General features: G+C 43.4%; 58 protein-coding genes and 1 riboswitch (1 of these 59 running past the window's edge). Of the genes, 37 read left to right on the top strand and 21 right to left on the bottom strand.

Annotated elements, in window-relative coordinates; genetic code table 11:
- Positions 1-829: the final stretch of a molybdopterin-dependent oxidoreductase gene (locus J7E32_RS12755; protein ID WP_214907847.1), read on the top strand. The gene continues 2,270 nt to the left of window position 1, outside the view; only the last 829 of its 3,099 coding nucleotides appear in the window; its start codon lies beyond the left edge, outside the window; it ends in the stop codon at positions 827-829.
- 60 nt (positions 830-889) lie between these two features.
- Positions 890-1,474 carry a molecular chaperone TorD family protein gene (locus J7E32_RS12750; RefSeq protein WP_214907846.1) on the top strand — a complete coding sequence of 195 codons (585 nt, stop codon included), beginning with the start codon at positions 890-892 and terminating at the stop codon, positions 1,472-1,474.
- Between the two features lie 85 nt (positions 1,475-1,559).
- Here the strand turns inward: J7E32_RS12750 and J7E32_RS12745 are convergent, their stop codons facing one another.
- From J7E32_RS12745 to J7E32_RS12735, 3 genes are all read right to left on the bottom strand, one after another.
- Positions 1,560-2,003, bottom strand: a complete 444-nt coding sequence (locus J7E32_RS12745; protein WP_214907954.1) for a hypothetical protein — start codon at positions 2,001-2,003, stop codon at positions 1,560-1,562.
- Between the two features lie 306 nt (positions 2,004-2,309).
- Positions 2,310-2,534 (bottom strand): DUF1128 domain-containing protein, encoded by a 225-nt coding sequence (locus J7E32_RS12740; RefSeq protein ID WP_214735667.1) that lies wholly within the window; start codon positions 2,532-2,534, stop codon positions 2,310-2,312.
- A gap of 95 nt (positions 2,535-2,629) precedes the next feature.
- On the bottom strand, positions 2,630-3,985 hold the full coding sequence (locus J7E32_RS12735; protein WP_214907845.1) for an alanine/glycine:cation symporter family protein: 1,356 nt from the start codon (positions 3,983-3,985) through the stop codon (positions 2,630-2,632).
- A gap of 320 nt (positions 3,986-4,305) precedes the next feature.
- Between J7E32_RS12735 and J7E32_RS12730 the strand changes: the two genes are divergently transcribed.
- Positions 4,306-4,665, top strand: a complete 360-nt coding sequence (locus J7E32_RS12730) for a YtxH domain-containing protein (protein ID WP_214907843.1) — start codon at positions 4,306-4,308, stop codon at positions 4,663-4,665.
- 52 nt (positions 4,666-4,717) lie between these two features.
- Complete coding sequence (locus J7E32_RS12725; RefSeq protein WP_214907841.1) at positions 4,718-5,533, top strand: YihY/virulence factor BrkB family protein; 816 nt, start codon at positions 4,718-4,720, stop codon at positions 5,531-5,533.
- A 544-nt stretch (positions 5,534-6,077) separates the two neighbouring features.
- Here J7E32_RS12725 and J7E32_RS12720 read toward each other — a convergent pair.
- Positions 6,078-7,997 carry a heavy metal translocating P-type ATPase gene (locus J7E32_RS12720; RefSeq protein WP_214907840.1) on the bottom strand — a complete coding sequence of 640 codons (1,920 nt, stop codon included), beginning with the start codon at positions 7,995-7,997 and terminating at the stop codon, positions 6,078-6,080.
- Between the two features lie 192 nt (positions 7,998-8,189).
- On the opposite strand from J7E32_RS12720, the gene J7E32_RS12715 reads away from it, so the two are divergent.
- Positions 8,190-9,128: a DMT family transporter gene (locus J7E32_RS12715; RefSeq protein WP_214907838.1), complete on the top strand. Its 939-nt coding sequence runs from the start codon at positions 8,190-8,192 to the stop codon at positions 9,126-9,128.
- Between the two features lie 38 nt (positions 9,129-9,166).
- On the opposite strand, the gene J7E32_RS12710 is transcribed toward J7E32_RS12715, so the two are convergent.
- Positions 9,167-10,345, bottom strand: coding sequence for an MFS transporter (locus tag J7E32_RS12710; protein ID WP_214907836.1), 1,179 nt, complete (start codon positions 10,343-10,345; stop codon positions 9,167-9,169).
- A gap of 163 nt (positions 10,346-10,508) precedes the next feature.
- Between J7E32_RS12710 and J7E32_RS12705 the strand changes: the two genes are divergently transcribed.
- The 5 genes from J7E32_RS12705 (at position 10,509) to ggt (ending at position 15,686) form a co-directional block, all read left to right on the top strand.
- Positions 10,509-10,895, top strand: a complete 387-nt coding sequence (locus tag J7E32_RS12705) for an OsmC family protein (protein WP_214907834.1) — start codon at positions 10,509-10,511, stop codon at positions 10,893-10,895.
- 366 nt (positions 10,896-11,261) lie between these two features.
- On the top strand, positions 11,262-11,879 hold the full coding sequence (locus tag J7E32_RS12700; RefSeq protein ID WP_214907832.1) for a YczE/YyaS/YitT family protein: 618 nt from the start codon (positions 11,262-11,264) through the stop codon (positions 11,877-11,879).
- Between the two features lie 155 nt (positions 11,880-12,034).
- Positions 12,035-12,868: a YfkD famly protein gene (locus J7E32_RS12695; RefSeq protein WP_214907830.1), complete on the top strand. Its 834-nt coding sequence runs from the start codon at positions 12,035-12,037 to the stop codon at positions 12,866-12,868.
- 211 nt (positions 12,869-13,079) lie between these two features.
- Positions 13,080-13,871 carry a YtxH domain-containing protein gene (locus J7E32_RS12690; protein ID WP_214907828.1) on the top strand — a complete coding sequence of 264 codons (792 nt, stop codon included), beginning with the start codon at positions 13,080-13,082 and terminating at the stop codon, positions 13,869-13,871.
- A 129-nt stretch (positions 13,872-14,000) separates the two neighbouring features.
- Positions 14,001-15,686 (top strand): gamma-glutamyltransferase, encoded by a 1,686-nt coding sequence (gene ggt, locus J7E32_RS12685; RefSeq protein WP_214907826.1) that lies wholly within the window; start codon positions 14,001-14,003, stop codon positions 15,684-15,686.
- 239 nt (positions 15,687-15,925) lie between these two features.
- Here ggt and J7E32_RS12680 read toward each other — a convergent pair whose 3' ends face one another.
- Positions 15,926-16,429 (bottom strand): DUF421 domain-containing protein, encoded by a 504-nt coding sequence (locus J7E32_RS12680; RefSeq protein WP_214907824.1) that lies wholly within the window; start codon positions 16,427-16,429, stop codon positions 15,926-15,928.
- A 182-nt stretch (positions 16,430-16,611) separates the two neighbouring features.
- Between J7E32_RS12680 and J7E32_RS12675 the strand changes: the two genes are divergently transcribed.
- Complete coding sequence (locus J7E32_RS12675; protein ID WP_214907822.1) at positions 16,612-16,797, top strand: SE1561 family protein; 186 nt, start codon at positions 16,612-16,614, stop codon at positions 16,795-16,797.
- Between the two features lie 552 nt (positions 16,798-17,349).
- On the top strand, positions 17,350-18,903 hold the full coding sequence (locus J7E32_RS12670) for a fumarate hydratase (protein ID WP_286183145.1): 1,554 nt from the start codon (positions 17,350-17,352) through the stop codon (positions 18,901-18,903).
- Between the two features lie 144 nt (positions 18,904-19,047).
- Here J7E32_RS12670 and J7E32_RS12665 read toward each other — a convergent pair whose 3' ends face one another.
- The gene (locus tag J7E32_RS12665) at positions 19,048-20,061 is read right to left on the bottom strand and encodes a DUF3231 family protein (protein WP_214907820.1); all 1,014 of its coding nucleotides are present in this window, start codon (positions 20,059-20,061) and stop codon (positions 19,048-19,050) included.
- 117 nt (positions 20,062-20,178) lie between these two features.
- Between J7E32_RS12665 and pdaA the strand changes: the two genes are divergently transcribed.
- From pdaA to rlmD, 3 genes are all read left to right on the top strand, one after another.
- Entirely contained in the window at positions 20,179-20,988 is an 810-nt protein-coding gene (gene pdaA / locus J7E32_RS12660) for a delta-lactam-biosynthetic de-N-acetylase (protein ID WP_214907818.1), read from the top strand.
- Positions 20,989-21,337: 349 nt separating this feature from the next.
- The gene (locus J7E32_RS12655) at positions 21,338-22,198 is read left to right on the top strand and encodes a DNA-3-methyladenine glycosylase family protein (RefSeq protein WP_214907816.1); all 861 of its coding nucleotides are present in this window, start codon (positions 21,338-21,340) and stop codon (positions 22,196-22,198) included.
- Between the two features lie 15 nt (positions 22,199-22,213).
- Entirely contained in the window at positions 22,214-23,728 is a 1,515-nt protein-coding gene (rlmD, locus tag J7E32_RS12650) for a 23S rRNA (uracil(1939)-C(5))-methyltransferase RlmD (protein ID WP_214907814.1), read from the top strand.
- A 32-nt stretch (positions 23,729-23,760) separates the two neighbouring features.
- Here rlmD and J7E32_RS12645 read toward each other — a convergent pair whose 3' ends face one another.
- On the bottom strand, positions 23,761-24,210 hold the full coding sequence (locus J7E32_RS12645; RefSeq protein ID WP_353654047.1) for a TetR/AcrR family transcriptional regulator: 450 nt from the start codon (positions 24,208-24,210) through the stop codon (positions 23,761-23,763).
- Between the two features lie 268 nt (positions 24,211-24,478).
- Between J7E32_RS12645 and J7E32_RS12640 the strand changes: the two genes are divergently transcribed.
- The 9 genes from J7E32_RS12640 (at position 24,479) to J7E32_RS12600 (ending at position 36,282) form a co-directional block, all read left to right on the top strand.
- Positions 24,479-26,536: an efflux RND transporter permease subunit gene (locus tag J7E32_RS12640; protein ID WP_214907812.1), complete on the top strand. Its 2,058-nt coding sequence runs from the start codon at positions 24,479-24,481 to the stop codon at positions 26,534-26,536.
- Positions 26,533-28,326, top strand: a complete 1,794-nt coding sequence (locus J7E32_RS12635; protein ID WP_214907810.1) for a YhgE/Pip domain-containing protein — start codon at positions 26,533-26,535, stop codon at positions 28,324-28,326. Before J7E32_RS12640 ends, J7E32_RS12635 begins: the two co-directional genes overlap by 4 nt.
- Before the next feature lie 182 nt (positions 28,327-28,508).
- A complete protein-coding gene (locus J7E32_RS12630) occupies positions 28,509-29,012 on the top strand; it encodes a ferritin (RefSeq protein ID WP_214907808.1) in 504 nt (167 codons plus the stop codon).
- Positions 29,013-29,429: 417 nt separating this feature from the next.
- Positions 29,430-29,813, top strand: a complete 384-nt coding sequence (locus tag J7E32_RS12625) for a hypothetical protein (RefSeq protein ID WP_214907806.1) — start codon at positions 29,430-29,432, stop codon at positions 29,811-29,813.
- Between the two features lie 153 nt (positions 29,814-29,966).
- Complete coding sequence (locus tag J7E32_RS12620) at positions 29,967-32,042, top strand: catalase (RefSeq protein WP_214907804.1); 2,076 nt, start codon at positions 29,967-29,969, stop codon at positions 32,040-32,042.
- Positions 32,043-32,109: 67 nt separating this feature from the next.
- Positions 32,110-32,739: an NAD(P)H-binding protein gene (locus J7E32_RS12615; RefSeq protein WP_214907802.1), complete on the top strand. Its 630-nt coding sequence runs from the start codon at positions 32,110-32,112 to the stop codon at positions 32,737-32,739.
- Between the two features lie 15 nt (positions 32,740-32,754).
- Complete coding sequence (locus J7E32_RS12610; RefSeq protein WP_214907800.1) at positions 32,755-34,371, top strand: FMN-binding glutamate synthase family protein; 1,617 nt, start codon at positions 32,755-32,757, stop codon at positions 34,369-34,371.
- Between the two features lie 111 nt (positions 34,372-34,482).
- Complete coding sequence (locus J7E32_RS12605) at positions 34,483-35,145, top strand: oxidoreductase (protein ID WP_214907798.1); 663 nt, start codon at positions 34,483-34,485, stop codon at positions 35,143-35,145.
- Positions 35,146-35,358: 213 nt separating this feature from the next.
- Positions 35,359-36,282 carry an MBL fold metallo-hydrolase gene (locus J7E32_RS12600; RefSeq protein ID WP_286183181.1) on the top strand — a complete coding sequence of 308 codons (924 nt, stop codon included), beginning with the start codon at positions 35,359-35,361 and terminating at the stop codon, positions 36,280-36,282.
- Positions 36,283-36,436: 154 nt separating this feature from the next.
- Here the strand turns inward: J7E32_RS12600 and J7E32_RS22910 are convergent, their stop codons facing one another.
- Positions 36,437-36,568: a hypothetical protein gene (locus J7E32_RS22910; RefSeq protein ID WP_286183135.1), complete on the bottom strand. Its 132-nt coding sequence runs from the start codon at positions 36,566-36,568 to the stop codon at positions 36,437-36,439.
- Positions 36,569-36,621: 53 nt separating this feature from the next.
- Positions 36,622-39,633: an efflux RND transporter permease subunit gene (locus tag J7E32_RS12595; RefSeq protein ID WP_483297607.1), complete on the bottom strand. Its 3,012-nt coding sequence runs from the start codon at positions 39,631-39,633 to the stop codon at positions 36,622-36,624.
- Between the two features lie 382 nt (positions 39,634-40,015).
- Between J7E32_RS12595 and J7E32_RS12590 the strand changes: the two genes are divergently transcribed.
- On the top strand, positions 40,016-40,816 hold the full coding sequence (locus tag J7E32_RS12590; RefSeq protein ID WP_214907791.1) for a 2-phosphosulfolactate phosphatase: 801 nt from the start codon (positions 40,016-40,018) through the stop codon (positions 40,814-40,816).
- 65 nt (positions 40,817-40,881) lie between these two features.
- Here J7E32_RS12590 and J7E32_RS12585 read toward each other — a convergent pair whose 3' ends face one another.
- Positions 40,882-42,300: a glycoside hydrolase family 18 protein gene (locus tag J7E32_RS12585; protein ID WP_214907789.1), complete on the bottom strand. Its 1,419-nt coding sequence runs from the start codon at positions 42,298-42,300 to the stop codon at positions 40,882-40,884.
- Positions 42,301-42,599: 299 nt separating this feature from the next.
- On the opposite strand from J7E32_RS12585, the gene J7E32_RS12580 reads away from it, so the two are divergent.
- Both J7E32_RS12580 and J7E32_RS12575 read left to right on the top strand, forming a co-directional pair.
- The gene (locus tag J7E32_RS12580) at positions 42,600-43,556 is read left to right on the top strand and encodes a sensor domain-containing diguanylate cyclase (protein ID WP_214907787.1); all 957 of its coding nucleotides are present in this window, start codon (positions 42,600-42,602) and stop codon (positions 43,554-43,556) included.
- 29 nt (positions 43,557-43,585) lie between these two features.
- A complete protein-coding gene (locus J7E32_RS12575) occupies positions 43,586-43,996 on the top strand; it encodes an NUDIX hydrolase (RefSeq protein ID WP_214907785.1) in 411 nt (136 codons plus the stop codon).
- A gap of 43 nt (positions 43,997-44,039) precedes the next feature.
- Here the strand turns inward: J7E32_RS12575 and J7E32_RS12570 are convergent, their stop codons facing one another.
- Entirely contained in the window at positions 44,040-44,525 is a 486-nt protein-coding gene (locus J7E32_RS12570; protein ID WP_214907783.1) for a QueT transporter family protein, read from the bottom strand.
- 6 nt (positions 44,526-44,531) lie between these two features.
- Positions 44,532-44,576, bottom strand: a riboswitch (PreQ1 riboswitch).
- 195 nt (positions 44,577-44,771) lie between these two features.
- On the bottom strand, positions 44,772-45,524 hold the full coding sequence (locus J7E32_RS12565) for a PP2C family serine/threonine-protein phosphatase (protein WP_214907780.1): 753 nt from the start codon (positions 45,522-45,524) through the stop codon (positions 44,772-44,774).
- A gap of 173 nt (positions 45,525-45,697) precedes the next feature.
- Here J7E32_RS12565 and J7E32_RS12560 point away from each other — a divergent pair, with 173 nt between their 5' ends.
- The 8 genes from J7E32_RS12560 (at position 45,698) to J7E32_RS12525 (ending at position 51,044) form a co-directional block, all read left to right on the top strand.
- Entirely contained in the window at positions 45,698-46,543 is an 846-nt protein-coding gene (locus tag J7E32_RS12560) for a pirin family protein (RefSeq protein ID WP_214907778.1), read from the top strand.
- Between the two features lie 301 nt (positions 46,544-46,844).
- Positions 46,845-46,973, top strand: a complete 129-nt coding sequence (locus J7E32_RS12555; protein ID WP_214907776.1) for an FbpB family small basic protein — start codon at positions 46,845-46,847, stop codon at positions 46,971-46,973.
- A gap of 17 nt (positions 46,974-46,990) precedes the next feature.
- Complete coding sequence (locus tag J7E32_RS12550; RefSeq protein WP_214907774.1) at positions 46,991-47,383, top strand: sporulation protein; 393 nt, start codon at positions 46,991-46,993, stop codon at positions 47,381-47,383.
- A gap of 69 nt (positions 47,384-47,452) precedes the next feature.
- Entirely contained in the window at positions 47,453-48,067 is a 615-nt protein-coding gene (locus J7E32_RS12545; RefSeq protein WP_214907772.1) for a protein kinase family protein, read from the top strand.
- Between the two features lie 231 nt (positions 48,068-48,298).
- On the top strand, positions 48,299-49,147 hold the full coding sequence (locus tag J7E32_RS12540; RefSeq protein ID WP_214907770.1) for an STAS domain-containing protein: 849 nt from the start codon (positions 48,299-48,301) through the stop codon (positions 49,145-49,147).
- A gap of 106 nt (positions 49,148-49,253) precedes the next feature.
- Positions 49,254-49,790, top strand: a complete 537-nt coding sequence (locus J7E32_RS12535; RefSeq protein WP_214907768.1) for an AAA family ATPase — start codon at positions 49,254-49,256, stop codon at positions 49,788-49,790.
- Positions 49,778-50,230 carry a GNAT family N-acetyltransferase gene (locus tag J7E32_RS12530; protein ID WP_214907765.1) on the top strand — a complete coding sequence of 151 codons (453 nt, stop codon included), beginning with the start codon at positions 49,778-49,780 and terminating at the stop codon, positions 50,228-50,230. The genes J7E32_RS12535 and J7E32_RS12530 overlap by 13 nt, the downstream gene beginning before the upstream one ends.
- A gap of 154 nt (positions 50,231-50,384) precedes the next feature.
- Positions 50,385-51,044 carry a DsbA family oxidoreductase gene (locus J7E32_RS12525; RefSeq protein ID WP_353654049.1) on the top strand — a complete coding sequence of 220 codons (660 nt, stop codon included), beginning with the start codon at positions 50,385-50,387 and terminating at the stop codon, positions 51,042-51,044.
- 27 nt (positions 51,045-51,071) lie between these two features.
- On the opposite strand, the gene J7E32_RS12520 is transcribed toward J7E32_RS12525, so the two are convergent.
- From J7E32_RS12520 to J7E32_RS12510, 3 genes are all read right to left on the bottom strand, one after another.
- Positions 51,072-51,698 (bottom strand): nitroreductase family protein, encoded by a 627-nt coding sequence (locus J7E32_RS12520; RefSeq protein WP_214907761.1) that lies wholly within the window; start codon positions 51,696-51,698, stop codon positions 51,072-51,074.
- Positions 51,699-51,941: 243 nt separating this feature from the next.
- Positions 51,942-52,664 (bottom strand): DUF3784 domain-containing protein, encoded by a 723-nt coding sequence (locus J7E32_RS12515; protein WP_214907759.1) that lies wholly within the window; start codon positions 52,662-52,664, stop codon positions 51,942-51,944.
- A gap of 214 nt (positions 52,665-52,878) precedes the next feature.
- Positions 52,879-54,090, bottom strand: coding sequence for an MFS transporter (locus J7E32_RS12510; RefSeq protein ID WP_214907757.1), 1,212 nt, complete (start codon positions 54,088-54,090; stop codon positions 52,879-52,881).
- A 244-nt stretch (positions 54,091-54,334) separates the two neighbouring features.
- Here J7E32_RS12510 and J7E32_RS22905 point away from each other — a divergent pair, with 244 nt between their 5' ends.
- Together J7E32_RS22905 and J7E32_RS12505 are read left to right on the top strand one after the other, a co-directional pair.
- Positions 54,335-54,463: a hypothetical protein gene (locus J7E32_RS22905; RefSeq protein WP_286183127.1), complete on the top strand. Its 129-nt coding sequence runs from the start codon at positions 54,335-54,337 to the stop codon at positions 54,461-54,463.
- A 21-nt stretch (positions 54,464-54,484) separates the two neighbouring features.
- Positions 54,485-55,003 (top strand): GNAT family N-acetyltransferase, encoded by a 519-nt coding sequence (locus tag J7E32_RS12505; RefSeq protein WP_214907755.1) that lies wholly within the window; start codon positions 54,485-54,487, stop codon positions 55,001-55,003.
- Between the two features lie 48 nt (positions 55,004-55,051).
- On the opposite strand, the gene J7E32_RS12500 is transcribed toward J7E32_RS12505, so the two are convergent.
- The 5 genes from J7E32_RS12500 to J7E32_RS12480 all read right to left on the bottom strand — a co-directional run bounded on the left by J7E32_RS12500 (position 55,052) and on the right by J7E32_RS12480 (position 57,481).
- A complete protein-coding gene (locus J7E32_RS12500) occupies positions 55,052-55,228 on the bottom strand; it encodes a hypothetical protein (protein ID WP_214907753.1) in 177 nt (58 codons plus the stop codon).
- A gap of 91 nt (positions 55,229-55,319) precedes the next feature.
- Entirely contained in the window at positions 55,320-55,703 is a 384-nt protein-coding gene (locus tag J7E32_RS12495; RefSeq protein ID WP_214907750.1) for an SHOCT-like domain-containing protein, read from the bottom strand.
- 11 nt (positions 55,704-55,714) lie between these two features.
- Positions 55,715-56,080, bottom strand: a complete 366-nt coding sequence (locus J7E32_RS12490) for a DUF2089 domain-containing protein (protein WP_214907748.1) — start codon at positions 56,078-56,080, stop codon at positions 55,715-55,717.
- Between the two features lie 152 nt (positions 56,081-56,232).
- The gene (locus J7E32_RS12485) at positions 56,233-56,418 is read right to left on the bottom strand and encodes a glycerophosphodiester phosphodiesterase family protein (RefSeq protein ID WP_353654048.1); all 186 of its coding nucleotides are present in this window, start codon (positions 56,416-56,418) and stop codon (positions 56,233-56,235) included.
- Positions 56,414-57,481: a type I restriction endonuclease gene (locus tag J7E32_RS12480; protein ID WP_214907744.1), complete on the bottom strand. Its 1,068-nt coding sequence runs from the start codon at positions 57,479-57,481 to the stop codon at positions 56,414-56,416. Before J7E32_RS12480 ends, J7E32_RS12485 begins: the two co-directional genes overlap by 5 nt.
- Positions 57,482-57,671 lie beyond the last annotated feature (190 nt).

Genomic DNA, 57,671 nt, shown 5'->3' with positions numbered 1-57,671 from the left:
AAAGGACGCAAATGCCGAAGAGCTGACGATTTTTGAAAAAGCAAGACAGAAAGCGCTCGGTAAATATTTTGACATCCAGAAGCTGAAAGATGCTGTTAAACCAGATGAATGGAAGAAAGTCGTCTATGTATTGAATCGGGGCGGACGCTTTGAGGCAGCAGGCGATGAATATATCGGCAACAAGCTCAAGTATCAGTGGGCAAAACAGGTTTATTTTTACGATGAAAAAGCTGCAGGCTTCAAGAGTGCCTACACAGGCAAGTTCTTTGAAGGCGTACCGGTAGCGGAGGAAATCAAGACATACGACGGAGAAGTCTACAAGCCAAACAAGCCGCTGCAGTTTATCAACTGGAAATCACGGAATATGGCAACCCATCGGACCGAAGGCAATGCATGGCTGCGTGAAATCAAGCCGGAAAACTATCTTTGGATCAATCCAATCGACGCGAAGAAAAAAGGCATCAACACGGATGATGAAATCTATATTTCATCCAATAACTCAAAAGTAAAAGGCCGGGCGCTTGTGACACCGGGAATCAAGCCAGGAGTGGTAGGAGCAAACTTCAGCTTCGGACATGATGCTTATGGTTCAAAAGCAGTCAAAGTCGACGGCAAAACAATCGAGCCCGCAGGAAAATATGGCCACACAGACTACGAATTCAATAAGCCGCTGCATGAAGAGTCAGGTTATGCAAAACCGCGCGGACTGGGCTTCTCAGTCAATGCATTGTCTGACCGCGATGGCAGCTATTTCGAAGGCTACCTTGCAGACTTGCTGATTGGCGGTCCAGCACAGCAGGACGTATTCGTAGACGTGGATAAAGCATAACATCATCGGGGGTGCCTTGATGGGCCCCTCGAAATTTCTTGAAAAATGAAGGTGGAGACAATGATGGAAGAACGATATGGAAAGCTCGCAATCGCGAATATCATGACAAGCATCTGGCTTGGGGAATGGGATACCTATGAAGCATTCATGAATGACGTCCCTGAAGAAATGCGGGAGGAGCTTACATTTCATTCATTTTACAATCGGGATGAAGTGCAGCTCTGGTATGACAATCACTTTTTCATACCTGGAGATCACTTTGTCTCCCCTTATTTTTCATCATATACGAAAAATAATGAAGATGAAGAAGCTCGCAGGCATGAACTCCTTTGCCTGATTGGTCTTTATGAAAAAACAGCATTTTATTTCCCGCTAGAAAATGACCGGCTGCCAGACCATTTCGGCAGCACAACCGCATTCATCAGCTCGATTTTACAGGGAGAGATCAAAGCGGAACAAGAGGGCGACCTCGAACACCTTCAACAGCTGGAAGATATCGAAGCGGAAATGATGACAAGGTTCATCAGGCCAGTCCTCAAACCACTGATTGAAAATGCCGAAGCAAAAATCAATCATCCATTCTTTAAAGAGTTCCTGAGCTTTTATGCAGAAATGATGAGTGAAGGCTGGGTGGAGGCAGCGTGAATCATGAAAAAAGGTCCTCAGATTTGAGGACCTTTTCGCTTATCTCGACCAGATGATCTTTTCTTACTTATTTTGCTTGAACAAATCAATGAACGCTTGGTAAAACTCTACTCCTTGATAAAACATAAAGCCAAACGCCGTCAGGGAAAAGAAGCCAATCATTAAAAATCGAAACCACATGTCCATTCCTCCTAGATATTTTTAATTTGGGATATCTAGGAGACTTGATCACATAATTCGATTGGAAAAAAACAGCCGTCAAGAAGGAAAATAGGCTAACGACCCTATTTACCCGGACATCTATTCGTGCGAAGAGCAGGGTCAAATGAAGAAGGACAACCGTACTTGCGAAGAACGGGATTTTCTTTTCATTAAAATCGGGACCAGGGAGTTCTTCGTGAACTTGTTCTATAGGAAGAATCCCTTTCGATTTGCCAGCAAATGTTGAAATTCTTTCGGCGGGAAGGGTTCCGTGACCAAGCAGTAGCAGGATAAACAGGCTGAGTACCGACACAGTCAGCTTTTTCACCGTTCCTCACTCCCCTTAAAAAGTAGTAACACTATCGTATAACAATATATGCATAGTGGAAACAAAAAAGTTTTGACATTTTTCTCGGAAGAACAAAAAGCGCAAGCGCCTCGTTCAGCCCCGATAAGCGCTGGAGAGCCGCCAAATGAAGTCGTTCTTTGACTTCAATGGGCGGATCGAAATAGAAATGTATAGCCGACTGTCCAGAANNGATTAAGAAAACTACATGCAGTTATCTACACCTAAATAATTTTATAATTTCCTTAACAATTAAAAAACAGGCACCTTATTCAGTGCCTGCTGCAATTACTGCTTTCTTAAGTTACCGAGCTCTTCAGCGATCGCTTGCATTTCATTCGGGCTGAAGTTGTTCTTTCTCATGATCATATCATAGATTTCTTTTAACTCTTCATACATATCGCCGTCAAAATGCGTTGATTTAATTGCACCAAGGTTCATGAACTTCAATTTTTCTTTGATTTTTTCAATCATGAAATCAACGTTTTCAGGGGAATTCTTAGTTAGGTCCACTCCGTTCATCCTTTCAATGGTTGTACAACCATCTTTCCACGTTGTGCTAAAAAAGTCAATTACAAATCCGGCGCCATTGGGACGCCGGAATATGCTTATGCACTATACGTATTAGATTCGTTCTTTTCTTCCTTAATAGCATTCAGGATCTTCCTTGTTTCAACTACGACCACTCCAGACAAGCCGAGCAGGCCGATCAGGTTCGGGAAGGCCATCAATCCGTTCATGACATCGGCCACACCCCATACAACTTCAAGCTGGGAAATTGCTCCGATGAATACAGCAACGACAAACGCGATTCGGTAGTAAAACACGACATTCTTGCTGAACAGATAGGAGAAGCATTTTTCACCGTAATAAGACCAGCCGATGATTGTCGATGATGCGAAGAACAGCAATCCAACCGCGACAATCACAGAACCTGTCTGGCCAAGGAACTTGCCAAATGTTGCTGATGTCAGGTCGGCTGCCGTTGTATCACCTGTGTACAATCCGCCCATTACAATGGTAATTCCCGTGATGGAACAGATGACGATCGTATCAATGAATACCTGAGTCATCGACACAAGTGCCTGGCGTCCAGGAAGGTCCGTCTTGGCTGCTGCAGCAGCAATTGGTGCAGATCCAAGCCCAGCTTCATTGGAGAACACGCCACGGGCTACACCCATGCGGATGACAGTTCCTAGCGCCCCTCCGGCAACTGCTTCTCCAGTAAAGGCATCTGTAAAAATAAGTGCAACTGCTGCTGGGACGAGATCAAAGTTCATAATCATGACCACAAGGCCAGCAAGAAGATAAAATGATGCCATTACTGGGACGAATAAAGCAGTGACTTTTCCGATACTCTTAATCCCGCCAATCAATGCAAGAGCCGTAAAGATTGTTAATACAAGCCCCGTAACCCAGGCGGGCACAGAGAAAGTCGACTGTACGACGCTGGCTACTGAATTTGACTGCACCAGGTTGCCGATTCCGAAAGCCGCAATCGCACCAAACAATGCAAATAAAACACCAAGCCATTTTTGGCCAAGACCGCGTTCCAGGTAATACATTGGGCCGCCTGACATCTCTCCATCCTTATCTTCAACCCGGTATTTAACGGCTAAAACAGCTTCCGCGTATTTTGTGGCCATTCCGAAAAATGCGGTTATCCACATCCAGAACACGGCACCAGGTCCGCCTGTGAAAATTGCTGTTGCGACACCTGCGATATTACCAGTACCAACAGTTGCAGCAAGCGCCGTCATCAAAGCCTGGAAATGAGAAATATCCCCTTCAGACCGTTTGTCCTGTTTTTTTGTAAAAGCTAGCTTCAGTGAATAAGGCAGCAGCCTCATCTGCAGAAAGCCAATGCGGAAGGTGAGGTAGATTCCGGTCCCAACAAGCAAAGTCAATAGTGGGGGACCCCAAACCCAGCCGCTGATCTTTCCAATCCAATCTTCAAATGTCATGATGCTCCCCCTTATAAAATTATATTCGAAAAATGTTCTTCAACAAGAATATTCTGATAATTAGTGGTAAGTCAAGTGATATCCATTAGGTAAAACTTAGTAATTCAGATAAAATCACGTTTAAGTATTGACGTAAAGGTGTTTTGATGGTTCCCAAAATATTATTCACTTTTGAAATTTAAGGGAGAGGCAGTTATAAAAAAGTGGCAATATTTTTCACAATACTTGCATGAAGTGATGGCAATCGTGGAAAATGTTACTTAGGAGGCAGGCAATGAGAGGTCTGCAAAATGAGTAGGAAGACACTAGGAGGAGAAAACATGGGAAGTTCAAAAAAGTTTTGGATGGGCATGGTGTTTGGCGCGTTGGCTGGGGGAGCGGTTACCCTTTTGGAAAAAACGACACGCCAGGCTGTAAAAGAGGATTTCAGCAAGATATCCAGCGGTGTTTCGTATGTTGTAAAAAACCCAAATGAGTTTATTGATGACCTGAAAGAAACAGCGAATAAAGTAAGGGCAACAGTGGAACAAGTAACAGAGGACGTTGCTTTTATCACCGAAAAGGTTGAAGAAATAAAGGATGTACCGCCTCAGGTTACGGATTTGGTCAAAGATACAAAAGAGACCCTGAGAAAGATAGCGGCATCCGGACAAACACCGCAACATATAGATGAAGAATGATGAACTGACAAGCCCCAGGCAGGAGCGTGGAAAGCGTAAATGAGGTGAATGGATGGTTGATATATCATTTTTCAGGCATATGTGGCAAAGGATTCAAGAGGATGATGTTCCGGCACTTGCCGCGCAGCTTGCATATTTCTTTTTGCTTTCCTTGTTTCCGCTTTTGATTTTCCTGGTAACGCTTGTTCCATATCTGCCAATTTCAGAAGTGGATATCCTTGGTTTCTTTGATGACTATGCACCTGGCGATTCAATGGATTTAATCAAAAACAGCCTTGAGGATATCATGCAAAAAGACGGCAAATTGCTGAGCTTTGGATTATTGGCAACAATTTGGTCAGCCTCGAACGGGATCAATGCGATTGTAAGGGCGTTCAACCGTGCGTACAGGGTAGAAGAAACCAGATCCTTCATCGTAAGCAGGTTGATGGCGATCTTTTTGACATTTGCGATGATCTTTGTGTTCCTGGTCGCTTTGATCCTTCCCGTATTTGGAAAAGAAATTGGAAGCTGGCTGTTTGCGAATTTTGGGCTGAAAGAGGAATTCCTTTACGTCTGGAATATGCTTCGCTGGGTGATCAGCATTTTGATTTTATTCATTGTCTTTCTTGGTTTGTACTGGATTGCACCCAACAAGAAGCTGACCTGTGTCAGCGGCATACCGGGCTCGATTTTCGCTACAGGAGGATGGGTGCTCGTATCTATCGGATTCTCCTACTATGTCAGCAACTTCGCTTCCTACACCGCCACATATGGAAGCATCGGCGCAATCATCGTCCTGATGATCTGGCTCTATCTATCCGCGTATATCATAATAATTGGCGGGGAAATCAATGCCTATTACAGCGAAAAGAAAGCAGGGTGTTGATGGCATTCTTTATCCTGAAATTACCTCAGGTAACGTCTGTAGTTTTTGCAGAAGATACTGAAGAGGAGAGCTCCTCATTACTTAGTTAATTTTAACACTTTGATTAGTGTCCAGCTCCAGCGCCTAGCCCTCGAGACGTTTCGGTCCGCCCAATGAAGTCAAAAATCGACTTCACTGGTCGGCCCTCCAACGCTTGTCGGGGCTGAACAAGGCGCTTGCGCTATTCTATTTAAGGGGGAATTCAGGATGACAAAGAAAACGAAGAAAGACGGAAGCACCAAGCAAAAAGGCAAAAGCAACCACAGCCAAAAAACATCCGGTTCAGCAAACGGATCAAACGGATATCACTAACACCATGCGCCCCCATTCGGAGGGCGCTTTTATCATTTTTTCTAGATAATAGAGTGACCTGGAGACAGTGTTCGTCATCAAAGTCATGACGGACAGAAAATGCCGAAACATACGAAAAATGCACGTCATCAGGTGACATAGAAGCATAAAAAACTCCCGCCGGATTAACCGGCAGGAGCAAGCTTGATTGATTTTATTTCAACAATCTCAAACTATTTAAAATAACCAGGATCGTGCTTCCTTCGTGGCCGATGACTCCGTATGGGAGGTCGAGCAGCTGCAGGAAATTCGATGCAATCAGCACCATGATTACCAGGATGGAGAATACGACATTTTGCTTGACGATCCGATTCATGCGGCGGGACAGGTTGATGGCTTCGGCGATCTTCGGCAGGTCGTTTTTCATCAGCACCACGTCTGCCGTTTCCAGAGCAACATCTGAACCTTCGCCCATTGCGATGCCGACATTCGCGGTTGCAAGCGCTGGTGCGTCATTGATGCCGTCTCCGACCATGGCAACCTGGCCGTATTGTTCTTTCAATTTCTTCAGTTCCTGAACCTTTGTTTCTGGAAGACATTCAGCAATATATCCTTCCACATGGCTTTCGGCAGCGATTGCTTTTCCGGTGTTTTGGCTGTCTCCTGTGAGCATGACAGTGTAGATGCCTTCTGACTTCAATAGGTCGATTGCCTGTTTTGTTTCTTCTCGGACAACGTCTTTCAGTGCCATCAACCCTGCCAGCTGACCATTCCGCTCGATAAAAACAATCGTTTTTCCTTCAGCGGCCAGTTTTACTGCAGCGCCGCCTGAAAATGCTTCAGCGGCAGATCTTCCGACAAAGTCAGCTTTTCCGATTTTCCAATCCTCATTTTCAAAATGAGCCTTCACGCCCCAGCCTGATACATCCTCGATGCTCTCTGGATGAACAAGGGCTTTACCAAGCGTATCTTTGGAGTGTTTGACGATTGCGTTAGCCAGTGGGTGGTTGGAGTGGCTTTCAATCGATGCTGCTTTTAGCAGGACATCATCAGAATCCAGCCCCTCAGCTACAATCACATCGGTTACTTCCGGCTTGCCTTTTGTCAAAGTCCCGGTTTTATCAAACGCGATTGCTTTTAGATGACTGAGGTTTTCCAGGTGGACGCCGCCTTTAAACAAGATGCCGTGCTTCGCGCCATTCGAAATTGCCGACAAAGTAGCAGGCATAATCGAGGCAACGAGTGCGCAAGGTGAAGCGACAACAAGCAGGATCATCGCTCGGTAAAACGTCTCCGTCCAGCTCCAGTCCAGCAGATAATGTGGAACAAACATCATCAGCACCACTACTGCCAGAACGACCTTTACATACGTGCCCTCAAACCGTTCGATGAACAGCTGGGAGGGGGATTTTTCACTTTGGGCGTTCTGGACTAGCTGGATTATTTTTTGAAAAAGCGTTTCATCATTTCGTTTAGTGATTTCAACGGTAAGTGATCCGGTCAGATTGACCGTACCAGCAAATACATCGTCGCCTGAGTCCTTAGAAACCGGAATCGATTCCCCCGTGATGGCAGCCTGGTCAATCGTAGTCTGTCCCCTGGCAACCTTGCCATCTGAGGGGATTCTTTCACCGGGCTTCACCAGGATCATGTCGCCAATTTCCAGTTCCGAAACATGTACTCTTTCTTCCACGCCATCAGCAATTCTCAATGCTTCCTCTGGCTGAAGCTCCATTAAAGAGGAAATTTCCTTATGGCTTTTGTTCATCGTATACGTTTCAAGCGCTCCGCTCATTGCAAAAATGAATATCAAAATCGCGCCTTCTGTCCAGTATCCAATAATGGCCGAGCCAATCGCAGCGAAAATCATCAGCATTTCAACGTTCAATTCCTTGTCTTCGATCGTGGCTTCTATGCCTTCCTTCGCTTTTGCAAAACCGCCAATTACATAGGCAAGGATAAAAGCGATGACAGATGCTGTTTCTGAATCTCCCTTGCTCAAAATCCAGCCAGCAACAATCAGAATCCCGCTAATGCTTGCGGCGATCAGTTCTGCGTGAGGCTTGATTTTCTCTATAAAGCTTACTTCTGGGACCGAGTTCTGTTTTGCTAACGCGCTTGCTCCCTGTGCCATCCTTTTCTCCTCCTTTAAATCTCTAAATGATACTAATAATCACAATCATTACCCTTAAAAAACACGAAAGCTGCCACCAGAATGGTGACAGCAGAAATCCAAGTCAAAAGATACATATTGTGTTCACTATTATGTTACCATACAATATATGCTTTTTGAAAGAATAATGCGTCTGTCTAAGGAGATAGTTTGATGACAACTAAAGACTTTTTTACACACCCGCTTGGAATTGCTGTTTCGGCTGCAGGGGCGACACTCCTATGGGGGAGTGCATTCCCGTTTATTAAATTGAGCTATATCAGCCTTGATATCAAGCCGGAAGAAATGGGTGAGCAAATGCTGTTTGCAGGATACCGTTTCCTGCTTGCCGGGCTGCTGATCCTGATCATGTTCTTTCTTTTAAAAAGGAATATGAAGTTCAGGCCGGAGACGACAAAGTCGCTTCTGAAAATTGGCCTGTTCCAGACATTCCTCCAATATGTCCTGTTTTATATCGGACTTAGCTATTCAACCGGAATCCAGGGTTCGATCATTGCCGGGACCACTTCGTTTTTCCAGATCCTGCTTGCGCATTTTCTTTATCCGGATGACAGGATGAGCCGATTGAAGGTTGCGGGATTAATGGTCGGATTCACCGGTGTTATCTTCGCCAATTGGCCAAGTGGGGATTATGAAATCAGCTTTGGCATCGGTGAAATACTGTTGATGGGAGCGATGATGGCTGGTGCTTATGGAAATATACTCGCTAAGCAGGGCAGCGGGAAAATGGAGGTCATTTATTTAACGGCCTACCAGATGATTTTGGGCTCGCTTGGTTTGATTGCAATTGGAGCCTTTTCAGTCGGACTTGCTCCATTTGATTTCGACCTTAAATCAGGCTTGATGCTCCTCTATCTGGCATTCCTTTCAGCCGCAGGCTTTATCTTATGGAACAATGTCATGAAATATAACCAGGTCGGCAAGGTGTCACTATACCTGTTCCTGGTCCCTGTATTCGGTGTGATTTTATCAGCATTCCTACTAGACGAACCATTAAATTATTTTGTCATAGCCGGATTAATATTTGTGGTGGTCGGAATCGTTCTTGTCAACCGGCCTGCACGAAAAAGAAACAGCCTCCCTGCGAAATAGGGAGGCTGTTTTGCATTGTTTGGAGCTGGTGTTTCTTCTTACACAGAGTTTGCCTGCTGTGGCTGACTATCATGCCGGACCGCTACAAGAGCAAAGAATATCAACAGCAGCATCATGCTGATTACATAAAAGAAACTGATGCCTTTAAGCCATTGGATTGCCAGCCCGCCAATGAATGGACCGCTGATGCTTCCAAAGCTGAAGAAAATGCCGCACATTAAATTGCCTGCCGGCAGCAGCTGTTTTGGCAGCAGGTCTGCCATATAGCTAATCCCAAGAGAGAAAGTTGATCCGACAAGGGTTCCAGCTAAAAAGAAGCAAATTAGCAGCCCGGTTGTTGAATTCTCAAGCAAACCGGCGGCGGTAAAACTGATGAAGCCGGCTAGAGTAACGACGATCAAGACATTCCTCCGGCCGAGCTTATCACTCAATATGCCTAACGGGAGCTGTGAAAGAATCCCGCCGATTGCAAAGGCCGGAAGCAAGAGTGCGACCGCATCGACGCCGATTCCCGATCTCATGGCATAAACAGGGAAGTTGCCATTAAGGCTCGCCTCTAAAAATCCGTAGCCAAATGGGGGCAAGAACGCAACCCAGGCATATTTAAAAACTTTTCCAAACCTTTTCATTGTCCCGAAAAAGGAAGTACTGTCCGTATCATGTTCGGGATGCTCGTTTTTCAGCAGCCAGACGGTCAGCCAGGCGGCTAGGCTTATGGCAGAAGAAATGATGAAAGGCAGGGTCGTGTTTATTTTTACAAATCCAGTCATCAAAGGACCGGCAGCGAACCCCAGCCCGAAAAACAATCCATAGAGCGATATATTCCTTCCAAGGCGATCTTTAGGTGAAAAGGAAGTGATCCAAGTCTGCGTCGCAAAGTGAAGCATGTGGTCGCCAATTCCGATTGCGAGCCTTAGCAAAAACCAGAACCAAAAGGACTTCCATAAAGGAAATAGCGCAAGTGAGATGGCTACGGTAAAGCCGCCAATGAGAATGATGGGCTTGTAACCAAATCTTCGGAGAGGCGCTTCCATTAATGGGGAAGCAATCAGTATCCCTAAATACAAGCCTGTGGCATGAAAGCCATTCATCGATGACGACACGCCATCCTGTTCGAAAATAATTGCAATCAATGGAAGCAGCATTCCCTGTGAAAATCCTGAAATCGCGACTATGCTGACTAAAATCCAGAAACGAAGCTTCATACTTATGTTCATAATAATAAAATCTCCCTAAGTACTTAATACTCTTTAGATGTTAACGATATAAAATTTTATGTGCAAATGTTTTTATTTTTATTTATGTAAAAAATAGTGTAATCTCATGATAAAAGTCAAAACTAGCTATTTATACTAGAGGTTGCCATAGGGGGAAAGTAATATGGAATTTAAAATGAAACCGGATGTAGGTTTTTTTACAGAAGCAGGCTTTGGAAGGCTGGATGTTGCCGGTGACGAGCAATATGGTTTCAGGCCCTACCAGCTGCTCGTGTCATCAGTTGCGGTATGCAGCGGCGGAGTTCTTCGCAAGGTACTGGAAAAAATGAGAATGGACATCAAGGATATACATATCCAGGCTGATGCTGAACGTGTCGAAGAGGAAGCGAACAGAGTAAGCAAGATTACCGTTCATTTCCGTATTTCCGGCAACAATCTTGATGAAAAGAAAATCGAAAAGGCCATGGTGTTGACGAGGAAAAATTGTTCAATGGTCCAGTCGGTAATTGGGAGCATCGAGGTAGAAGAAACGTTTGAAATCATTCAATAAATGTTCTCAAAGGCGAGTTACACCTTTAGCTCAATATGCTATAATGAGCATGAGAATTTACCTGTATTAATATAATAGAAACAATGAACTCTGTTCCGGGAGGACAGAGTTCTTTTTTCGCTGTCATAGGAAGATTCCTTGAGTGTTCCAGGGCATTATAGACATTTCAAGCAAAGCAGCAGTTGAAATATTTTAATGGACATTTCAAGCCAGATAAGTTGTTGAAATGTCCAAGAAGTGGTGTTTAATGGACATTTCAAGGCAAGAAGGCCGCAAAAATGTCTAATAAAAGCAGTCTTAATAGAACCTTTAGGCACAGCCTAAAGTACTTGATAGAACGGTTATATAAGAAGGAGATTATTTAATATGGCATTTGTTTATCGCACTTTTTTCTATATCATCGGGTTAATTATTCTATCTTTTGGAGTATCGATGACGATTAAGGCTGGATTGGGCACCGGTGCTTGGGATGCACTCAATGTCGGTTTATCAAAAACTGTGGGGCTGACACCTGGAAGCTGGGTGGTAATCGTGGGGATTATCATGATTTTCATCAATGCGGCTTTAGTTAAAAGACGCCCGGATGTAGCAGCAATTATCACCCTGCTGATCACAGGTGTGCTGATTGACTTCTGGCTACTGCGTGTGTTCGAAGACTTGGTAGTTACCGGCTATGCAAAGCAATTTGGAGTCTTTGTTTTAGGAATGGTAGCCCTAAGCTTTGGACTAGCGGTCTACCTGCAGCCGAAATTCCCGTTGATCCCTATCGACAATTTCATGATGGCATTAAGGGAACGGTTCGGTCTCAACCTCATGGTAGCCAAAACACTAGGTGAAGTGTTTGCCCTGTCTGCTGCCTTCATTTTCAAAGGACCAATCGGCATCGGAACATTAATTGTAACTTTTGCGATCGGCCCGCTGATTCAATTGTTCTATCCTTATTGTGAAAAACTTTATAATAAGCTGCTCACATCTGCTCGATAATCTCGAGGCTCTGTCTATAAAAACAGAGCCTTTTATTATGTTAAAAACAACAACTTTCCAAAATGCATCTTAAACTTTGGATAAAGTTTATGAACTCCGAAAACACTATAAACAAACTTATAAGTTTCCTGTAGTGAAAGGAGAAAACAACACCAATGAAAAAAGCAGCAGCTATCCTTGTGATGACGATGGTTTTCATGATGTCCATTTTAGCGCCTGGCTTTGCTGAAGAAACAAAGACGAAAAAGGCTCCGCAGCCAAAGCAGGCTGAAAAAGCAAAGTATACCATTCCTAATTCTGTCATGAATATCACGAAGGACAACACTTACCCTAACCCGATGGAGGATTTGCCTTTCCTTCAGCCAAGCGAGCTTACGAAGAACCTGATCAAAACATCAAAAGTGAAGATTGAGAACCCGGATTTAATTCGGATGCTCAATGAAACGACCATTAACAGCACTCCTTTTGCAATCGGCTATCGTGCGATTGTTTATCTTGGAGAATGGCCGTTGAATTATGTATCCAGTGAAACTTCCCCAAACTGGGAATTTCAGAAAATCAATACGAACTACTATGATAATCGCGGCGGAAATTCTATTTATCAAATTCATTATGTTCAAGAGCAGCAAAAAACTGTTAAGGGTGGCTTGACGGCAAAAATCAAGAACGCTGAAGATGTGCAAAAGATGATGCTTTTAAAAGCAGCTAATAAAACAGGATTACCACTTGCGTTTGAAACAATAGTCGGCGCTGGTACGAAAAAAGACCATATCTATAATATCCAGCCAAAACGCCTGGGTTATCTGTATGCCTACGCACCAGCCATCAATGAAAAAGGCAAAGTGACCTATGGCGAGGTCTACTTGATGCTAAAAGGTAGCAAGAAATTCATAGTCGTCAAAAATGTTGTCTCGCAGGGGATTGGTGCATGGATTCCGGTTCAGGACCATGTAAGCTTCGGTTTTGTATCCAGCGAAAGACCAAGATAAATAGAAGAAGATAGCCTTATTCCTTTTAAAGGAGTAAGGTTTTTTAATCTTTTAGGCAATTATTGGGGCTGAACAAGGCGCTTGCGCATTTCTTTCGGTAATTTTTTCCTCTTGACAAAAGGTAGATATATCCTGTTTAACACCTGTCCATGCCGGGAATTAGTTAGACATAACCAAATAAAACACCAAACATTAAAGGAGGAAATATATTATGTCTGAAAATATTCTTTCAAACAACCAGAATTCACTGGGGAACAATTCAAACTCATACAATATGGACAACAACATGTACACTTCTTCAAGGGAGAATGCTACGTACGATACAACAACTGGTACAACAACATACGCAAGCACAACATCAGGTGATACGTATTCAAACAATACCTCTATGGGCGGCTACTCTAACAGTTATGGAGTAAGTTCAAATAACTCAACCTCGTCAAACGGCAAGCTCATGAAAGGAGTCCTCATTGGTGCTGCTATCGGTGGTGCATTGACTTTGCTTGATTCGAATACTCGCTCAAAAGTGAAGGACAAGGCTGTCAATGCAAAGGACACGTCAATGAATGTGTTCAGCGAGGTTAGGAACAATCCTTCTGACGTGAAGGAGCAAATGATGGGGAGCTTTAAAGAAGCATCCAGCATCCTAAAAGAAGCCATCAGTGATGCGCAAAACCTTTACCAGCGCCTGAATGAGGATGTATTCAGCAAGGTGAATGAGGCAAAGTCCAATTCTTCCGAAGCTATACAAACAGTGATGGACGCTAAGGATGAACTTAAGGAAGTTGGATCAAAAGTGAAGGAAGCAGGTTCTACTGCAATGGACAACCCAGTGGTTAACTCTGTATCTGAATCAGGTTCTTCATCCTCAAGTTCAAACGGCGCTGCTGATGCATATGCAACAGGCATGGAGAGCAAACCGTCTGATACAACAGGATTAGGTAACACTTCTAATGCCTTCACTGTATCACCGGAAAACCAGAAGAATGATAACAACCGATAAACCGATGAACCAGTCCTGATTTCCAGGACTGGTTTTTTATTGTCACTAATCCCATTTATTTGTCTGTTTTCTATCTTGCTTAAAGGGGTATTTAATAATAGAAGAGGATAGATAGGGAGGACAAAGTCAATGGATAAAGAAATGAAACCACGCTCGAACAGGTGTGATTATGATAGAGAAACAGCTACAGGTAAAATAGCGATGGCGGCTTCGGCACACCCGATCGCCACTGATGCCGGGGAGAAAATCCTCCGTGAAGGCGGCAATGCGATTGATGCGGCCATCGCCATCCAATTTGGACTGAATGTCGGCGAACCAATGATGACCGGCATCGGCGGCAGCGGCTTTTTCATGGTCTATCATGCCGAAAGCAAAACAACGAAAATTTTTGATGGCCATACAAGGGCACCGAAAGCGGCACATCCGGAACTTTTTTTAGATGAAAAGGGAGATGTTGTCCCTTTTAAAGTGAGATCAACAAATGCGACAGGAGTAGGTGTACCAGGAATCCTGAAAGCAATGGAAGCGGCAAGGAAGGAATACGGAACAAAGCCGCTTGCAGAATTGATCGAACCGGCTGCACAGGCCGCTGAAAAAGGCGTGGAGGTCAACTGGGTGATGGAAGAAATCCTCAACACCTTTGATTACCGTCTCGGTGAGCACGCGAAGGAATTGTTCCAGCCTGGAGGAAAGTCCCTAAAGGAAGGGGATGTCTATCAGAAGGAGCACCTCGCGAAAACATTCCGTATCCTTCAGCGTGATGGAATCGAGGCATTCTATGAAGGTGAGATTGGCGAAGCGCTTATCTCTACACTAAAAGAACTTGGCGGGATCATGGAAATGTCAGATCTCAGAGATTATGAAATCACAATTGATGAACCTGTCTGGGGGACGTACCGAGACTACAAAATAGCTTCCTCCAATATGCCAAGTGCCGGCGGAACAACAATGCTGCAAATTTTAAAACTGCTCGAGGGATTTGACCTCAGCAAGTATGATGCGAAATCATGGGAAAAATATTATTTATTTACAGAAGCAATGAGGATTGCTTTTACAGATAAAATCGCTTTTTCAGGCGATCCTGAATTTGGGGAAATCCCGTTAAAAGGATTGCTAAGTGAGGAATATCTTGCAGAAAGGCGCAAACTGATTAATTTCGAACGCAGGAACGATTCTGTCGATTTCGGAAACCCATGGGCCTATATGGATGGAAAAGAAATCAACGTGGTCCGACAGCCTTTCGAGCCTGAAAAGGAAAGAAGTGAAACGACCCATTTCACCGTCATGGACAAATGGGGAAATATTGTCGCCTGCACGTCTACCGTTGAACACCCATTCGGTTCCGGGATCATGGTAAAGGACCATGGTTTTGTATTAAACAACGAACTGACGGACTTTGATGCGGTCCCAGGTGGTTTGAATGAGGTTCAGCCAGGCAAACGTCCGGTGAGCTGCAAGACACCGACGATTGTGTTTAAGGATGATGAACCTGTATTGACACTTGGATCCCCAGGAGGTCCGACGATCATCGGGTCGGTATTCCAAACACTCGTCAATGTTCTTGATTTTGGGATGGACCTTAAAGATGCTATTGAAGAGCCAAGAATTTTCAATAGTACAGGCCCGCTCATTGGCTGGGAATCTGGAATCAGCATGGAGGCGAAGGGGGAATTGGAATCGATGGGATTCGAGTTCGCCGATGGACCATTCCCGCTTGGCAATGTCCAGGCAATCAAGATTGATCGTGAAAAAGGCCTCATATATGGAGCGGCAGATTCTAGCCGGGAGGGGAAGGCTACTGGTCTTGATGAATAGCTAGGTTCAAAAGAGAAGCAGGCTGGTAATAATTCAGCCTGCTTCTTTTATTTAGGCTGTTTTCGTAAAGATTTTTGTTAAAATCCTAAAGCCGATTTTAACGTAATATATACCTGTTTTGGCGGTCGGTATATAGTTTGATTGCTCTTTTCTCATAAAGAGCGTCTACTTTTACGAAGAATTACAGCTATTCAATCCAATTTGGTGTTCAATAGTAGCAAAGTTTGAGAAAAGAGCCTTTATTTATTAACATTTTCCAGGGTGTTGGTCTTCGAATCTGATTTTTTTATGACGGAAATGCTTCCATCAGTTTCTAGAACGACAGCTTCCACCTGTTCCATCGAGCTGATGCCGCTTGAACGTGCTGCCTGGAGAATTTCAACTTCCAAAACACGCTCTTTTACTATATTTTCTTTTAAATATTTCCCTTGATAAAAAATCAATTTCGGATCTGATTTGATTAGCTTCTTGAAACCATCTGATCGGATGGACAGCCATGCTACCAAATACTGAAGGGCAATTAGGATGAAGAAGGCGGAGATTCCTTCAACGAGAGCCACATTTTTATTCAAGAGGATGGTTGCTAAGGTTGAACCTAGCGCGACTGTTACGATTAAGTCGAAAGCATTCATTTTGGATAACGTTCTTTTGCCGGAAACTCGCAGCAATAAAACAAGAGAGGAATAAGCAAGCACACCGACAATCAGTGTCCGCCATACCGCATCCCAGGAATTAAAGAGCATATGATCACCTCATATATGTTTTTTCCTAAAAAAGCATGGGCAAACATATGGAGAAAGGGGAATACTATCCAATAGATGTGTTACTCCTTATCTTTAAGGCCATTCAGTAACGATATGACGTGATATTGCATAATTCCCCATTTTTAGGTAGGATGTTAAAGGTACTGAAAGGAGCGAGAATTTTGGGAAGTTCGATAAATGATAAAAATACGCAGGTTGTATTTCTGAAACAGCGTTTGGATATGTTCGCTGAGTTGCTTGAAGCAATTGATCCGGTAGAAGCGGACCTTGAAGATATTGACCGAATGATCCAGATCGTCGAAGAAATGGACGCAAAATGCCGCGAATTCAAGCATCGCGATTTGTAAAAAAGACCTTTTTGATGAGGTCTTTTTTTTGTGTTCAATAATACTTGTCGGGGGGGCTGACCAAGACGCTTGCGCTTTTCTTTGTCTAGCTGCGGCTCCTAACTCCTCGAGACGTTTGTCTAGTGTCGCCTCCTAGAAACTCCGAANNTATACTTTTCGATTTCGGTCCTGTCAATGAAGTCAAAGAACGACTTCACTGCCAGGCCCTCCGAGGCACACGATGTGCTAGACCCGCCAGCCACAGGACGTGGCGTTTTTAGGCGGGCAACGCTTGTCGGAGTTGGGCAATCGCCTCCGCTTTTCTTTGTCCAGCTCCAGCGCCTAGCCCCTCGATCGTTTCGGTCCGCCCAATGAAGTCAAAGAACGACTTCAATGGTCGGCCCTCCAACGCTTGTCGGGGCTGGACAAGGCGCTTGCGCATTTCAGATTTGTAAACGATTCCACTTTCTGTCTTTAAATCGAAAGATGATAGGAGTATAATGATATCGGAGAAATTGTTATAAAATTTTCACATATAAAGAGCTAGAAAGACAAGGGGAGAGGGGTAGTCAGATGAATATCGAAAAGTTTCAGGAAAGCATGTACCAGCTGATTGTTGAAACATCCACGAACCTGCCGAAGGATGTACGAAGGGCAATTAAAGCGGCGGCTGAGCGCGAGAACGCGGGAACCCGTTCGGCGATGAGCCTTGATACGATCACGAATAATATTAAAATGGCTGATGACAATGTATCACCAATCTGCCAGGATACGGGCCTGCCAACCTTCAAAATCAAAACTCCAGTTGGTGCCAATCAGATTGAAATGAAAAAAGCGATTTACAATGCTATTGCGCTGGCTACGAAGGATGGGAAATTGCGTCCAAACTCCGTTGATTCACTGACAGGGGAAAATAGCGGCGACAATCTTGGCGGTGGAACTCCTGTCATAAAATTCGAGCAATGGGAAAAAGATTATATCGACGCACGCTTGATTTTAAAGGGCGGCGGCTGTGAAAATAAAAATATCCAGTATAGCCTTCCAGCTGAGCTAGAAGGACTAGGACGCGCTGGCCGTGACCTGGATGGCATCCGTAAATGCATCATGCACTCGGTCTACCAGGCACAGGGACAAGGCTGCAGTGCCGGTTTCATCGGTGTTGGTATTGGCGGCGACCGTTCTTCCGGTTACGACCTTGCGAAAGAGCAGTTGTTCCGTACGGTTGACGATGTCAATCCGCATGAAGACCTTCGCGACCTTGAAGAATATGTAATGGAAAATGCCAACAAGCTTGGAATCGGAACGATGGGCTTTGGCGGCGAAACAACCCTTCTTGGCTGCAAAGTTGGTGTCATGAATCGTATTCCTGCTAGCTTCTACGTATCTGTAGCATACAATTGCTGGGCATATCGCCGTCTAGGTGTAGCGGTGGATCCCGAAAGTGGAGAAATCCAGGAATGGATGTACCAGGAGGGCGAGAAAATCGACTTCGCACAGCCTGCAGTCCAGGAAATCGCCGCAGCAGTTGAAGCACCGGAAGAACAAAATGTTGTTACATTGACTGCCCCAATTACAGAAGAGCAAATCCGCCAGCTTAAGGTGGGGGATGTCGTAAAAATCGACGGAATGATGTATACCGGCCGAGACGCAATCCATAAGTATCTGTCAGACCATGATTCGCCTGTTGACCTGAATGGCCAGGTCATCTACCATTGCGGTCCAGTTATGCTCAAGGATGAGGAAGGCAACTGGCATGTGAAGGCGGCAGGACCGACAACAAGTATTCGTGAAGAACCTTACCAGGGAGATATTATGAAGAAGTTCGGCATCCGCGCGGTCATCGGCAAAGGCGGAATGGGAGCAAAGACGCTTGCTGCTTTGAAAGAACATGGCGGTGTTTACCTGAACGCAATTGGCGGAGCTGCTCAGTACTATGCTGACTGCATCAAATCCGTAGAGGGCGTTGACCTTATGAATTTCGGTATCCCGGAAGCAATGTGGCACTTAAACGTAGAAGGCTTTACAGCCGTTGTAACGATGGACTCACACGGAAACAGCCTGCACGAGGATGTTGAAAAATCATCCCTTGAAAAATTGTCACAGTTCGCTGATCGAGTATATAAATAAAACGAATGAAAGGAGACTCGCTTTTTAAGAGAGTCTCCTTTTACATTGCCTAGCTTGTGTAAGATGTTTGTTTAGTGTCATCCCGGCTGACTGGACTCCGGCACCGACATCGTCATCGGTCAGGGCAAAAGCGCCTCAGCATTTCTATTTCTTCTCTTTGGCCAGTTGGTTACGATCTACATTGCTTGGCTGCCTTTCCATCCATTCATTTTCGATTTGGATATTCCCGCCATCTTCCGCGAAATTTGCTGTCTCCAATAAGAATCTTGCATATGTTGCCCCTAGATCATGCCTTGGACTTACTGCCATAGAATCACCGAAGTTTCGCACCTTTGCTGAGGACAGGTTTGAAATATGGAAGAGCATTAGCTTATCTGAGTACGGAGCTTCAGTCGATTCGGTAATCATGAACTGGCTTGGGATTGAAACAGGCAGGTCTTCTTTGTACATGATCTGGGAAAGTGTGTTGTGCTGTTTGATATTGATTTTTTTTCCGCGCAAGAAATAATTCCTTACATCTTCATTCTTTGCAACCTGGCTGAACCCCATGACCAGAATGGTCTTGATTGCATTCACCTGGATATTCAGGAACAAATGAGTGATTTCCATAGCAGATAGCGGTCTTTTATCGCCAAAGTAGCCATTAAAAAAGCTTTGCTTTTCAACAAAGGAAGCCTCTTTCATTGTGGGGATGGACGGAGCCCTTACATGCAACCCTTTTTCCAGCATCATTTCTGTTACCTTATTGGAAAGGTTTAGGCTGGAAATATGGAAATCTGTGATGGAATGGCGCAGGTCCATCTTCGAGAAACCAGGCAAAGCTACACTATAATAAAGAGCACCGTATTTTGCCATCATATCAAGATAGTTCAGGTAAAAGCTGTCCGAAAAGAACCTGGGCGCATCCGCATTCACATCCATCTCCAATGAAAATCCCAAAGGGACAGCCATTCCTTCATCTTGAAAGAGCTCCTTCAATTTTGTGAGAATATCCCTGCTCAATTGGTCCGCAGTTACTAGACAGTCTTTTATCTCCGCATCATCCACGTTCAATAGAAAATGTTTGAACATACATACAGCCATCGAGTTAGCCATGTATATATTCCACAGGTTGCCGATTTCCCCGGACGTCCAATCGATTTTTTGTTCTTCCGACATAATGTTCTCCTTAGTGTTTGGTATTTTTACTATTAGCTTCTCAAAATGAAATATACTTATAAGAATTTTTTTTACCGACTGACAAACAATAAGGAAAAACATCAATGGAGGCACATCATGAAGACGATTGTTAAAGTATTGCTTACGTCTGCGCTGCTGCTCTTGATTACCTTGCCGGTGACAACGGGTGCGGAGGAGAACTCAAACTCACCAATGCACTGGGGGTTCAAGAAGGGCCGCAACGGCAGGCAGGCAGATGCAGGCAGGATGTTTGAGGTCATCCTTGAGGACCATGAAGCAGTTTATAAAGGTGACAAGAATTCGAAGGATATCTACTTAACGTTCGATAATGGTTACGAAAATGGTTATACCGAGAAAATCCTGGATATTTTAAAAGAAGAAAAAGTTCCCGCGGCTTTTTTTGTGACAGGACATTATCTCGAAAGCGCTCCGGAGCTGGTCGCCAGGATGGCAAACGAAGGCCATATCATCGGCAATCATTCATGGCACCACCCAGACATGACGAAAATTAGCGATGAGAAAATCAAAAAGGAACTGGAAATGGTCAGAGCTGAAACAGAAAGAATCACCGGGAAAAAGCATATGACGTATTTGCGGCCGCCGCGCGGGATTTTCAGCGAAAGAACGATGGCAGCGGCGAAGGAAGCCGGATATACCCATGTATTCTGGTCACTCGCGTTTGTAGACTGGAATACTGACCAGCAAAAAGGCGCGCAATATTCATATGATAAAATTACGTCGCAAATCCACCCGGGTGCAGTCCTGCTGCTTCACACCGTATCAAAGGACAACGCAGACGCACTGGGAAAAGTAATCAGGGATTTGAAAGAACAAGGCTACAATTTTAAAAGCCTTGATGATTTGATGCTTAGCAAGAGCGGAATGAAAGACCCGATGTTGTATTGATAGGGGGGTCCCGGTACTCATACTTGTGCCGGGACCTTGTCTTTATTGGATGATCCACGCGTGGGGTCTCAGTCTGAATTGGAAAAAAACCACGATAATTTCCAATTCGCTATAAAAATGAATATTTCGCTATAAAAATTTAATTTTCGCTATAAAAATGAAATTATCGCTATAATATTTTATTTTTCGCTATAAAAAAGATATTTTCGCTATAAAAATGACTCCCCCCCCCATTTTTGAAAAAATTAAACTAGATAAATACACCTTTTCTTTGGTACAGCCACAATATTTCGTATAAAATCCTCGGAAATGCTATAATACGGGGAAAATACTTAAGGGCGGTTTGTGTATGTGGGAAGAAAAGGTGGCTGTTTCCGGGCCATATGATTTTGAACTTGCTTTAAGCAGGCTTGCGCTTGATCCTTTGCATTCAGTTGATATCGAAAAACGTCTGGTGAGGGTGCCGCTTGTATTAAAAAATAAAAAAATCGTCGCTGAGGTCATCGGGACCGGTTCTCTGGAAAACCCAGAATTCCTTATCCGTGCTGAAGCCGATAAAGAAGTGACGTTAAAGCGTTTAACTGAGATCTTTCAATGGAATGTGAAGTTGATCCATATCCATGAGCATTTCCAGACGACTGAGTTAAAAAACTTGTTCAATGAACATTACGGTACTCCGCTCGTCCTGGAATTTGATCCGTTCTCGAGTTTGCTCAAGAGCATTATCCATCAACAGGTCAATCTTAAATTCGCTTTTACTTTAACAGAACGCTTTGTAAAAACATATGGCGAGGAGCTGGATGGCGTTTGGTTTTATCCGTCGCCTGAAAAAGTGGCGCAGCTTTCGGTTGAAGAACTGCGTGAATTGCAATTCAGCGGACGGAAGGCAGAGTATGTGATTGGAATCGCGGAACTGGCAGCATCGAAACACCTTGATTTTGAAAAAATGAAATCAAAGCCTGATGCAGAAGTTGCCCAGGAATTGATCAAAATCCGGGGAGTTGGTCCGTGGACGGTTGAAAACTTCCTGATGTTCGCACTTGGAAGGCCGAATCTGTTCCCGATGGGGGATATTGGCATCCAAAATGCGCTGAAGAAATACTTTAACCTGGATGAAAAACCGACTCCAGCACAGATGGAAAAGTATAAAGAACCATGGAATCCTTATTTAAGCTATGCTTCGCTCTATTTATGGAGAAGCATTGAATAATTGGAGTGAAGTTTTATGAAAAAAGAGCAGCAAACCCAAAGAAATCAGAAATTCAATCAGGATAAAGGCCAGCAGGTAAGTAAGGATCAGCATAAGAAAACTGGACAGCATGTAAGCAAGGGTCAGTATAATAAAAAAAGCCAGCAATCGAACAGAGACCAGCAAACTGCGAAGCTGGAGCTGAAGCAGACCTTCCCGCTGACAATCAAGCGGCTTGGCATCAATGGTGAAGGTGTCGGCTATTTCAAGCGACAGGTCGTGTTTGTGCCGGGTGCCCTGCCGGGTGAGGAAATCGTCGCGGAGGCAACAAAGGTCCATCCTAAGTTTGCTGAGGCGAAAATCAAGAAAATCCGTAAACAATCAGAGCATCGGATCAAGCCGCTATGTCCTGTATACGACCAGTGCGGCGGCTGCCAGCTCCAGCATTTGCACTACGATCAGCAGCTCAATGAGAAACGCGACATTGTCATCCAGGCATTGGAGCGTCATACAAAGCTGAAGATCGATGCCCTAGAGATCAGGCCGACGATTGGGATGGAAAATCCATGGGGCTACCGGAACAAGAGCCAATTCCAGGTTGGCGAGAAGGATGGAAAAGTTCTGGCCGGCCTATACGGCTTGAATTCCCACAACTTGATCAATATCGAGCAGTGCGCGGTCCAGCATCCGGCTACGACGAAAGCGACCGAAGTGGTAAAAGGCATTCTTCAGGATTTGAAGATTCCGATTTACAATGAGAAAAAGCACAAAGGACTCGTGCGGACAATCGTGGCGAGGACTGGGGTCCAGACTGGCGAGCTGCAAATTGTCCTGATTACGACCAAGAAGGAGCTTCCGAAAAAGGACATCGTCATCCAGGAAATTAAGAAGCGTCTGCCTGAGGTTAATTCGATCGTCCAAAACGTAAACGGAGAAAAAACATCGGTCATTTTTGGCAGCGAAACCGCTACGTTAGAGGGCAGCGATTTTATCCAGGAAACACTTGGCGATCTGCAGTTCGAATTATCGGCGCGGACGTTCTTCCAGCTGAACCCTGAACAGACTGTAAAACTGTACAACGAAGCGAAATCAGCCGCTATGCTGACAGGCAAGGAAAAGCTTGTTGATGCGTATTGCGGTGTTGGGACAATCGGACTGTGGATGGCCGACAAGGCTGGCGAGGTTCGCGGAATGGATGTCATTCCGGAATCGATCGAGGATGCAAAGAAAAATGCCCTAAAACACGAAGTCAATCATGCCAGGTTCTATATGGGTAAAGCCGAAGAACTGCTTCCGAAATGGCTGAAGGAAGGCTGGCGCCCGGATGTGATTGTGGTAGATCCGCCTCGTACCGGCTGTGACCAGGAATTCCTGAATACAGTGTTGAAAATCAAGCCGAGAACCTTTGTGTATGTATCCTGCAACCCGTCAACGCTTGCTAAGGATATCACGACACTGGGCTCCCAATACAAAGTTGAATATATCCAGCCTGTGGACATGTTCCCGCACACTTCACAGATTGAGAGTGTCACGAGACTGGTACTCAAATAATGAAAGCGCCGGCCCTGATTGGGGCTGGCGCTTTAACGTATATTCGATAAACCTTTATTAATGAAGTTGTTAATAATTTGAGCCATTTCCTTAGGTGTTTTATCCATCCCGTTTTCCACCCAATTTTTAATGACATAAATACTGCCGCTGACAACAAAAATATTTATATAATCAAACGTTTCAGTATCGAACTGTTTTTCAGAAAGCCAGTTTTTAAAAATGTATTCCTGGGTGATCATCATCCCTTTCTTCTGAAAGTGGACATCGCTATTTTCGCTTAGAAGAGTTTGGCATACGTCGGGTTTCTTTGCAATATACTCAAGAATCTTCTCTGTCATCAATAAAGCTTCTTCTTCTTTTGAAAAATTGTACTGGTTAAGTGTTGAAACCATGTCTTCAATGAATTCTTCCTCAATTGCATTCAGCAGGTCATATTGACTGGAATAATGAGAGTAAAATGTGGAACGATTAATGTCTGCCAACTCACAAACTTCTTATATCGTAATGTTTGAAATGGGCTTATTTTTCAATAATTCCATCAGACTTTCCTTTAAAACCATCTTTGTATACTTTTTTCGCCGATCCATTGCTCAACACACTTCCTTTATCTGTAAAATAGTGAGTTAACCAACATATAATAGTTTTCTGTTGTGAATCAAACGTTATGTACACAACTGTTTGTTGAATAGACAACACCGTGTTTATATAATGATAAAGTGAAATGGCAAAAGACTCAAGTGAGGTTGAAGGATGAAAAGCATTGCTGAAAAAGTCATAAAACATAAGAGAGCTGTTGTGATTGCGTTTGTATTATTTACGCTCATCTCGACGGTAGCGCAATTTTTTGTGTCGGTCAATTATAATATGGTGGATTATCTGCCAGAGGATGCCCAGTCTACAAGGGCAATGGAAATCATGGAGAAGGAGTTCACTGCAGAGGTACCAGATACAAGGGTAATGGTAAAGGACATAAGCTTGCAGGAAGCCCTCAGCTTAAAAGAGAAATTGTCAGCCATTGACGGTGTTGGAGAGGTCATTTGGCTCGATGATGTGGTGGATTTGAAAACCCCTCTCGAAATGGCAGATAAAGAGACGGTAGAAAATTACTACAAAGATGGGAACGCCTTGTTCTCAATAAGTGTCCGCTCAGGTGATGAGGTTGGTATTACCGATGCTATTTACGAATTGATTGGTGAAGAAGGAGCGATTGCTGGAGAAGCCATCAATACTGCCTCTTCGCAAAAAATGGCTGGAACTGAATCTATGTATGCCGCCATTTTGCTCGTACCAATTATTATATTCATTCTAGTCGTCTCCACGACTTCATGGGTGGAACCGTTATTTTTCCTGACGGCGATCGGCGTTTCGGTCCTGATCAATCTCGGAACGAATATTTTTATCGGTGAAGTTTCCTTCGTCACCCAGTCAGTAGCCCCGATTCTGCAGCTGGCGGTTTCGCTTGATTATGCCGTATTCCTGCTGCACAGTTTCTCTGATTATCGAAAGAAAACGAATAAACCAGAAGAAGCAATGCAGCTTGCGATGAAAAAGTCATTCCCGGCGATTACCGCCAGTGCGGCAACAACCTTTTTCGGATTCATTGCATTGACATTCATGAAATTCGAAATCGGCTCAGACCTTGGCATCAACCTGGTAAAAGGTATCGTTTTGAGCTTCATTAGTGTCATGGTGTTTTTACCGGCTCTTACTTTACTCTTCTATAAATGGATGGACAAAACGCAGCATAAAAGCTTCGTACCGAGTTTTACGGGAATCGGCAGCTTTGTCGTCAAATTGAAAATCCCAAGCCTGCTGCTTGTTTTTGCCATTCTTGTTCCCAGCTTTTTGGCCCAAAGCAATACAGCATTTACGTATGGGCTTGGAGAACAACCGGAAACAACGCGAGCCGGCAGTGATTTTACAGAGATTAAGAAAGAGTTTGGGGAAACGACTCCGATTGTCCTATTGGTCCCGAAAGGAGATCGGGCAAAAGAAACGGAGCTTGTCGAGGAGCTTGAGAACCTTGATTACGTCACAAGCGTGATTGCCTATGTGAATATGGTTGGCTCGGTCATCCCTCCTGAGTATCTGGATGAATCACTTACTAACGAGTTTTATTCCGAAAATTACAGCCGGATTATCATTAATACAAATCAGGGCACTGAAGGGGATATTCCTTTTTCGATTGTCCAAAAGGTAGAATCTGCGGCGGCAGAATATTACGGTGATCAGGCAATGAGCTTGGGAGAGAGTGTAACACTGTATGATATCAAGAATGTCGTCAACAAGGATAATCTCGTCGTGAATGTGTTGACGGTCGTAACGATTGCGATTGTCCTGCTTGCAACCTTTAAATCGATTTCGATTCCGCTGGTACTACTGATTACGATTCAATCAGCGGTCTGGATCAATCTGTCGATTCCGTATTTTACAAGTTCATCGCTTGTATTTGTCGGATACTTAATCATCAGTACCGTACAGCTGGCAGCAACCGTGGACTATGCGATTTTGCTGACCGAAGCTTATCAGCACAACCGCCAGGAAATGTCCGCTAAAAAGGCAATCATAAAAACATTGGATGAAAAAACGTTCTCCATCTCGATATCTGCAGCGATATTATCGAGTGTCGGATTTATTCTATGGATGACGTCTTCCAACCCAATTGTTGGATCCATCGGCTTATTATTAGGCAGGGGTGCATTGCTTGCCTTTGTGATGGTTGTGTTCTTATTGCCGGCTATGCTGCTTGTATTCGATAAATTCATTAAAAAGACGACCTATAAAGCAAATTTTTACGAGGAGAAATGATGATGAGAACAAAAAGTATATTGTTTGCTGCGCTCGGATTGATGATCTTCTTGCCTTCATTTCTTAGTTATGGTGCTGCTGCAGAAGCTGAAGGGAAAATCACCTCTAAGGATGAAGTCGTATACGCTACATTAAAATCTAATGGAGAACTCGAGGACATATTTGTTGTCAATACTTTGGAGGTAGCGAAGGCAGGAGAAATAGTCGATTATGGGAATTACAGCAGCGTCAAGAACCTGACCGATCTATCCGAACTTGATCAGAACAGTCAGGCTGTCCAAATACATGCTCCGGAAGGAAAGTTTTATTATCAGGGAAATATGGAGGACAATACAGAATTGCCATGGGATATTGAGATTTCCTACTTGCTTGATGGACGTGAGGTTGATGCGTCTGAGCTTGCGGGAAAAGAAGGACATGTAGAAATTAAGTTCAATACTGCTGCCAATGAAAAGGCAGAAAGCGTTTATTTTGAGAACTACCTGCTGCAAATCTCCTTGCAACTCTCAAATAGCTATCAAAATATAGAAGCTGATGGCGGCATGGTTGCAAATGCCGGGAAAAACAAGCAGATTACTTTTACCGTCATGCCTGGGCAGGAGGAAGGTTTTAGTGTTGAAGCCGACGTGGAGGATTTTGAATTCAGCGGCATCGACATAGCAGCGGTTCCTTCCACTCTTCCGATCGATACTTCGGAAATGGAGAACATGACGGATGACATGTCGGCATTGTCAGATGCAATCAGTGAATTGAATAGTGGTGTGGCTGACTTGAAAAAAGGTGTGTCCCAATTGAACAATGGAGCAGCAAGCCTTCGTGATGGTTCTGGACAATATAAGAACGGTATCAGCCAGCTTTCCGGTTCCTCGGCTGAATTAACAGGGGCATCCCAATCTATTGGCGATGCATTGAAAAAAATAAGCGTATCATTATCCGGGGATTCGGCCCAGATGGATATGACGAGCCTCAGTGAACTGCCTGGCGGGTTGACACAGCTGGCAAATGGATTGAATCAGGCAGCAGATGGGCTGACCACCTTGCGTGATAATTACGCGATGGCATATGGAGCTTTGGATGGAGCGATCAAGAAGATCCCCGCTCATCAGCTTTCAAACGAAGAGATTGCTGAATTGAAAAGCAGCGGAGCGAATGATACTGTAGTCAATAAACTGTTGGAGACCTACGGTGCTGCTCAAGAAGTGAAAGTGACATATGCCAATGTACAGGAAGCATTTGCGGCTGTGGAGCCAACTTTGAATCAGGTCAGCGGTTCTGTAAAAGAAATGAGTGGGAATCTAACAGCAATCGCCAATGAACTATCCGCTTCCCTCGATAATATGGATATGGGTGCACTTGGCGAACTGCAGAAAGGTCTCACGTCATTGTCTTCCAATTACGGACAGTTCCATTCCGGATTGGTAAGCTATACAAAAGGAGTAAGTGAGTTAGCTTCTTCCTATTCGCAGCTGCATTCAGGACTTTCCGGATTGGCAGGCGGAACGAGCGACTTAAATAAAGGAGTCGGTGAACTCTACAACGGAACAAGTGAATTGCATCAGGAAACGAAGAATCTGCCTGAGCAAATGCAGCAGGAAATCAATGAGATGATCAAGGAGTACGACAAATCAGACTTTGAACCTGTTTCCTTTGTTTCAGCTAAAAACGAGAAAGTGACCTCCGTACAATTCGTGATCAAAACAGAAGCAATTGAAAAAGAAGAGCATGAGACAAAGAAAGCAAAGCCTGAGAAAAAGAAAGGCTTTTGGGATCTTCTATTAGAGCTATTTTAACGAGATAGGGACAGTTCAGGAGACCTAACGATGGGCTTCAGGACTGTCATTTTTATTTTTAAAAAAGGATTATCGTGAAACAATGGTTTTAAAGAGTGTAAAAGGGTAAAATTCGATAAGGAAGGCAAAATAAATATGTTAGCGTAAAAAGACAAAAGCTGCATGGATTGAGGAGGAATACAATGATCAGCGATAAGTTGGTAAATGGTTTGGTCGAACAAATGAATTATGAGTTTTATTCTGCACATGCGTACATGGCGATGGCTGCGTATTGCTCTGCGGAAAATCTAGATGGGTTTGCGAATTTCTTTTTGGTACAAGCTGAGGAAGAACGCTTCCATGCGATGAAATTTTACAATTTCATTAATGATATGGGTGAGCGCGTGACATTCGATGGATTCCACGCTCCATCAAACGACTTCGAGTCTGTTCTGGATGTTTTTGAAAAAGGACTTGGACATGAGAAGGAAGTGACGCGCCGCATCTATAATCTTGCGGATATCGCACTTGATGAGCGAGAACACGCAACGATGACATTCCTGAAATGGTTCATTGAAGAACAGGTTGAAGAAGAAGCCCTGTTTGACAGCCTGATCCAAAAACTGCGCCGCATTGACAAGGACAGCAACGCATTCTTCATGCTCGAAAACGAACTCTCACAGCGTTCATTCACTGCACCAGTGTGATAATAGAACTGTACAGCAGGATTCCCAGGGAGGAATCCTGTTTTTTATTTTTTTAAAAACAGGTTTTTTATAAGAAAATAACCGAGGGCATCATCTTTTTGGAATATATTAAAGTCGCCAGAGAGTGTATTCCTGGCAGCGGGGATTAAAATCCCGGTTGCAGCTAATATATCTCCAGTCGGAATAAATATATCTCCGATTAGAGCGAATATATCTCCAGTTGGGATGGATTTATTACCAGTTGCAGGAGTTTTATCTACAGTTGGGGTGAGTGATTCCTGGTTGGAAGTGCTTTAATACCCGTTAGAGGTGACAACTGCAAGTTTGCCAATTCCATCCAAATACCTTGAATAACTTTTTCCGCTAGCTTAATGGGGTATGAGTATTGTAAGAGAATCTTAAGACAAGGAGGATCTTATGAAAAAACTACTGATATCTTTAGCGGCGGCTGGGATTCTTGCCGGATGCAGTGCTGATGATAGTAACGTCGGCCAGGAGGGCCCGCCGGATACGGAAGTGAAGACAGAGGAGGATCCGGTGACAACGGATTACTTGCAGGAAAGGTTCTATGAAGGAATGGATTATGAGGCATATGCAGTTGAGGTCCAGTCATGGGTTGATAAAGGACAGGCGACAATTGCTGATACTGTCAAAATTGACGGACAAGAAAATGCGTCTGCCGATATTATCCAGGTGGCTGATGGATTCCTTGCGGTCGCGAATGACAGCACACAGATCACTCTGGTAAAACCCTTCGTCTCACCAGAGGAAGCGAAGGAATACTTGAATGAAAATTTATAAAAAGAAAGCCCGCTAACTATTCGTTTAGCGGGCTTTCGCTTGTGGTATACGACCATATAGGGGCATGGTGTGTGTTGGCAGATTAAAGGGCAGCTTGAGAGCGATTACATAGAAGTCCACATGTTCCCACATCCAGAACGGGAGGAATAACCGATGAATAAAGACGAGAAGAATCGATCTGTGAACGAGAATTCCAAGGATCAACAGCTTGAACAATTCAGGTCTGGACATGATGGGGAGGCGCTGACAACGAACCAGGGGCTGCGCGTAACAGATGATGAGCATTCCTTGAAAGCCGGAGTCCGTGGTCCTACCTTGATGGAGGATTTCCATTTTCGTGAAAAGATGACCCACTTTGATCATGAGCGAATTCCAGAGCGTGTTGTGCATGCTAGGGGTTTTGCGGCGCATGGTCATTTCCAGGTATACGAGCCAATGGCGGAATATACGAAAGCAGGATTCCTGCAGGACCCAGGCAAAAAGACGCCGGTCTTTGTACGTTTTTCAACGGTAGCGGGTTCCCGTGGTTCGGGTGATACTGTTCGTGATGTCCGCGGTTTTTCGACTAAATTTTATACAGAAGAGGGGAATTACGATCTGGTCGGTAACAACATCCCCGTTTTCTTCATCCAGGACGCGATCAAATTCCCTGATTTGATCCATGCAGTCAAGCCTGAGCCGCATAATGAAATCCCGCAGGCACAGTCAGCACACGATACATTCTGGGATTTTATTGCGAATAATACGGAGTCTGCCCACATGATCATGTGGCATATCTCAGACCGGGCTATTCCGCGCAGCTTCAGGATGATGGAAGGCTTTGGCGTGCACACATTCAGGTTTGTCAATGAACAGGGCAAGGCCCGATTTATAAAATTCCACTGGAAACCAGTACTTGGGGTACATTCGTTAGTTTGGGATGAGGCGCAAAAGCTTGCCGGGAAGGATCCGGATTTCCATCGCCGAGACCTTTTTGATGCGATTGAAATGGGGAACTTTCCTGAATATGAACTCGGCGTACAGATGATTGACGAGGAAGATGAATTCAAATTCGATTTCGATGTTTTGGACCCTACAAAAGTCTGGCCGGAGGAATTGGTACCAGTCAAAATCATTGGTAAAATGACGCTGAACCAGAATGTAACTAATTACTTTGCGGAGACAGAACAGGTAGCATTCCATCCTGGACACGTTGTGCCGGGAATCGATTTTTCAAATGATCCGCTCCTACAAGGGCGTTTGTTCTCTTATACCGATACCCAACTGTCACGTTTGGGCGGACCGAACTTTCATGAGATTCCAATCAACAGACCCGTATGCCCGTTCCATAATAACCAGCGAGATGGGATGCATCGGATGACGATTGACCGTGGGCAGGTTGCTTATCACCAGAACTCTATGCAAAATAATGATCCAAAACCTGCTTCTGCTAGCGAAGGCGGGTATGAGCACCATCAGGAAAAAGTCGAAGGCAGAAAGGTACAAGCACGCAGTGACAGCTTCAATGACCATTATTCCCAGGCTATCCTTTTCTGGAACAGCATGTCCGATGTGGAAAAGCAGCATATGATTCAGGCCTTCAGTTTTGAGCTTGGTAAAGTGAAGAGTAAGGATGTGCAGCAGCAGGTTGTTGAGATGCTTGGTAATATTGATATCTTCCTTGCTGAGCAAGTAGCCGAAAGCTTAGGCGCTAAAAAGCCGACAACTAAACCGGCAGAAGTGACCATGACTTCGCCAGCATTGAGCCAGATGAATACAGCGAAGCTGCCGAATACAAGAAAGGTCGCCATCCTTGCTGACAATGGCTTCAATGGAGCGGAAGTTTCCGGTTTGATGGACATGCTGAAAAAGAGCGGCATCACCGCTGAAATCGTCAGCAAGCAGCTAGGATTGATCAAGGGTGATGATGGAACTGAGCTTGAAGTACAGCATACCTTGCTGACCGGCAGCTCTGTCTTGTTTGACGCATTATATATTGCCGGCGGACAGCAAAGCGTGGAAAGCCTGAAGCAGAAAAAAGAAGCAGTCTACTTTGTCGACGAGGCATTCAGCCATTTGAAAGCAGTTGGTGCGGGAAAAGAAGCAGCAGAATTATTGGCTGCAGCAGGCATAACGCCAGAGGATGTGCCAGGTGTTGTTGTGTTTGAAAACAGCAAAGAAGTGACTGGCGACAGCCAGAAATTCATCAAGGCAATCGCCGAACACCGCCACTGGAATCGGATGGTTTAATTATAGAATGATAAAAAAAGAGAAACGGAGTGAATCTGTTTCTCTTTTTTACAAAGGAGGGAATGTAATGAAGGTAATTGTAATTGGGGCTCAGAGCAGCGTCGGGGAGTTTGTTGTCAGCAAGCTGATGGAAAATGGATATACATCCTGTGCAGTCGTCAGTGATGAGAATCAGATCGATCTGCTGAAAAAGAGAGGAGCTACAGAAGTAGTTCTATATGAAGAGAGCATCCTGCCGACTTTATTCCATGGATATAATGCCGCGATTTATTTAACTGGCATTAATCCAAAGGCCAAAACTGGCAGGACAGTAATGGTTGATCATCAATCAGTGATCGAGACAGTGAAGGAAGCAGAAAGACAGGGCGTCAAGCGTTTTGTGATGTTGAGCGCGGTTATGGCGAATGAAGAGGCAGGCGATGACAGCAGGAATATTGGCGCAAAAGAGATGCCCGATGAGTTACTGCGGCAATCAAATTTAACCTATACCATCGTGCAGCCAGGAGCATTCACAGACAAACCTGGTAATGGAAAAATATCTGCAAGTGAAACGCTGGATTCGAATGAGCTTGAAATTTCGCACGAGGACCTGGCGGAGGTGCTGGTCATGTTGCTCGAAAACGAGGCAGCTTTTAACAAGACTTTCGAAGTGGCAGAAGGAGATACAGTTATAACAAAAGCTTTATCTTCATTATAGGAAAGGAGGATTTTAATGGGATTGACGGATTATCTAGTGGTCGGCCTGTTTATCTTCATTGCTTTGATTATCATGGTGCCGGTCCTATTACTTATCTATTTATATATTAAAGATGATAACCAGCAGCAGCATTCAATTTTAAGGAATTTTCCCGTGCTTGGAAAGGTTCGTTATTTTACAGAGCATATCGGACCGGAGCTAAGACAATATTTGTTTAACGCTGACAATGAAGGGAAGCCTTTTTCACGCAAGGAATACCAGGATGTCGTCAAGGCGGGTAAATATAAGGAAAGATTAATAGGTTTTGGGTCATTAAAGGATTTTGAGGCTGAAGGCTTTTATATCAGAAATACACTTTTTCCTAAATTGACTGATGAAATGAAAGTCGATAACGCAGAAAAAATAAAAACAAGAGTATACAAAATTGATGGCGAGGGTCTTTTTACAAGGAAAGAGCATAACGAGGAAAAACTGGCAGATCCATATTATTTACAGGATGACGATGCCGTCGTGCTTGGCGAGCATACCTGCCGCTATCCTTTTCGTGTGAAAGGGCAGGTAGGCCAGTCGGCAATGAGCTATGGCGCACTTGGTGAAAAAGCTATTCAGGCGATGTCGAAAGGTCTGGGGCTGGCGGGTGGAGCGTGGATGAATTCAGGTGAAGGCGGGCTGTCTGAACATCATCTCGCTGGCAATCCGGATATCATGATGCAAATTGGACCGGATATGTTTGGTGTCCGTAAGCCAAACGGTGAATTCTCCTGGGAAGAGTTCAAGAAGAAGAGTGAGATGCCCCAGGTAAAAGCTTTTGAAATCAAGCTAGCTCAGGGGGCGAAAACGCGTGGAGGCCATGTTGAAGGTGAAAAGGTAACCGAAGAAATCGCTAAGATTCGTCTTGTTGAAGTCGGAAAGACAATTAACAGTCCGAACAGATTCTATGAGTTCAGCGATGTCCCTTCCTTGTTTGATTGGATTGAGGAGCTGCGATCAGTTGGTGGGAAGCCGGTTGGTATCAAGATTGTCGTCGGTGATATGGATGCCCTTGAAAACATGATTTATTATATGAAAGAAAGCGGGAAAGGCCCCGATTTCATAACAGTAGATGGAGGCGAAGGCGGTACGGGGGCAACCTACCAGGAGCTGGCGGACACGGTTGGTCTTCCAATTAATTCAGCGCTTCCGGTAGTGGATGAAATGCTTCGCCAGTACGGAATCAGAGATAGAGTGAAGCTGATTGCATCGGGAAAACTGATCACTCCTGATAAAATCGCCATCGCCCTGGCTATGGGGGCGGACCTTGTGAATATCGCCCGCGGCATGATGATCAGCGTCGGCTGCATCATGGCTCAGGTATGCCATTCGAATACATGCCCTGCTGGTGTAGCGACCACTGATAAAAAGCTTCAGGACGGGCTGGTCGTTGATGAGAAGATGTACCGGGCTGCCAACTATATCATTTCCTTGCGTGAAGGGCTGTACAATCTGGCAGCTGCAGCCGGTATCGACAGCCCCACGCAATTTGAACGGAAGCACATTGTCCATAAAGATGAACTCGGACGTGTATCACCGGTAGAAGATTTGATCATTGCTGCAAGAAGGACTCAGTTACAAAAGGAAAGAAAAATAAACTAGAATCACAGAAGCCAGTCCAATTGCGGGCTGGCTGTTTTACGGTTAAAATTTTCTAATCAGCAAAATTGTGGAATAATGAAGTATCATGCTAAAAATTAGGGGGTTACTCACTTGGCGGGTAAAACAGCTTTGATTGCCGGTGCGACTGGATTGATTGGAAAAGAACTTTTGCAGTTTTTATTAAATGCGAATGAATACGATAAAGTTGTTTCGATTGTGAGAAGACCTATTGGGATAGAGCATCCTAAGCTGGATGAAAGAATCGTTAATTTTGATCAACTGGAACAAGACAAAGAGGTTTTTTCTGTTGATGATGTTTTCTGCGCACTGGGGACAACGATCAAAAAGGCCGAAACGAAGGAAGCGATGTGGAAGGTAGATGTAGACTATCCTGTTGGAATTGCCAAATTGGCCAGTTCTAATGGAGCCAGGAAGTTTTTGCTTGTCAGCTCGATGAATGCGAATCCTGACTCCCCAATCTTTTACTCAAAAATGAAAGGGCAGCTTGAGGAAGAAATCAAGCAAATTCCATTTAAAACTACAGCAATCTTCCGCCCATCATTGTTATTGGGGGAGCGGGATGAGTTCAGAATGGGCGAAAGAGCAGCTGCAGCAATTTTTACAAAAATGCCTTTTCTCTTTTGGGGACCTTTTAAGAAATATAAAGCGATTGAAGGAAGAACAGTTGCTTCGGCCATGTATCATGCAGCCCAGAAGGATGCACCGGGACTTACCGTATATCTTTCTGAAAAAATCCAGGAAATGGGCCGATGATCAATCAGCGCTAATGAGGTAGAGATCATGTTAAACATACTAGTAATCATAGCTGTAATTGTCATTGCAACCTATGCGATCCTGAATTACTATCCGGCTTTTGGCGGCAAGCATACTGAAAAAAGAAAATCCATATACGCGAAGTCTCCGCAATATCGGAACGGAAAGTTTGCCAATCAGGTTGAAACTTCATGGGATACGAGCTTCAGTTCGATGATGTCGATGATGAAGGACTTTTTAAAAGGAAATCCTGAGAGAAGGCCGGAAGCACCACTTCCGATGGCAACATTCACACAGCCATTACAAAAAGATTCAGCAACGAAGGTCACCTGGTTTGGACACTCAGCCTTCCTGCTTGAGATAGAGGGGAAAGCCATTTTATTCGATCCGATGTTCGGAAAAGCGCCCACTCCGTTCCCGATAAGAAACCAGCGATACAGCAGGGAGCTGCCTTTTAAGATAGAAGAACTTCCCGTTGTAGATGCGGTTGTACTTTCACATGACCATTATGATCATCTGGATTATGGTTCGATCATGAAGTTAAAGGGCAAGGTGAAGAACTTTATTGCTCCACTTGGAGTAGGGGCGCATTTACAGCGATGGGGAATTTCCCCTGAAATGATCCAGGAGTATGACTGGTGGGATGAACTTTCATTCGATGGACTCCAACTCACTTGTACGCCGGCCCGCCATTTTTCTGGCCGTGGTATCACCGACCGGAATGCTACCCTTTGGTGCTCCTGGGTGATCATTGGCCAGCAGACAAAAATCTTTTTCAGCGGCGATGGAGGATATGGGCGGCACTTTAAAGAAATCGGAGAAAAATATGGCCCATTCGATTTAACCCTGATGGAATGCGGACAGTATGATGCACGCTGGGCAGCGCTTCATATGCTGCCTGAAGAAACAGTTCAGGCACATCAAGATGTAAAGGGGAAGCTGCTTGTTCCTGTACATTGGGGAGCGTTCACTTTGTCGCTTCATGCCTGGCATGATCCGGTTGAGAGGGCAGTCCGTGCAGCAGAAGAATCAGGAGTTGATATTGTCACGCCAAGAATTGGTGAGACTTTTACGGTTAGTCTTGATGATTATCCAAAGTCAGCCTGGTGGCGGATGAATGAAGTGCGAAATAAATAAGGGCCAACCAGGAAAGTCTTCGCATCCCTAACCGGCGCTTAGTTTTTATTAGGTTATTTCATGTCCCAAAGACAGAGTGATATCGACAAAGGTAAGGTCGCTTAGACATACTAAAAAAACGAGGCAAAACGATATGAAAATCGTTTTGCCTCGTTTATGTTTTTGTTAAGGAAATTATAAAATTATTTAGGTGTGGATAACTGCATGTAGTTTTCTTAATCCAGCTCCAGCGCCTAGCCCCTCGAGTCGCTTCAATCCGCCCATTGAAGTCAAAGAACGACTTCATTGGGCGGCTCTCCAGCGCTTGTCGGGGCTGAACGAGGCGCTTGCGCTTTTTGATCAGCTCAATACCTCTGGAACAGGGGAGATGGATTTCTTGCTTTTCTTTGCTTTTCTGCTGAACCAACTACGCTTTACAGCGCTTCTTGTGAAGATGCGGTATACAGCTGGGATCAGCAGCAAGGTGATCAGCGTCGCAAAGCTCAGTCCGGCAATGATCGCTGTTGCCATTGGCGCCTGGTAGTTTCCTGATCCTCCTGTAGCCATTGCTAATGGAAGCATGCCGCCAACAGTTGTCAATGTTGTCATCAGAATTGGCCGGATGCGGTTTTTGCCTGCTTCAACAAGTGCTTCCTGAACAGTGTAGCCTTCGTTGCGCAGCTGGTTTGTGCGATCAATCAGTAAAATTGCGTTATTCAAAACGATACCGATCAGCATGATAATGCCCATGCCTGACATGATGCTTAATTCCTGCTGTGTCAGGAATAATCCAAGTATGACGCCGACGATGGTCATCGGAATGACCGACATTACAATCAGCGGGTGGCCAAGGTGGTTAAACTGGACGGCCATGACCAGGTAGACAAGGAAGATGGAAATTGCCAGGATCAGTACCATATCCTGAACCATTTCCTGTTGCTGCTCAAGATCTCCTCCAGGTGCAATGCTGTAGCCTTCTGGTACATCATATTTGTCCATTAGCTTTTGGACTTCACGGTTGATGGTACCAAGGTCTTTGCCTTCAATATCTGCCGAAATCGAGATATATCGTTCGCCATCCTTATGCGAGATTTCGTTTGGATTTTCGACACTCTTCAATGAGATGAACTCAGATAGCTTTTTCTCACCTGAAGGAGTTGGGACTTTCAGGTCGAGCAAAGCGGTTTTGGTGTTCATCTCTTCATCCCACTTCACTTTTAACGGAACGTTTTCCTCATTGATTTTTAGTTCACCCACAGGCATCTGTAAAAAGGCCTGCTCGATGAATTGCTTGATCTGCGGCTGTGACAATCCTGCTTTTTCAATTTCAGACTCTTTCAGTTGGACGACTTGTTCAACAGAAGTCCTTTCAATCGAGTTTTCGACCGCGACAATTCCTTCAATTGACTTAAGCTCTTCTATAAATCCATCAGCGATTGTGTTGAGTTCATCAAAGCTTTCACCTGAGATATTTATTTGAACAGGGGAGCCACCTCCTCCAGACATAGCTGCTGCAGCGCTCTTCAAAGGAACCTTTTCCTCTAGACCTCTTAATGACTTAAGAATCTCTTCATTCACGTCTTTTTGTTCTCTTGTAATTTCATCACCTTTTGTCATATTGATGATGGTGTACAGCATGTTGCCATTATCCATTACATAGTTAGATTCAACATCTTTAACCTCGTCTAGTGCTTTGTTCATTTCAGTTACGATTTCCTGCTTCTCTTCCAGGCTGAGCCCCGGTTCGACGGTGACCATGAGCTCCGCATAACGGTTCATCATGTCAGGCATGATAGTCATTGGAATTTTTGTCACCAGCATAAGGGATCCGATGAGCATCAGGAAGAACAGGCCAATGACAGCAAAGCTGTGGCGCTTTTTCTTGATTGTCCAGGAAATCATTTTGCTGTATCCGCGTATAAGCCGGCCTTCCTTATTGTTCTTTTCTTTCTTTTTCAGCTTCAGGAACTTCTCGGATAGAGAAGGAATGAGAGTGAAAGAAACAATCACAGAACTAATGAGAGTGATTGCGACGACAACGGAAAGGATAATCATGAATGATCCCATCTCTCCGCCAAGCAAACCAATCGGCACAAACACGACAATTGTCGTGAGCATCGAAGCCAGAACCGCTGTGGCTACTTCCTGGGTTCCTTTAATGACAGCATCCAGACTCTTTAAACCTAGCTCTTTTTTACGGTAAATGGATTCAAGAATAACGATTGATGAATCGACCATCATCCCGATTCCGAGTCCGAGACCAATAAGGGTGAGCATATTGAAGCTGTAACCAAAAACCCACATTGAAGTGAAAGTGAGCAGTACCGATGTTGGAATAGATAATCCGACGATCAATGTAGCGCGGATATTTTTCAAGAACAGCATCAGGATGGCAACTGCAATAGCAGCTCCAATCAGGATATTGCTCGTCACTCCATCAATCGAGTCCTTGACATAGTCCGCCTGGGCGACCATTTCATTCAATTCGACGCCGCTGACCAAGCCTTCTTCGCGAATTTGTTTGATTTCTTCACGCACAGCTTCTGCCATCTCGATTTGAGTGGCATCGGCTACTCTGCCTACCTGGACAAAAATGAAGTCCTTCGAGCCATTTTTCCAGACGAATGAGGAACTTTCCAGTGGCTGTAATTTTACGTTTGCAATTTCGGATAATTTAATAAAACCGTTCGCCGACGGGATCTGAAGGTTTTTAACATTCTCAACAGATTCCAGCTGTGTATTCCATCTAAGGGAAGGAGAGTTTGTTTCATTGTTAAGCTGGCCAAGGGTTGCTTCATTGTTTGCCTGCTGGATTGCCCCAATCACCAGTGCTGCATCAAGCTCGTTTTTAACAAGTTCGTCACGCTTTAGTTCAACTGTCACTTCTTTTTCAACGCTGCCTGACAGCAAGACATCATGTACTTCAGGAAGAGCCTCCAGCCTCGGTTCAAGAGTATTCTTAGCGAAGGCTGTCATTTTCTCCATGTCAGATCCGGAGACATCCATGAAAAAGTCGTACGCCTGGCTAGTGCCGAATTGTCCGGTCATCACGTCTTTGACACCGCTCATATCGGAGGTCGTGAAATTCACCACTGACTCGACTTCTTTGAATACTTCCTCTCCACGGCCACGTTCAATCGTAAGCTGCATGGAACTTTTTCCGATGTTGCTGGTCGAAAGGACTTCTTCTACACCTTCAATGCCGAGGATCTTTTTTTCAAGCGGAGTAGTGATGGTTCTTTCCACTTCAATTGCCGGCATCTCCCCAGCATAGATTTCTACATAAGCACCATCCATCTTGATGGAAGGAAAGAGCTCCTTATCCAGCTTCAAAACTGAAAAGCTGCCAATCAATAAAACTAATACCACCATCAAACTGACTAAGATTTTTTTCTGAACAATAAATTTCAACAAATTCATAAAATCCTCCCCAATACTATCGTGAAATAAGAATGTAAAAAATTTCTATTTTATTCACCCAAAGACAGATTATACACATTTTTATAGGGAAAAATAACTATAATTTTGTAAATTTATAATTATTTTTATATAAAAATACCTATATTGGTAATGTATAGCTGGGTTTGAAAATAAGAATCTTCTATTTTCTTTAAGATATTTCCATTTTATCCCTCAAGATAGAAATCTATAATGATCCTGAGACAGATTTTTACATAGGTCTGAAGGCTGAGAAGGAATAGGCAGATAAACGGAGAATAATTAATTTTCATAGAAAAGGGCGAGGTGAGTGTAAATGTTCAGTCAGTCTTGTTATGAATGTAAGGTGGAGTGGGGAAGGCGTGGGGCGAGGGAAGCGGCAGAGCGGGGAGACATAGTCATCATTGTCGATGTACTAAGCTTTTCGTCTACAGTCGTCGCTGCTTTAACCGCGGGGGCTATAATCTTTCCCTATCCCCCTGAGCTCGATGGAAATAAATATGCGGCTAGCATTAGAGCAAAATATATTCTTGGAAGGGCAGAAGCAGCTAGAACGGGAAATCCCACCTTGTCACCGGTAACATTTAATGAGGAGCATCGCAATCAGCGTTACGTATTGTCTTCGCTTAATGGAGCTTATTGTTCGTGGATTGCTTCCAAGGTCCCTGCGCTCTTGATAGGATCATTGCTTAATGCTTCAGCTGTTGCAGTGCTGGCGGATAAGCTACAGCAGTATTCAGGGGCAGCCATCACAGTCGTGCCATGCGGGGAAATGTGGAATGACGCTCGTGAAAATGAAGATCGACTCAGGCCGTCGATTGAGGATTATTTAGGTGCTGGTGCTATTCTTGCAAAGCTGAGTGGTGGGAAATCTCCGGAAGCAGAGGTAAGCGCAGCTGCTTTTACTAGTTCAGAAAATCGATTAAAAGAATTGGTTTGGGATTCCGGCAGCGGACGTGAATTACGTGAACGAGGCTTTGAGGAAGATGTAAGGTATTGCAGTCAGCTAAATGCTTCCGGCATTGTGCCAATCATGAAGGATGGAAGATTTATAGAAGGAAATGAAATTTCTGTCAGGAGTGAGCCGTGCACTTTCTTAGTTGATCAAGATGATTGATGACAAATAGCCTTCTAGAATATGTTTCACTAGAAGGCTATTTTTATATGTGAATCTAAAAGGTCTTACTTCAACTTCTTGATATTAAAGTTATCGTCCAGCAGTGCCCAGTTTTGCGGGAATGGGTAGCCAAGCACCCAATAGCTGACTCCACGCAAGTTATATTGCTTGATCAGATCAAACTTTGCCTGGGCACTGCGGGCGTCTTCGAACCATACTTCGTGCTGGCGGCCCTGTTCATCGGTGTATCGGAAATATGGCGATGCGGCTACAGTATCATATTGAATCGCAGCGCCATATCTGATGGCCCGATTAACTGCTTCCTGCGGGCTGTATGTTTCTGCTTCCTTCCCCTGGACATGGGGGATGACCCAGTCTCTTGCATACAGCTGGAAGCCCATCAGGATTTTATTCCTTGGAATAGCGGTAATCGCGTAATCAAGCACTCTTCGGATCTCATTCAATGGTGAAACAGCCTGTGGCGATCCGAAACGGTAGCCCCATTCGTAGGTCATCAAAACAACAAAATCTGCGATCCTGCCGTGCGCAGGATAATCATGCGCTTCATATAATAATCCTTTTTGATCGGCCCTTATTTTTGGCGCAAGAGAGGTGGAAACAAAATAGCCTTCTTTATGAAGGGCATCAACAGCTTCCTGGAGAAATGTATTATAAAGCTCACGGTCAGCTGGCAGGACATTCTCGAAATCAATGTTCAAGCCACGGTAACCTTTTTCACGCATAACAGTAAGGATATTGTTGAGCAATGTGCTGCGATTTGCTTCACTAGCAAGAACTTCATGGGCGATATTCTCCCCAGCCTCAGTCGCTGTAAAGTTGGTGATCGACATCATTGGCAGTGCGCCTTTTGCAAGTCCAGTCTGGATGGCTTCGGTATCATCCTTCATGTAAAGAACAAGCGAACCGTCAGGCTGAATGACATATGCGAACGGAGCAATATAGGTCATTAGATCGGCTACTTCGCCAACCAGCTCAATTGCCTTTTCGTCAGAATGATAGGTGAATGCATTTGATTCAATCGATGGTTTCCGTTTTGGAATGATTAGAATAGCACCTGGATACAGCAGATTCGGATTTTGGATTTGATTGGCCTTGATGATCGCCTGTATGGTTACTCCATAACGCTGGGAAATGTGCCCTAGAGTTTCACCGGGCTGGATCGTGTGGCGGGCAGCTGGGATGCGGAGTACGGTCCCAGGGTAGATTAGGGCAGGGTTGGTTATAGCATTCGCCCGGATGATGGCATCTGCGGTCGTCCCGTAACGCTGGGCAATGGACCATAATGCTTCTCCGGATCGAACTGAATGGAAAGTATCATGAGATGGAATAAGCAAGGCCTGGCCAACGACCAGCTGGTTTGGGTTTTCAAGACCGTTAATATCAGTAATCTGTGGAATTGTCACCTTATAGCTGTTTGCGATTTGCCACAGTGATTCACCTCTTTGGACAACATGAATGATCATTATGAACCTCCCCGGGAAAAATCCTGCATTGATAAGATATATATGTTTATGCAAGGTCTTTTATTAAGGCTGTTTTTGCATCGAAAGATTTATTCCTTTCGGTTGTCAGGACTCTTGGCAGTTGTCTAAAATAGGAAGTTGTTAACGTAAGCGCCTTTATTAAAGATGGAAGAATTTCTGCTTATGAGATTAGATATAGGAGAACAAAATTTTTCGTAGATATATTTCTATTATTTCTTTTGTGGTAGAATCCAGTATATGGTAAGTTTCACATCTTTGGTATACAGGGGTTGGTTGCTATGGACTTAATAAGTGGGATTGCTGTTGGGGTTGGATTAACCATCTTGATATATCGATTAAGACTAAATAGGTTTCATGGTCCTGAATCCAATGAACAGGAACAGAGGATCGTCAGGCTAGTCGAAGACTCAAAGGATATCATTTACTATTATCAAGTGAAGCCGGAATTTAAATTTAAGTATATTAGTCCTGCTTTGGACCTTTATTTGGGTCCAGGGGTCGTAAAAGCGGCCATGGAAAATCCATACGACTGTTTTGAGCGTTCTCATCCGGATGATGTTGACCATTTACATAATAAAGTAACAGGAAATCTGGATTATTCAAAGCCTATCCTTCAGAGATGGCTGGGACCAGATGGCCGCTACCTCTGGTTTGAAGAACATGCAAGCCCGGTATACGAGGATGGACAACTAGCTGCTGTTCAGGGAATCATTCGAAATATTGATGAAAAAATCCAACTTCAGAAAGACTTGGAATATCGGATTTATCATGATGCCTTAACGGGAATCTATAACCGTCAATATTTCGAACAAAAAGCAGCATTGTTTAATACAAAAAAGAATAGTCCTATTGCCATCATTTTATGTGATTTAGATAATTTAAAAGTGATGAATGATTCATTTGGACATAAGCAAGGGGACAAAGTGTTAATTGAAACAGCGAAGCTATTATCATCTTTTGCATCGGAAACTATCTCGGTTTCAAGAATTGGCGGCGATGAATTTGCGATTCTCCTGGCTGATAAGACGGAGGAATCCGTGTCCGACCTTATCAATTTTATCGAGTCAGCCATTGCCCTTTTTAACAGGGAAGAACAAGCTTATAAAATTGAAATATCAATTGGATATGCATATTCCAATTGCTCGATTGGAAAAATGGATGAATTGTTATCCATAGCAGATGCAAATATGTATAGAGCTAAAAGGCGTAAAAAGAAATATACATACAGCTTATAAATCACGGCTATCTTAAAGGGGACAAGAGAATGGAAATTTGGAAGGGGTCTGCTGGAGTTTGTTTAAATGAACTGGGAGAGGTCCTCATGGTGCGCCAGGGGAAAGAGGACGAAGAAAAACTATGGGCCGTGCCTGCAGGCGGTAAGGAAAACGGAGAGACTTATGAGCAGTGCTGCATCAGGGAAGTGTGGGAGGAGACCGGATATGAAGTGGAAATCGTCCGTCAGCTTTTTGTGAAAACTGGTGTCTTTTTTGGAGTGGAAGTCAAGGTTCAGTACTTCGAGATAAAAATAATAGGAGGAGACCTGCGGATTCAGGATCCTGACGGGCTGATCCATGAAATTGCCTGGAAAAAGGTGAGTGAGATGGACGAATCTGATTTTGGTTTCAAAGAAGATAGGGAGTTTCTGTTGAAGTTTACAGGCAGCCTTCAGGTTTAAGGTGTAAAAAAAGGCATGGATTACTCCATGCGTTTTCATCTATCTACACCAATTTTTCAAGGTTTACGCGCTTGTGAATCGCTAGCATAACAGGGATACCTATAGCCATTACCGTGAATTCACCTGCAGCCGTTGTCAGCCATGTGAACCAGAATGGAAATTGGAATGCCAGGTTCAGTTCAATCGCAATCAGGAACATCGTGAAGGTGAAGACCACTGTATTCACAATCATGCGGCCGATAATGCTTTGAATATATTTTGCTGTGAAAATCGTGATCAGCAAGGAAATGACAGACTGGCCGACTCCAAAGACAAGGTCGTATGCGACCATTGGCGAAAAGAGCAGATTTGTTAAAAATACACCCAATACGATTCCAAAGAAATATTTCTTATTGAAAACAATTAAGTGGTTGAACATTTCCGATATGCGGAATTGCACATTTGTGAAGCCAAATGGCTGGATGACGGCAGAAACGGCTATATATAAAGCAGCCAGGATCCCGTTCCGGACAATCGTTCTCGTATTCATTTTTGATCTCTCCTAGTTTTTTTACGTGGGATGGTTACGAACCACGTTATTTAAAAGCCAGTTTTATATTATATAGGATAAAAGAACTCCTCACAATATAATTTTATTAGAATAATAGTTGAAGGAACGCTATTAATTTCGGGTAGCGAAAACTTAAAAAACAAAATACGCCCAAATAGATTCATCTGGGCGTCATTCCAGCTCTTAGTCACTTGGTACTGTCGCTTCTTCGTCGCTGACCACCATTCAGGATACGATGGTTGTGCTATCACGTACATTGTTATCTTGAATTCTTTTTAGCAGTTTTAGTACTCCATCTTGGTTGGACGAATGAGAGAATTCATTAAAAATGGCTTTTGGGTCTATGTAGGGCTCCCCTGGGCACTCAACCAAGCCATCCGTTGTCATAACGAGATGATTCACGCCTTTTCGTAATTCCTTTGTTCCGCTGCTGAAGCAAGGAACAGCTTGACTAAAGGTGTTTGCTTGACCAATCCATTCATAAAAATGGCGCTGGTTCACTTGATATTGTCCAAGTGAGGCAAGTTCGGGATGGTGTAAGTAGAATAGACAGTCGCCAACAGAAAACCACCAGCAGTACTTGCCTTTTCTGGCGACGATCAAGCAGGCAGTTTCTCCTTTAATTCTCTGGCAAGCCTCTAAAAACTCCTTACTTTGGAAAAGGTTAAGGGTAAAACGTTCCAAACTTCGAAAAGCTTGATTTATAGATAGGGAGAGGAAATCTCGTATTTTATCCTTTTGTTGCCTGAAGGCTTCAACAATCAGTTCAGCACTTTCGGCACTAGTGTGGGCATCTAAAAGAATCACAAACTCCCAAGCCTGTTCAGGATCTGTCAAAATGAAGCAGCCATCCTCATTCTTGTATTGACCTGCACTGGAATTCCCTCCATACCGGCCAATGACAATACTACCGAGTTGAACTATACTTGGCTGATCCACAAAACTTTCCTCGTTTCCTACCCAATTGAAATCGTTCATATAATTTCGCCTGCCTCTGAGATATCGGTCATTCGCCTAAAATGGAAAAGAGTAAATCAAATCCTCCACATCTATATCTCTCAGTTTAAAGTATCTTTATTTTAAAATAAATCACATGATTGTTATAATTTGTGATAAGAACTTAGGCTACTTTAGATAAAGGGGTTATGCAAATGTTTAATAGAGATATCAAGAACCATTGGACCGTTCAATATGAGGAAAGAGGGCTGCCGCACGTCCAGGCGGGACTTGTACTTAATCCGCAAAACTGGAGGGAGTTGGATCCGTTCATTTTAATGGCGGAGGACTGGTTTAAGCGCGGGACGTTTTCCGATCACCCGCATCGCGGTTTCCAGACCATCACATATATCATTGATGGCAGGCTGGAGCACATTGACAACCATGGTGGTCACAGTATCCTGGAATCTGGTGATATCCAGTACATGAACGCTGGCAGCGGAGCGCGGCATGCTGAAGAGGCAGTGGACAATGATATAGCACATACACTGCAGCTCTGGCTGAACTTGCCTAAGGAGTTGAAAGGCACGACCACTTCTTATCAAAACGTGTATTCAGAAAGTGCACCTGTTGTTCAGTTTGATGGCGGTACTTTAAAGGTGTATTCAGGTGAAACTGCTGGAGTGAAAGGGCCTCTACAACCATTAGTGCCTTTTACCTTATCAGAAATCCAGCTAGCAGAGGGAACAAACTTCATATATGAATTGCCTGAATCACATAACGCATTCTTATATATCCTTTCCGGTGAAATTGATGCCGGCTCTAGCCAGACAAACCTCAAAAAATCTTCCGCAGCGACTTTGACTTTTAATGACGGAGGCGAAGGTACAAGCGAACTAAAGCTGAAAGCAAACAAACGCTCACGAGTATTGGTATATTCCGGAAAGTCAATTAAAGAGGAAGTGGTCGCCTATGGACCGTTCGTGATGAATTCGATGGAAGAGATTCGCCAGGCTTATCGCGATTATCAGGAAGGGAAGTTCGGCAAGGCAGCTGAATAAAGGCTGGACCTTCCAGCTAAGTTCCAATTAATTGACGGAATACACATTGTCATGTATCATAACTGTATACATTCGAATAGTTTCTCCTAAAGGGGAGTAGCTTTCACAACAGAGTCGTCATTACGGAGTTCACTCCCGGCTTTGTTGGCAACGTTAGTTGTTAGCAAGACCTTTGCCATATTTGGTGAAGGTCTTTATTTGTTTTTAAGACCTTCACCTGAGCGGGTGAAGGTTTTTTTATGAGACATAAAGACATTTTCTTATCAATGAACATAAATTTAAGTATTGGAGTGGGAAAGTTATGAAGAGATTACAGATTAGTTTTAATGAACTTGTTAAAAAGAACAAAGAAGAATTGTTAGCAGACCAAAAGCGGATCGAAATCATCGAGAAGCGGCTTGATGACAAATACACCAATCCAAAAAATTAAATAGACGGAGGAACAGGATGTTACTAAGAAAGTATATGTCTTTGCTGGGGGTAGGATCTGCTCAGATCGACCTGATATTGGAGAAGGATGTTTTAACCCCTGGTGACTCGGTGAATGGGAAATTTCTGATCAAGGGCGGGACGGTTGACCAGGACCTCCAGCTCATTGAGTGTGCCCTTGTCATGGTAAATTTAAAGACTGAAGCAGAAAACGTACTGGATACTGTATCATTCGATGTACAGTTGAGAATTCAGCCAGATGGAGATGATATGGTGCCGTTCAGTTTCCTGCTGCCGCTGGATGTCCCTCCTTCAAGCAAGGATATCTCTTATCATTTTAAAACAAGGCTGGTCTTTAAACAGGGAGTTGAAAGCTGGGACGAAGACATGATCAAGGTGGTGAAGCGCTGAACTGTGGAATCTGTGATTATGGATAAACCAGACTCCGCCTTTCGGGACCACGGTGAGAGGAGCGGAAGAATGAATCGATATAAACATCTGGCAGATAGTGTAATTTATTCAACCCGGGGATTAAAAGCAGCTGTGATTCATAAAGATACATCACTAAAGCTGGTTGGAGAGGGAAGAAGTGCGTTCGCATTCCGAATTGGCGGTACAAATCTTGTTTTAAAGGTTTTCTTCCCGCAATTTGAAAAGGTGGCAGTTGAAGAGGCGGGGATTTATAAGGAACTTGCTGGAAATCCATTCTTCCCTTCTCTTCATGAGTCGGGAAGCAATTATCTGGTCATGGATTATGTTCGGGGCATGACGCTTTATCAATGTCTGGTAAATGGCATGCCGATTGCCGCCGACCATATTGAGGATGTCGATCATGCTCTTAAGCTTGCAAGAGAAAAAGGCTTGAACCCGTCCGATATCCATCTGCGGAATATCATCATCACTCCTGATGATGAGGTCAAGCTTATTGATGTGGCTCGATTCCGGCAGACGAAGCAATGTTCTCAGTGGGAGGACCTAAAAAGCGCTTTTTATAAATATTACCGACATGAACGCTTTCCGAAAAAAATGCCAGAGCCTGCGATGAATTTAATTGCATACTTTTATAAAAAAGGACTGCTGCCATCAATTAACTAATTTGAATGGCTGCAGTCCTTGTTTGTTCATATTTTCCCGATTGAAAGCTGGATGTGGCGAAAAGAATTTGATTTACTCGTCCCGGAAATCAGATTTGGTAAACGTCCAAAAGTGCAAAAACTTGTACTGCATTCCAAACCTGCGTTATGATGGATTATAACAGTGTATTTTGAAATATAATCCGTAGAAATATATATATATAATTGTCATTGAACACATGGAGGAATCTACATGACCACAGAACTGCAAGCTTTAGGAGAAGCAATTGTCAGCAGGAAGCACGAAATCGCCAAAGCTGTCCACGAAGACAGGTATGCTGATTCAGTTTTAACAGAAGCCCAGAAGTATGATCTTGGCAAAATTGAACAGCAAATCCTCGAAATCAGGGCGGGCTTCATTGAAATATTCGGTCAAGCATTGATTGAGCATGAAGAACAAGAAAAGGTATTTGCTAAGATAACTAACTGGGGTAAAGAAACTGGCGAGTATATCTATAAGCTGGGCGCTTCTCTTGATGAAGCGCTTAAAGATACAAGCTATTACCGTGAGCATATATGGAAGGCAATCAAAGAAGAAGCAAAGGATTTGCCTGCTTCTGCTATCTTTGGTGTTTTGGATATTATCGATCCATTGATGGACCATGCTATCTACAGCTTCAGCCTTACGTTTGTCGACGCGCACCAAAAGAGCCTTGAAAACGCAAAAACTGCATTGTTGGAACTGTCAGTACCAGTCGTTCCGTTAATGCCTGGAGTCGGAGTATTGCCTCTTGTTGGGAACGTCGATACTGAAAGGGCTCAGCTGTTGATGGAAGAAACACTGGACCAGGCTGTAAAACTCAAGCTTACTCATCTTATCTTTGATGTATCCGGAGTCATGATCGTAGATACGATGGTTGCCGACCAGCTGTTCAAGGTAATCAGCGCCCTATCACTAGTTGGGGTAAAGACCATCATGACCGGCATCCGTCCAGAGGTCGCCCATACAATGGTGACGCTTGGACTCAACCTCGAAGGTATAATGGTAAAATCGAATCTTCATCAGGCATTCAAAGAGATCCAGACTCTGCAGAATGCATAAATTCGAAAAAGCTGCCCAGGCAGCTTTTTTATTTTGCGAAAAAAAGAGGAAATACCAAAAAGGAAGAGAATTTGAAGTTTAAATATAGAAAAAGTGATGATGTTTTATGATAAAAATTAAACCTAACAAAATCCATATCATTGGTTCTGTCGGAAGCGGGAAGACGACCCTGGCCAGAAGTCTGTCAGCCAGATTCAACTTGCCGCACCATGAGCTTGACAATGTTGTCTGGAAAAGAACCGATATGGGGGATATTAGGCGGAGTGATAAGGACCGAGATGAATATTTGAAGTCAATCGTTAATACCGATTCGTGGATAATCGAAGGTGTCCATTATCAGTGGGTTGCGGAGAGCTTCGAAAAGGCAGATATAATCATTTTCTTGGACCCTTCCTATCGAAAAAGAAAATACAGGATCATCAAAAGATTCATCCTGCAAAAAATTGGAGTTGAAAAGGCAAATTACGCTCCAACTCTAAAAATATTCAGGAAGATGTTTGTTTGGAACAGGTATTTTGAGGAGAAAAGCAGACAGGAAATCCTGACTATTCTTGGCGTCCATCAGAATAAACTGTGCATGATAAAAGAGGATATAGAGCTTGAGAAACATATATTCCCGGAGGCGATGGCATGGAAGAGCTGATTATACGACCTGCAGAAGAACGAGACATTCCAAAGTTATACCATTTAATGAACCAATACATTGTTGATTTTTATAAGAAGCCAGAACCAAATAAAGAAGAATTGAAAAATTTGATTAAGCACTTACAGGATCATCCAGACTCGGGTTTGCAGTTCGTGGCTGAAAACCAAGGAGAAATTGTGGGATTCGCAACCCTGTACTTTACTTTCAGTACTCTCCAGGTAAAACGGGCGGCTATTTTGAATGACTTATTCGTTTCAGCCAATGCAAGAGGCCAAAAGGCAGGCGAGCAGCTTTTTGCAAAATGCCTATCACATATCAGGGAAAATAACTTCGCTTATATGACATGGGAAACTGCAAAGGATAACTATGTTGCTCAAGGTCTTTACAATAAGATGGGGGGAAGGCAGTCAGACTGGCTGGTTTATGAAATTGAATAGATAAGCACTATCTGCATTGGTGAGCTTGCACTCCCGAGTCGAATTTCGTGTATTTTACCAGGTTAACACCTATACTATAGTGTGAAATAACCAACTGGAGGTATCCATAATGCAGATTGAAATGTGGACTGACTTTGCTTGACCGTTCTGCTATATTGGCAAAAGGCGTCTGGATGACGCTATTAAACAGATTGATCACCCAATTGAAGTGACGTATCGATGCTTTGAGCTTGATCCGAACATGAAGCGGGACATCGATTACAATATGTATGAAGCTCTCTCAAAAAAATATGGGATGAGCATTGCCCAGGCGAAAGCAAGCACGCAAAATATGGTGCAAATGGCGAAGGAATCCGGCCTGGAATATAATATCGACACGCTCATTTTAACGAATACATTTGATGCTCACCGTTTGACGATGTTTGCAAAAAAACATGGAATGATGGCAGAGATGACCGAAAGAATTTTACGTGCCTATTTTACTGAATCGAAACATATTGGGGACCATGAAACATTGACGGAATTGGCCGTAGAAGTGGGATTGAATCGTGGAGCTGTAGAGGAAATGCTTGCAAGCGGTGATATGGCGGATGAAGTCCGTGCTGATGAAAGCACTGGCCAGCAGTATGGCATCACAGGTGTGCCATTCTTCCTGATCAATAAGAAGTATGCCATAACAGGCGCACAGCCGACTGATGTAATCGTTCAGTCGCTGAAAAAAGTCATTGCAGAAAATCAAATCACTGTTTTGAACAATGATGACGGAATGATTTGTGATGATGATGGCTGTGAAATTCCTAATGAAAAGAACTAGTCCTCGGACTAGTTCTTTTTTATGTCCTTATATAAATTCTACAATTTCCTCGACCGGAATACGGGTTGTAGGATGTCCTGTCTGAGCAGCCTTTCCAAGAGCCAGCAGGAGGACAGGCATATAACGCCCATCAATGTTGAACTTTTCGATGAATTGCTGCTTGTTGAATCCGCCCATTGGCACAGTATCATAACCTCGTGCTCTGGCAATCAGCATAAGCTGCATCGTAATCAGTCCGGCATCAAAGGACGCGATGTTCTCTCTTATTCCAACGTGAGCAGAAGGGTATAATTTATTGGTATTTTCAATCATTCTGCTCATTGTTGCTTCATCCATATACCCAGCTTCATATGAACTGCGGTATACTTTTTCGCCATTTCGGTACATTTCCCGATCGCCCAGTACAGCAATAACGGCTGAAGAAGTTTCCACCTGCTCTTGATTATTGGCGATCGTTCTTAGTTCTTTTTTCGTTTCCTCGTCCTGGATAACGAGGAACCTCCATGGCTGGAGATTGCTAGAAGAAGGTGCCAGGGTTGCTTCTTTTAAAATATCTAAAATCTCTTCTTGTGAAATCTTGACGTCAGGATTATATTTTCTGACAGAACGGCGTTCACGAATTACCGTGGCCAGGCTTGTCTCGGATGTATTCATATCTATTCCTCCAAAGTTTGTTACTTTTAGTAAGCGTTATTCAGGTTACTATTAGTAAGTGTTTAAGTCAAAGAAGTTAACCTGATTTCACCATTCCAATTACTGGACTTTCTATTCTCAGATGGTTTTTCTCGTGGGAATCATGACGGTACCCGCTAATTTTGGTGCTGAGGGAATCCCGAGGGGTTCATCAAAGAGCTTCCGATATAAATAAAGGGTGCCTGTTTTTTTAACGGGACACCCTTACTTAGTTCTTTCAGAAAGAATATCATACCACTCTTCGGTTTCATCTCGATTCTTGCTGTTGATGAAGATCTTGTCATTTTCCGTTTCGATGAATAAATAAGGTGGAGAGCCTTTGTGGATAAAAAGAAGGCTGCTGCCGTAGTCAGTTACTTTGAAATGACCCTTTGCCAATGTGGCAAGACCGAACCCGTTTTCTTTCCATGTCACTTCTGGCATTTCCTCTAAAAGTTCAATATGGCGAATATCCGCGTATTCCCATTCTCCGCCATACATGCCCGTGATTTCAAAAGAATCTTCATTTTCCATAAGTTCAAAGTCCTTATATCCTACAAATGAAAGGCCCACTATAAACCCAATCGTTCCAATGGCGAGAAGGCTACTGAAGATATAGCTCCGCTTACGCTTCTCCTTTATTTCATATTTGGAAAGATAAATGAGACCGCCGAGAAGGAATACCATTATAAAACCGAACTGGACTTCGATGGAATATTGGAAAGATGTGAAACTTAAGGGTAGAAGAATGGCCATGCCCGCTGCAGTGGCGAGCATCAGCTTCCCGACTCTTTGTGGATAGCCATTCTGGATTAATTGCTGCTGCTCATCCTTCGATTTGCCATTGAAATTAGAAATCAGCCAGTACCATTCCTTTTTCACGATCGCCCAGCCAAAGAACAGGAACATAACAATCATTAAAAGCTGTATTCCAATAAATAACGTCATAAACGATCACCTCTAAAAGAGTCCTTACCTACTTATACGGATTATCTGTGAAGCAAGTTTCACTGACGCAACAAAATTTTGTGTTTCATAAGGGTGTCTATCGTTTTAAATGCATCTTTACAACCTTGATAACAGACAGAAATATCGTGATTCAAAAGAAAATGTCCGTCATGGCCTTGATGACGGACGGTAATAAAGAAGTATTTCATTTAGTCTACGAGCTTACGCTTTGTTCAGTTTCCGAGGTGGCGGCCCTTAAGTTACGCGACCTCATGAAAAAAATCACAGTCATGACGATGGACAGTGCACCGAACATGACGCTCATCTTTTGGAGTCCGACTGCATCGAGAAGGAATCCGGTCATTAACAGGACGACCTGGAAGAAGACGCGGTCCATCATATTCCGAAACGAGAAGAAACGGCCGTGAAAGTCTTTAGGCACCCTAGTCTGGAAAATCGTAGCTGCTGTCGGGAAGAAGCAGCCTACTGAAAATCCGAACAGCAGAAAAGCGATGATCGTCAGGACTGGCAGATTGGCAAAATAGAGCATCAGCTGGGAGAAGCCGATCAGCATCGAGCTTGCAAACAAAATTTTATAAGGTGAAAATTTATAGCTGATTCGTTTAATCAAAAACGCGCCGCTCATGAAGGCGAGACCTTCGGCGGTATAAATCCAGCCTTTGATGGCAGTACTGTCCTGCAGCTCACTGATATTGATGACAACCAAGTTGAAGCCGCCCAGGAATATAAGCGGGATCAAGGTCAAGATCAAAGTCATCATCACAATCGGCAGCTTGACGATGATAGGGAACACGTCTTTGAATCCTTGTTTTTGCTGGCCATCTTTGACTGCAGAGACCTTTTTGTTTTCATCAAACTGTAAAAACCAGGTCAGTCCGAACAGAACAATGTATGCAGCCATCGAAAGGAGATACACAGCATTCAAAGGAATGGCGACAAGCAAAATTCCTGCAGCCGCAGTCCCGATAATACGAGATAACGTGGACACATTCATATGGACTCCATTCAGCTGCAGCAAGTCCTTCTCGCTAACGACAAGCGGGATTGCTGCCTGGAGTGCCGGAAAGTAGAAGGCGGCAGATATTTGCAATAACACGAGGAATACAAGCATCCACCATACTGAACTTGTTTGAATGGCAATCAGCATAAAAACGACACTGATAATTCGTATAAAACCAGAAATCAGCATGACAGCCTTTTTGCTGTATTGGTCTGTCATTCTTCCTGCAAGAGGTCCAACTGCAATACCAGCCAGTAATCCAGCAGCAAGCAGCAGCGATTTTAAAAAGTCAGAAGGAATTTGTTCCTGCATAAACTCAAGGTTTCCAATGATTCCAAGCCATAGTCCTAACCCGGCTATAAACTCGCCGGTCAATAAAATCCAGACATTCTTATTTCTCCACATTCTGTTTGTGCCTCTCGGTTTCTAATGAATTTTTCTTATCTCCAATTATCTGATATTCGTGAAACTTCGTAAAGCTAAATATTGTGATTAATCAATTTAATAACGTGAAGATAATGAAAAAAGATACTGCGCCAGAAGATTTAATTCTCTGCTATCCACACCAAGCATGAAGAAATCGAATTTTACACCGTAAAAAGGACAAGCTAAACCTAATACCAAGCTGTAAGGGAGAGAAGATTTTACGATGAAAAAAGATCAGCAGCAATTCAAATTAAGTTATGAATCAGACGGGAAAATGGATGAGAAGAAAAATGAAGAAAAGAAGAAGAACAAAAGTGCAAACTTTTTTAACGTAACGCCTGACAGTGAATAGAGGCAGTGAAGGAGTAAAAATATGGCTCTAGAACATATTGAACGAGCAACTGAAGAAGATTTGCCGGTCATCGGCTCAATGTTTGCAGAATGCAAAGACTATCTTGAGTCGAGAGGCATTTTACAATGGGATGAAAAGTACCCCAACCATGAGTATTTCGAAAATGCGATGCAGGGTGAAGAATTGTTTGTCTTGAAAAAAGGCGATGACACCATTGGTGTAATGGTTCTCGATGAGTGGCAGGCTCCTGAGTGGGAGAATGCAAATTGGTCTTTTACAGAAGGAAAGCCGCTGATTCTCCATTCGTTCTGTGTCGACCCATCTGCTCAGGGTGGCGGGTATGGCAGCAAGATGCTTCAGTTTGCCGAGGACTTTGCGAAGGATCACGGATATGGAGTGCTCCGGCTAGATACATACTCCGGAAATGAGGGGGCTGTTTCCTTTTATGAGAAAAGGGGTTATACAATTACCGGAAGAGTAATGATGAATGGAAAGCCAGAAGGACATGAATTATATGTTTGCTTCGAAAAATTGTTCTGAATAGAGAAACCCTGTCTTCATTGCAATAGGAGTCAGGGTTTCTTATTTTCATAGCTTCACAATGACCTCAGTACCATCATGCAATCTCACATCAACAAGCACGGTTCCTTTGTGCTCGCCTAGTTCACGGATCAATTCATTCATCAGCTGCTTGTTTAGTATAGTATCGAAAATTGCGGCGGGAACATGATTATGTTCAAGATCCTGATTCGCCCATTTGTGCATCTGGTTCCTGAATTTTTCAGAGGCAAGAATGGAACTGGCAGGTGTAATGCAATCTTATTACGTTTTTTGATTTTTATTTTCAGCATACTTTTTACTCAATGACGACTTTAACGGTATCGCCATTTGCTGATTGGATGTCAACGATGTTGCCGTCCAGCTCATTCTCGATTGCATCGATCAGCATGTTGATATCAAGGTCCTTGACATATTGCTGGGATTGAGGGATGCCAGCAGCGATGCTGTGTCCAGTCTTGAGAAGGGCTTTTACAAGCTTGATTGGCACATTGACGTTCACATTGTCATTTTCCTTGGATACTACCCGGATTTTTAATGTTTTATCTAAGTATTTATTTGGTTTGTTAGGCAATGCAGGCGTTTCTTTTTCCTTGAGTACGGCAATCAGCTGGGCACCTTTTTCGGAATCAATTTTACCTTCTTGTACCATCGTTAGAATCTTTGAAATTTCTTCACTCATCACTATTCCCCCTATTCACCTTTTAAAAGTTTGATCGCATCTTCTGGAGAAATCTCACCCTTCTCCAGCATCGCAACGATTTTCTTCTCATCCAGCTCATTTTTCTTTTGAGTGTCATATCCAAGCGCAGTGATAATATCGTTAAGCTTTCCTCGGACAGTCGGATAGGAAATCCCGAGCTCTTTTTCTACTTCTTTAATGTTTCCACGGGATACAAGGAAGGTTTCGACAAATTGAAGCTGTTCCTTTGTTAACGATGCAAGCTTTGAGAGTTCGAATTCATTTTCAATGGTCGTATCGCAGTGATTGCATTTTAGCTTGGTGATTTTAAGGGTTTGGCTGCAAACAGGACAATTCGTTAAGACAGGATATGCCATGACTGCCTCCTTTCGATGTATTTAGATATATAATATAATTATAAATTGAATATGTAAATAAAATATTAAATTAATATTAATTATTTTAATCATGAAGTTAATATTATTAAAATAAAATAAAAAACCTATCCTTATCAGGACAGGTTTTTAACTTAATTGCGCGGGTCGACATAATCAGGGGAATCTTTAATTATGCCATCCACCTTCATCTCAATTAGAAAATAAGATGCATCAGGGCTTCGTGCAGTCCAGGATTGGATCTGCATTCCAAGACTGTGGACGTTGTCGACCAGTTCCTTTGATACTGTTCGTAGCTTGGGTTCTAGATACTCTTTAATTGAACTTATTAGATACTTCTAATAGTTTATCCTTGTATTTTGTAATGTCAGATACTTTATCTATATTAATAGTAGTTCGCTCATCATCATTAAATTGAATGTATTTATTAGAAGAATTAAATCCAAGTCTGCATATCCATTTTCTAATACTATTATCCAGCAAAATGTTAAAGTAGCTAAGATTGTCTCTATAAGATATTCTTTCTTCTGCAAGTGTATCTTTAATTAATATCTTAATTATTGCAAAACCTTCTATCTCCTCTTCTGTTGTGGCAATTTGAGGTTCGTCTTTTACAAGGATGGTTTCAGAGGTTGCTGCAGCTTCTTTTTGAGCTTCCTCATCTGTATTAGTTGTTTTTAAGGCTGCATTGAGTTTATCGTTAACAAGTTCATTTATAAATTGTTTAAAAGCCTTTTTAATAATTGGTTCAAATTTTTCAAGAGTGTTTTTGGTTTTAACACCTTCATAAATTTGGCTGATCATAAATCTTACAAACTCTTCAGTTGGTGTCTCCACTTGTTCGTTAAGGTAGCTTTTAAGCTTATTTAGATATTTTAATTCTGAAGCTGTTGTAAATATACTTTCTAAATTAAAACTGTTTTTCTTGAATTTTGCTAATTCAACAAGTGCGCTGTCTTTTAGTTCTAAAATATTAAACTCGAAAAAAGGTGAAGTATCCATTTTATTCTGCTCTTCTAAATCTGTATAGAACCTATAAGTGATACCATTTGTTAATATTGCAAATTTAGCAGAGGTAGTACCGAAATACCTAAATAATTGAGAGTCATGCTTTTGTAGTTTTTCATTTATTGATTTGGCTTCAATTAAAATTACGGGACTGCCTTCATTCATAATGGCATAATCCACTTTTTCGCCTTTTTTTATTCCTACATCCGCAACAAACTCGGGAGTGAATTCTTCAGGATTAAAAATATCGTAACCTAGTATTTGAAAGAATGGCATGATAATTGAAGTTTTAGTAGCCTCTTCAGTTACAATAGTTGATTGCAGTTTCGCTACCCGATTGGACAAGGTCTTAATTTGTTCCATGAAATTATCCATACTATAATCCTCCTTAATATTGTTACTATAATTGCAGTGAAAGCGTTTACTCTTTGGTTTAATGTTACCACAAAAATTGTAAAAAGTTGTTAGTGAAATAGGTTTTTATTCTTAAAGAGTCAATAATTTAAGATGAAAAGAATATAAGATTTCATTAAAATCCAAATATTTGTAACTGCTAGACTAAAGT

It is taken from the genome of Bacillus sp. ISL-55 (assembly GCF_018613155.1).
Lineage (GTDB): Bacteria > Bacillota > Bacilli > Bacillales > Cytobacillaceae > Mesobacillus.
This window is presented reverse-complemented; position numbering and strand designations above follow the sequence as displayed.

Excerpts from the sequence above, each read along its gene's own strand:
- J7E32_RS12750 (WP_214907846.1), top strand. The coding sequence starts at position 890 with ATGATGGAAGAACGATATGGAAAGCTCGCAATCGCGAATATCATGACA.
- J7E32_RS12735 (WP_214907845.1), bottom strand. The coding sequence starts at position 3,985 with ATGACATTTGAAGATTGGATTGGAAAGATCAGCGGCTGGGTTTGGGGT.
- J7E32_RS12730 (WP_214907843.1), top strand. The coding sequence starts at position 4,306 with ATGGGAAGTTCAAAAAAGTTTTGGATGGGCATGGTGTTTGGCGCGTTG.
- J7E32_RS12725 (WP_214907841.1), top strand. The coding sequence starts at position 4,718 with ATGGTTGATATATCATTTTTCAGGCATATGTGGCAAAGGATTCAAGAG.
- J7E32_RS12720 (WP_214907840.1), bottom strand. The coding sequence starts at position 7,997 with ATGGCACAGGGAGCAAGCGCGTTAGCAAAACAGAACTCGGTCCCAGAA.
- J7E32_RS12715 (WP_214907838.1), top strand. The coding sequence starts at position 8,190 with ATGACAACTAAAGACTTTTTTACACACCCGCTTGGAATTGCTGTTTCG.
- J7E32_RS12710 (WP_214907836.1), bottom strand. The coding sequence starts at position 10,345 with ATGAACATAAGTATGAAGCTTCGTTTCTGGATTTTAGTCAGCATAGTC.
- J7E32_RS12705 (WP_214907834.1), top strand. The coding sequence starts at position 10,509 with ATGGAATTTAAAATGAAACCGGATGTAGGTTTTTTTACAGAAGCAGGC.
- J7E32_RS12700 (WP_214907832.1), top strand. The coding sequence starts at position 11,262 with ATGGCATTTGTTTATCGCACTTTTTTCTATATCATCGGGTTAATTATT.
- J7E32_RS12695 (WP_214907830.1), top strand. The coding sequence starts at position 12,035 with ATGAAAAAAGCAGCAGCTATCCTTGTGATGACGATGGTTTTCATGATG.
- J7E32_RS12690 (WP_214907828.1), top strand. The coding sequence starts at position 13,080 with ATGTCTGAAAATATTCTTTCAAACAACCAGAATTCACTGGGGAACAAT.
- ggt (WP_214907826.1), top strand. The coding sequence starts at position 14,001 with ATGGATAAAGAAATGAAACCACGCTCGAACAGGTGTGATTATGATAGA.
- J7E32_RS12680 (WP_214907824.1), bottom strand. The coding sequence starts at position 16,429 with ATGCTCTTTAATTCCTGGGATGCGGTATGGCGGACACTGATTGTCGGT.
- J7E32_RS12670 (WP_286183145.1), top strand. The coding sequence starts at position 17,350 with ATGAATATCGAAAAGTTTCAGGAAAGCATGTACCAGCTGATTGTTGAA.
- J7E32_RS12665 (WP_214907820.1), bottom strand. The coding sequence starts at position 20,061 with ATGTCGGAAGAACAAAAAATCGATTGGACGTCCGGGGAAATCGGCAAC.
- pdaA (WP_214907818.1), top strand. The coding sequence starts at position 20,179 with ATGAAGACGATTGTTAAAGTATTGCTTACGTCTGCGCTGCTGCTCTTG.
- J7E32_RS12655 (WP_214907816.1), top strand. The coding sequence starts at position 21,338 with ATGTGGGAAGAAAAGGTGGCTGTTTCCGGGCCATATGATTTTGAACTT.
- rlmD (WP_214907814.1), top strand. The coding sequence starts at position 22,214 with ATGAAAAAAGAGCAGCAAACCCAAAGAAATCAGAAATTCAATCAGGAT.
- J7E32_RS12640 (WP_214907812.1), top strand. The coding sequence starts at position 24,479 with ATGAAAAGCATTGCTGAAAAAGTCATAAAACATAAGAGAGCTGTTGTG.
- J7E32_RS12635 (WP_214907810.1), top strand. The coding sequence starts at position 26,533 with ATGATGATGAGAACAAAAAGTATATTGTTTGCTGCGCTCGGATTGATG.
- J7E32_RS12630 (WP_214907808.1), top strand. The coding sequence starts at position 28,509 with ATGATCAGCGATAAGTTGGTAAATGGTTTGGTCGAACAAATGAATTAT.
- J7E32_RS12625 (WP_214907806.1), top strand. The coding sequence starts at position 29,430 with ATGAAAAAACTACTGATATCTTTAGCGGCGGCTGGGATTCTTGCCGGA.
- J7E32_RS12620 (WP_214907804.1), top strand. The coding sequence starts at position 29,967 with ATGAATAAAGACGAGAAGAATCGATCTGTGAACGAGAATTCCAAGGAT.
- J7E32_RS12615 (WP_214907802.1), top strand. The coding sequence starts at position 32,110 with ATGAAGGTAATTGTAATTGGGGCTCAGAGCAGCGTCGGGGAGTTTGTT.
- J7E32_RS12610 (WP_214907800.1), top strand. The coding sequence starts at position 32,755 with ATGGGATTGACGGATTATCTAGTGGTCGGCCTGTTTATCTTCATTGCT.
- J7E32_RS12600 (WP_286183181.1), top strand. The coding sequence starts at position 35,359 with ATGATGTCGATGATGAAGGACTTTTTAAAAGGAAATCCTGAGAGAAGG.
- J7E32_RS22910 (WP_286183135.1), bottom strand. The coding sequence starts at position 36,568 with ATGAAGTCGTTCTTTGACTTCAATGGGCGGATTGAAGCGACTCGAGGG.
- J7E32_RS12595 (WP_483297607.1), bottom strand. The coding sequence starts at position 39,633 with ATGGTGGTATTAGTTTTATTGATTGGCAGCTTTTCAGTTTTGAAGCTG.
- J7E32_RS12590 (WP_214907791.1), top strand. The coding sequence starts at position 40,016 with ATGTTCAGTCAGTCTTGTTATGAATGTAAGGTGGAGTGGGGAAGGCGT.
- J7E32_RS12585 (WP_214907789.1), bottom strand. The coding sequence starts at position 42,300 with ATGATCATTCATGTTGTCCAAAGAGGTGAATCACTGTGGCAAATCGCA.
- J7E32_RS12580 (WP_214907787.1), top strand. The coding sequence starts at position 42,600 with ATGGACTTAATAAGTGGGATTGCTGTTGGGGTTGGATTAACCATCTTG.
- J7E32_RS12575 (WP_214907785.1), top strand. The coding sequence starts at position 43,586 with ATGGAAATTTGGAAGGGGTCTGCTGGAGTTTGTTTAAATGAACTGGGA.
- J7E32_RS12570 (WP_214907783.1), bottom strand. The coding sequence starts at position 44,525 with ATGAATACGAGAACGATTGTCCGGAACGGGATCCTGGCTGCTTTATAT.
- J7E32_RS12565 (WP_214907780.1), bottom strand. The coding sequence starts at position 45,524 with ATGAACGATTTCAATTGGGTAGGAAACGAGGAAAGTTTTGTGGATCAG.
- J7E32_RS12560 (WP_214907778.1), top strand. The coding sequence starts at position 45,698 with ATGTTTAATAGAGATATCAAGAACCATTGGACCGTTCAATATGAGGAA.
- J7E32_RS12555 (WP_214907776.1), top strand. The coding sequence starts at position 46,845 with ATGAAGAGATTACAGATTAGTTTTAATGAACTTGTTAAAAAGAACAAA.
- J7E32_RS12550 (WP_214907774.1), top strand. The coding sequence starts at position 46,991 with ATGTTACTAAGAAAGTATATGTCTTTGCTGGGGGTAGGATCTGCTCAG.
- J7E32_RS12545 (WP_214907772.1), top strand. The coding sequence starts at position 47,453 with ATGAATCGATATAAACATCTGGCAGATAGTGTAATTTATTCAACCCGG.
- J7E32_RS12540 (WP_214907770.1), top strand. The coding sequence starts at position 48,299 with ATGACCACAGAACTGCAAGCTTTAGGAGAAGCAATTGTCAGCAGGAAG.
- J7E32_RS12535 (WP_214907768.1), top strand. The coding sequence starts at position 49,254 with ATGATAAAAATTAAACCTAACAAAATCCATATCATTGGTTCTGTCGGA.
- J7E32_RS12530 (WP_214907765.1), top strand. The coding sequence starts at position 49,778 with ATGGAAGAGCTGATTATACGACCTGCAGAAGAACGAGACATTCCAAAG.
- J7E32_RS12520 (WP_214907761.1), bottom strand. The coding sequence starts at position 51,698 with ATGAATACATCCGAGACAAGCCTGGCCACGGTAATTCGTGAACGCCGT.
- J7E32_RS12515 (WP_214907759.1), bottom strand. The coding sequence starts at position 52,664 with ATGACGTTATTTATTGGAATACAGCTTTTAATGATTGTTATGTTCCTG.
- J7E32_RS12510 (WP_214907757.1), bottom strand. The coding sequence starts at position 54,090 with ATGTGGAGAAATAAGAATGTCTGGATTTTATTGACCGGCGAGTTTATA.
- J7E32_RS22905 (WP_286183127.1), top strand. The coding sequence starts at position 54,335 with ATGAAAAAAGATCAGCAGCAATTCAAATTAAGTTATGAATCAGACGGG.
- J7E32_RS12505 (WP_214907755.1), top strand. The coding sequence starts at position 54,485 with ATGGCTCTAGAACATATTGAACGAGCAACTGAAGAAGATTTGCCGGTC.
- J7E32_RS12500 (WP_214907753.1), bottom strand. The coding sequence starts at position 55,228 with ATGCACAAATGGGCGAATCAGGATCTTGAACATAATCATGTTCCCGCC.
- J7E32_RS12495 (WP_214907750.1), bottom strand. The coding sequence starts at position 55,703 with ATGAGTGAAGAAATTTCAAAGATTCTAACGATGGTACAAGAAGGTAAA.
- J7E32_RS12490 (WP_214907748.1), bottom strand. The coding sequence starts at position 56,080 with ATGGCATATCCTGTCTTAACGAATTGTCCTGTTTGCAGCCAAACCCTT.
- J7E32_RS12480 (WP_214907744.1), bottom strand. The coding sequence starts at position 57,481 with ATGGATAATTTCATGGAACAAATTAAGACCTTGTCCAATCGGGTAGCG.